The organism is Enterobacter cloacae complex sp. I3 (assembly GCF_014896175.1).
GTDB lineage: Bacteria > Pseudomonadota > Gammaproteobacteria > Enterobacterales > Enterobacteriaceae > Enterobacter > Enterobacter bugandensis.
In genome coordinates, this window is sequence record NZ_JADBQZ010000014.1 from 1 (window position 1) to 57,671 (window position 57,671).

Below are 57,671 nucleotides of genomic sequence, written 5' to 3' on the forward strand. Positions count from 1 at the left end.
AGTTTGATGCTCGTGAATTAAACTTCGTAATGAATTACGTATGTTCACTCAGAGACTTGGTATTCATTTTTCGTCTTGCGACGTTAAGAATCCATGTCACTTTGAGTGCCCACACAGATTGTCTGATAAATTGTTAAAGAGCAGTCCCGCTTCGTTTTCGCTGCGGCGCGGGGTGTGCATATTACGCTTTCCCGCTTCAGAGTCAAGCATTTATTTCGCTTTTCTCTGCTGACCCGGCGGCGTGTGTGCCGTTGTTCCGTGTCAGTGGAGGCGCATTATAGGGCGTTATTCTGAAGTGACAAGAGGAAATTCAAAAAAAGTTTCTGACCGTGTTTTTTTTCACCAACAGAGGTGATATCAAGCTACAAATTGTTCTATTTGATGTATCTGCAACCACAATCACATTCGAGGTGGCATAATTAACAGCATGAAACATTAAGGAATAAAAGCGATGCCATTAAGCGCACAACAGCTGGCCGCCCAAAAAAATCTGTCCTATGTGCTGGCAGAAAAGCTGGCGCAGCGGATTTTAGCGGGTAAATATGCCCCGGGGAGCATCCTGCCGGGTGAATTGGAGCTGGGTGAGCAGTTTGGAGTAAGCCGTACCGCGGTTCGCGAGGCGGTGAAAACCCTGACGGCAAAAGGTATGGTGCTTCCACGCCCTCGTATTGGCACGCGCGTGATGCCACAGAATAACTGGAATTTTCTCGATCAGGAGCTGCTCTCCTGGTGGATGACCGAAGACAACTTTCATCAGGTCGTCGATCACTTTCTTGTAATGCGCAGCAGCCTTGAACCTCAGGCATGCCTGCTTGCCGCCACGCTCGGGACAGCAGAGCAGAAAGCGCAGCTTAACGCACTCATGGAAGAGATGGTGTTCCTGAAAAAACACTTCAACCGGGAACGATGGATTGAGGTCGATATGGCCTGGCATGAACATATCTATATGATGAGCGCCAATCCGTTCCTCACTTCCTTTGCTTCGTTATTCCATTCGGTGTACCACACCTACTTTACCTCTATTACACAAGACGAAGTGGTAAAGCTGGATTTGCATCAGGCGATAGTAGATGCCATTCAGGAGAGCGACGGGCAGCGAGCCCTGACTGCATGTCAGGCATTGCTGACCGCACCAACCCACCAGCAGGTAAATAAATGACAGAGAAAAAAGCGCGCAGCATGGCCGGATTGCCGTGGATTGCAGCCATGGCGTTCTTTATGCAGGCACTGGATGCCACCATCCTCAATACGGCGCTTCCCGCCATTGCGCAAAGCCTTAACCGCTCCCCGCTGGCAATGCAGTCCGCCATCATTAGCTACACCCTCACGGTGGCGATGTTGATCCCGGTAAGTGGCTGGCTGGCCGATCGCTTCGGTACCCGCAGAGTTTTCATGCTGGCCGTAACGCTCTTTACGCTCGGTTCACTGGCCTGCGCGCTCTCCACTTCATTAACGGAGCTGGTTATCTTTCGCGTACTGCAGGGAATAGGCGGCGCGATGATGATGCCGGTGGCGCGCCTCGCTTTGCTGCGTGCCTACCCACGCAGCGAACTGCTCCCCGTACTCAACTTTGTCACCATGCCAGGGCTGGTCGGCCCAATACTTGGCCCGGTCCTCGGGGGTGTGCTGGTTACCTGGGCAAGCTGGCACTGGATTTTCCTGATTAATATTCCGATTGGCGTGGCAGGGCTGATCTATGCCCGCAAATATATGCCGAACTTCACCACGCCAAGGCGCAGCTTCGATATGGGCGGCTTTTTTCTGTTTGGACTGAGCCTGGTGCTGTTCTCCAGTGGCATGGAGCTCATTGGCGAGAAGCTCGTTGAAACGTGGCTGGCGCTCGCCGTCATCCTCAGTGGTATTCTGCTGTTCCTTCTTTATATACGCCATGCGCGTCGTCACCCGACACCGCTTATCTCTTTATCTCTCTTTAACACCCGAACCTTTTCCGTCGGGATCGCGGGCAATATTGCCTCACGTCTGGGCACGGGCTGCGTACCGTTCCTGATGCCATTGATGCTGCAGGTGGGGTTCGGCTACCCGGCGCTGATTGCCGGCTGCATGATGGCGCCCACGGCAATGGGTTCCATTCTGGCGAAATCGACGGTCACACAGGTACTGCGCTGGTTTGGCTATCGTAAAACGCTGATTGGCGTGACGGTCTTTATCGGTCTGATGATTGCGCAGTTCTCGCTGCAATCCGCGGCGTTACCGGTCTGGATGTTGATCCTGCCGCTGTTTGTGCTGGGAATGGCGATGTCAACGCAGTTCACGTCGATGAACACCATCACCCTTGCGGACCTGACCGACGAGAACGCGAGCAGCGGCAACAGCGTACTGGCGGTGACCCAACAGCTGTCGATCAGCCTCGGGGTAGCCGTGAGCGCGGCGGTGCTGCGGTTTTATGAAGGGTTTGACGGCACGAATACCGTTGAGCAGTTCCACTATACCTTTATCACCATGGGCGCGCTTACCGTGGTGTCGGCGCTGGTCTTTATGTTGTTAAAACCGAAAGATGGCCGGAACCTGATTAAAGAGCGTCACAAAGAGAAAGCTAAACCGAACCGCGTTCCATCAGAACAGGAGTAAGCTGCAAACGTTGCTGTTGCAGCGTGGGCTGCGCCATACGGTGGATCAATACGTCGATGGCCAGCTCACCCAGTTCATCCTTCGGCTGATGGATCGTGGTCAGCGGCGGCGTCATGTAGCGCGCCAGTTCGATATCATCGTAACCGACGATCGCCATATCGTCCGGAACGCGCAGTCCCGCCTGATACAGCGCCTGATAGGCACCAAACGCCATCGCATCGTTGCCGATAAACACCGCCTGCGGGCGAGGCTCTTGCGCCAGCAGCGTCTGCATTGCCTCGAAACCGCCGTTAAACTCGAAATCGCCGGTGATGCGATAGCCATCAGGAATGGCAAGCCCTGCCCGCTCCATTGCCGAAAGATAGCCTTCCAGACGCAAGCGCGCCGGGGTTTTATCCAGCGGGCCGGTAATGCAGGCAATGCGGGTATGGCCTTTATCAATCAGGTGCTGCGTCGCCATATCGCCGCCCAGCAGCGAGTTATCCTGAATCAGATCGCTGGTCCCGTCGAACGGCGCCCAGTCCATCATTACCGTGGGAATAGAAGGATAGCGCTGAATGATCTCTTTTGAAGGTTGATGCGTTTCGGTACAGAGCAGCAGCAGCCCGTCGACGCGTTTTTGCATCAGCGTTTCCAGGTTGCGGTTCATGCGCTGCTCGTCGCCTTCAGTATTGCACAGCACCAGACTGTAGCCACGCTCGAAGCAGCTGCGCTCTACGCCACGAACAAGTTCAGAATAGAAAGGATTGGTACTGGCCGTGATCAGCATGCCGATGGTGCGCGTCTGGTTAAGCTTCAGACTGCGCGCCAGCGCCGACGGCGCATAGTTGAGATCTTTTACTGCGGCTTCGACTTTCTCCCGAATCGCCTCGCTGACGAAGCGGTCGTTATTAATAACGTGAGAGACGGTCGAAGTAGAAACGCCCGCCATGCGGGCGACATCTTTCATCGTAGCCAAGCGTTACCCCTGCTGACTTAAGAATTCATCGATCTCTTTACGCCACGGAACGGAAGGCTGTGCGCCTTTGCGCGTCACCGCAATCGCGGCGGCGGCATGCGCAAAGCGGATCGCGTCATCCATCGCTTTTCCTTCCAGCAATGCCGTCACCAGCGCACCGTTGAAGGTGTCTCCAGCGGCGATGGTATCAATGGCTTTGACCTTAAAGCCCGGCACGCGACGGCCTTCGCCATTGACGCTAGCCCACACCCCGCGGCTACCAAGAGTAATGATAACGGTCCCGATGCCTTTTGCATGCAGCACTTTCGCCGCACGCGCGGCATCATTGTCATTTTCAACGCGAATGCCCGTCAGCTTTTCCGCTTCGGTTTCGTTCGGCGTAATGATGTCTACCAGCGCCAGCAGTTCATCTGATAATACACGGGCAGGCGCAGGGTTAAGTACGACAGTGGTATGATTTTCATGCGCAATTTTCGCGGCGGTCAGCACGCTTTCAACCGGAGACTCCAGCTGCATCAGCAGGGCTTCCGCTCCGGCGATGATCCCACGCTGCGCTTCGACGCGTTCAGTCGTTAACGCGGCGTTAGCCCCTGCATGAATACCGATGACATTCTCACCTTCCGCATTGACGAAGATCAGCGCCACACCGGTAGATTCCCCTTCAACAACGCTGACGGGTGCAGTATCGATGTTGTCACTTGCCAGCTGCTTGCGTACGCGCTCGCCGGTATCGTCATCACCCGTACAGGCGATAAACGCGATATTCGCCCCGCTGCGCCCGGCGGCAACTGCCTGGTTTGCGCCCTTACCGCCAAACGCGACCTGATACTGATTGCCGGTGACGGTTTCGCCCGGAGTGGGGAACGTTTCAAGGTTAAGAATGTGATCGGCATTGATACTGCCAAGGACGACGAGGTTGCCTGCGGTTTTCATGTATTGAGGTGTCCATCTGAGAGCGCCACCGGTATTACCCGGTGGCGTATGCCACACTTTTCTTTTATTTGGTGTCCCTCAGGCAGCCAGCGACTGCCTGAATCGCCTTTACTGCTTAATGACCAGCTTCAGGTCAACAGGATATTTGGCCTGAACTTTTTCGCCCTTCAGCACTTTGTCGGCAGTTTCAACGCCAGTCGCGCCAATCTGCTCAGGCAGCTGAGCGATGGTCGCAGCCAGTTTGCCATCATTTACTGCTTTTTCACCATCCGGCGTGCCGTCAAATCCGACAACCATCACATCTGATTTACCTGCGGTCTGCAGGGCACGCAGCGCGCCCAGCGCCATTTCATCGTTCTGTGCAAATACCGCCTGCACATCTGGATGCGCGGTCAGCAGGTTCTGCATGACGTTCAGACCCTTAGTACGGTCGAAGTCTGCCGGCTGGCTGGCCAGCACGTTGAATTTGTGTGCAGCCACGGCCTGCTGGAAGCCTTCACCACGTTCACGGGCCGCGGAAGTACCGGCGATACCCTGCAGTTCGATAACTTTCGCGCCTTCACCGGCTTTCTTCGCGATGTAGTCACCAGCAATTTTACCGCCCAGCACGTTATCAGACGCAATGTGGCTCACAACTTCGCCTTTCGTTGCCTGACGGTCCAGAGTGATCACCGGAATTTTCGCCTGGTTTGCCATCTTCACGGCGTTGCCTACGGCATCAGAATCGGTTGGGTTGATCAGCAGAATTTTGGTGCCACGAACGGTTAAGTCCTGAACGTTAGCCAGCTCTTTCGCCGGGTTGTTCTGTGAATCCAGCACCACCAGGTTGTAGCCCAGTTTGTCCGCTTCTTTCTGCGCACCGTCCTTCAGGGAGACGAAGAACGGGTTGTTCAGGGTAGAGACAACCAGCGCGATGGTATCTTTCGCCATGGCGTTAGCACTTACGGTTGCGCTCAGCGCGACAGCGGAAACCAGGGTAGCCAGTTTTTTCATGTTCATATCTAAGATGTCCTGTAGTGTCGTCAGTTACTGTTTTTTGTTGTCTACCAGTACCGCCAGCAAAATCACCACTGCCTTAACGATCATCTGGTAATAGGAGGAAACACCTAACAAATTCAAACCATTATTCAGGAAACCGAGGATCAGTGCGCCGATCAATGTCCCAACAATGCGACCTTTACCGCCCGCAAGGCTCGTACCGCCCAGAACCACCGCCGCGATGGCATCCAGCTCGTACCCCGTCCCCGCCGTCGGCTGCGCGGAAGAGAGGCGCGCCACTTCGATGATGCCCGCCAGTGACGCCAGCAGGCCGCACAGGGAGTACACGATAATTTTGACTTTATTAACGCTGATACCGGACAGGCGCGTGGCCGCTTCGTTACCACCCAGCGCATAGATATAACGGCCCAGGCGGGTATGGTGCAGCATGTACCACGCCGCCAGGAAGACGATAGCCATGATCCAGACCGGGGTCGGGACACCCAGCGGGCGACCGATACCGAACCAGCCAAACAGATCCGCGTTATCCGTAAACCCGGTATTCACCGGGCTACCGTTGGTGTAAACCATGGTCACACCGCGCAGCAGCAGCATCATCACCAGCGTGGCGATAAACGCCTGAACGCGGCCTTTTGCCACAATCACGCCGGTAACGGCACCAATCGCCGCGCCAGCCGCCAGTGCAGCCGCAACGGCCACCAGCGCGTTGACCTCAATTCCCACAATTGAAGCGGCGATCGCACCGGTGAGCGCCAGCAGGGAACCGACGGACAGATCGATACCCGAGGTCAAAATCACCAGCGTCATGCCGACCGCCATAATGGCGTTCACCGACGTCTGCTGCAGAATGTTGAACAGATTATTGACGGTAAAAAAGTTCGGGCTCATGGTCGAGACAATCGCGATCAGCACCAGCAGGGCAATCAGCGATTTTTGTTCCATCAGCCATGCCTTTGTGAAATAGCGGCGACCAGAAACAGCCTGGGTAGTCATCTTCTTACTCCTGATTCACGCGATTAAGCTTGCCCACAGCGGCAGCCATCAGAACTTCCTGGGTGGCCTGCTCGCGAGTGAATTCACCGCCGAGATGCCCTTCATGCATGACGATAATGCGATCGCTCATGCCTAATACTTCTGGCATCTCGGAAGAAACCAGAATGATGCTCAGACCGTCGCCCTTGAACTGGTTAATCAGCTGATAGATCTCTTTTTTCGCGCCCACGTCCACGCCGCGGGTTGGCTCGTCGAGGATCAGCACCTTCGGGCGCGTCATCAGCCCGCGGGCAATCGCCACTTTCTGCTGATTCCCGCCGGAAAGCAGGCCAATAGCCTGCTCCATCGACGGGGTTTTAACGTTAAAGAGACGGATAAAATCACTGACCGCCTGCTGCTCATCTTTATGCTTCAGGCTGCCGCCGCTGTGGCTGAAATAGCGCAGCGCGGTGAGGGACATATTCTCTTTCACCGACATGCCCAGCACTAAGCCGTCGCGCTTGCGGTCTTCGGAGATATAGACAATGCCGTTCGCCAGCCCGTCCTGCGGCGAGCGGGTCACCACTTCATGGCCGTCAAGAGTAACGTAACCGCTGGTGCGCGGCAGTGCGCCGTACAGCACTTTCATCAGCTCGGTACGGCCCGCGCCCATCAGGCCCGCCACGCCCAGGATCTCGCCCTGACGCAGGGTAAAGGTCACATCGTTTACGCCTGGGCCGCAGAGGTTATCTACCTTCAGGCGGATCTCGCCCGGCACTTTGTCCAGATGCGGATATTGGTCTTCGAGCTTACGTCCCACCATCATTTCGATCAGCGTATCTTCGGTCAGCGTCGCCACTTCGCGCTCGGCGATAAACTGGCCGTCGCGGAAGACGGTAACGTCGTCGCAAATTTCGAAGATCTCTTTCATGCGGTGAGAGATATAGACAATGCCGCGTCCCTGCGCTTTCAGCTCGCGGATCACGCGGAACAGGGATTCGGTTTCGGTATCGGTCAGGGCATCGGTCGGTTCATCCATAATGATGACCTTCGACTCGAAGCTCAGCACCTTCGCGATTTCCACCATCTGCTGATCGCCGATGGAAAGGTCGCCCACCAGACGGTCACTCTTAAAGCGCAGGTTCAGCTTCGCCAGCAGCTTGTCCGCTTCGGCGTACATGGTTTTCCAGTCGATTTTGCCGAACCGGTTCACGAACTCGCGGCCCAGGAAGATGTTTTCCGCAATGGTGAGCTGCGGGATGAGGTTCAGCTCCTGGTGAATAATGCCGATGCCCGCTTCCTGAGAGGATTTCGGGCCGTTAAAGGTGGTTTCTTTACCCAGCCAAACGAGTGAACCGGCATCACGCTGGTAGATCCCGGTCAGCACTTTCATCATGGTGGATTTGCCGGCACCGTTTTCGCCCACCAGCGCCATCACGCGTCCTGGGTAGACGTTAAGCGCCGCACCGGAGAGGGCTTTTACGCCCGGGAACGACTTATCGATCCCTTTGAGTTGCAGTAATGCGTCCATGATGGCCTCAGAAGGTGACGCCAGCACAGAGAATGATATTCGCATACGGGGAACACTCCCCGCTGCGAATCACCGCCTGACTGTCTGCGGTTTGTTGTTTGAACTGTTCGTGCGTTGTGTAACGAATTTCTATGGTGTTTCCCTGGTGTTGTTGCAGTTGCTCAATGTGGCTGAGCAACGTTTCGTGGAGTTGCGGATTATGTTGTTTGATTTCCGCCGCGAGAATGGCCGCCTCAACCTGCATCTCCGCCGTCACCACCTCCAGTACCTGCATAAACGAGGGCACGCCCTGCGTTAACGCCATATCGATACGGGTTGTGCTGCGCGGAACCGGTAAGCCTGCATCGCAAACCACCAGCGTATCGGTATGCCCAAGACGGGAAATAACCGATGCGATTTCTGAGTTGAGAACCGTGCCTTTCTTCATTTTCTTGCTCCACTAGCGAAACGTTTCGCTAAAAACAGTGTAGCCGCATAAATGTTCAGAAAACCATCATGACGTAACGGATTTGTGATCAACGTCGAAACGTTTCGCTAAGTGAAATGGAGGGGGAGGTAAATGCAAAACGGTAACCGTCAGGTTACCGTTTTAGATGTTTGCGCCCTCTCCCTGTGGGAGAGGGACGGGGTGAGGGCATCAGGCCGCACGGAGACTTAAATCTCAACCTGCGTCCCCAGCTCAATGACGCGGTTAGGCGGGATCTCAAACTGGTCAGGCGCGCGCAGGGCGTTACGCTGCAGGATCAGATACAGCTTGCCGCGCAGACGCAGGTACCATGGGCGCTTGCCGATGATCAGCGACTCGTGCGACATAAAGAACGACGTCTCCATCATCCGGCAGCTTAACCCTTCCAGACCGCAGCGGTGGAACACCTCTTCCACGTTCGGCGTTTCGCGCCAGCCGTAGCTCGCCACCACGCGCCAGAAGGTCGGGGACAGCTGCTCAATCTGTACGCGGCGCACGTTGTGAACGTACGGCGCATCTTCGGTGCGCAGCGTCAGCAGGATCACGCGCTCGTGCAGCACTTTGTTGTGCTTAAGGTTATGCATCAGCGCAAACGGGATCACATTCAGGGCACGAGACATGTAAACCGCGGTACCCGGCACGCGCACCGGCGGGGATTTCTCAAGCGACGCGATCATCGCCTCCAGAGAATTACCGTGCTCATGCATGCGGCGCAGCAGGCGGAAGCGCTCGCTTTTCCATGTGGTCATGACAATGAACATCAACAGGCCCAGCGTCAGCGGCAGCCAGCCACCGGAGACAATTTTGTCGAGGTTCGCAGAGAACAGCGGCACGTCAATGCACAGGAAGCCCACCAGAATCATCCCCACGAGGAACTTATTCCAGTGCCAGTTGCGGTACGCCACCGTGGTGGAGAGAAGCGACGTCAGCACCATCGTACCGGTCACGGCAATACCGTAGGCCGCCGCCAGATTACTGGAGTGTTCGAAGCTAACAATCACGATCACAACAGCGAAGTAGAGCAGCCAGTTAACGAACGGGATGTAGATCTGGCCCGACTCCATCTCTGAGGTATGGATGATGCGCATTGGCGAGAGATATCCCAGACGAACGGCCTGACGGGTCAGAGAGAACACCCCGGAAATCACCGCCTGAGAGGCTATCACGGTCGCCAGCGTTGCGAGGATCAGCATAGGCACCAGCGCCCAGTCAGGTGCCAGCAGGAAGAATGGGTTCTTAATCGCTTCCGGGTTCTTGAGCAACAGCGCGCCCTGACCGAAGTAGTTCAGCACCAGCGACGGGAGTACCACAATAAACCATGCCACGCGGATAGGCAGCTTCCCGAAATGCCCCATGTCAGCATAGAGCGCCTCCACACCTGTAATGGAGAGCACGACCGCACCCAGCGCCACGAAGGAAACCACTTTGTATTCAAGGAAGAAATGCACCGCCCAGTAAGGGTTCAGCGCATGCAGCACGTCCGGGTTCGCGATAATGCTGCGCAAACCGAGCGCCGCCAGGATCAGGAACCAGGCCAGCATAATCGGCGCAAACAGTTTGCCCACCAGCCCGGTACCGTGTTTCTGGATCATGAACAGCAGCGTCAACACGATGATTGCCAGCGGGACAACCCAGGCATCAAGCTGCGGGGCAATAATCTCCAGCCCTTCAATCGCCGAGAGCACCGAGATAGCCGGCGTTATCACCACTTCCCCGTAGAAGAAGCTGCCACCTATCAGGCCGATAATCACCAGCACAGACGTCATTCTGGCCGAAGTATTGCGACCGGCAAGGGACATCAGGGTCAGGATCCCGCCTTCGCCCGCATTATCTGCACGCATAACGAAGGAGAGATATTTAACGGAAACGACCAGAATCAGCAGCCAGAAGATGAGGGACAGGAAGCCAAACACGGCATCGCGCTCAACACCAAAGCCAAACTGGCCGGACAAACATTCACGAAGCGTATAAAGTGGGCTGGTGCCGATATCACCGTAGACAACCCCGATCGCCGCAAGCGTTATTGCGGGTAATGATTGCTTATTATCAGTGCTCATAGACTAGTCTTTTCGTTTAAATAACAAATGTGTTCCTGTCCCTTGGTCCACAAAAAGCGCACAGTATGCACGATTCATTGCAAAATCGTACCCCTAAATGCAACCGCATTAATGTAGCGCAAAGAAAATTGCGCCGCACTTCAGCCTATTACCAGCCCTGACTGAAACGTCTATACTCGCTTCAATTGGCCGCCACAACGGCGAAAGGATGCAAAACTATTATGGCTCACTCACATTTATTAGCAGAAAGAATTTCCCGCCTCAGCAGCGCGCTGGAGAAAGGCCTTTACGAGCGTAGCCACGCCATTCGCCTTTGCCTGCTGGCGGCATTGAGCGGTGAAAGCGTATTTCTGCTGGGACCGCCGGGCATTGCCAAAAGTTTGATTGCACGCCGCCTAAAGTTCGCTTTCCAGAACGCTCGCGCATTCGAGTATTTGATGACGCGCTTCTCCACGCCAGAAGAAGTTTTCGGCCCGCTTTCTATTCAGGCGCTGAAAGATGAAGGGCGCTATGAGCGTCTGACGGCGGGCTATCTCCCGGAAGCGGAAATCGTCTTTCTTGATGAGATCTGGAAAGCCGGCCCGGCCATTCTGAATACCCTGCTGACGGCAATCAACGAACGTCGCTTCCGCAACGGCGCGAGCGAAGAGAAGATCCCCATGCGCCTGCTGGTGGCCGCGTCAAACGAACTGCCCGAAGCCGACAGCAGCCTGGAAGCGCTGTATGACCGCATGCTGATCCGCCTGTGGCTGGATAAAGTCCAGGATAAATCAAACTTCCGTTCAATGCTGGTGAGCCAGCAGGACGAAAACGAAAACCCGGTGGCACCTTCACTGCAGGTGACGGACGAGGAGTACCATCAGTGGCAGGACGAGATCGGCAAAATTAAGCTGCCCGACGCCGTCTTTGAACTGATCTTCATGCTGCGCCAGCAGCTTGATTCCCTGCCTTCCGCCCCGTACGTCTCGGATCGTCGATGGAAAAAAGCGATCCGTCTGCTCCAGGCCAGCGCGCTGTTCAGCGGTCGCGACGCGGTCGCCCCTATAGATCTGATCCTGCTAAAAGACTGCCTCTGGCACGACGCAGAAGGCATGAACCTGATGCAGCAGCAGCTGGACGTTTTGATGACCGGGCACGCCTGGGGGCAGCAGGCGATGCTCAACCAGCTGGGGGCGATTGCCCAACGGCGCATTCAGCTCCAGCAGCAGCAAAGCGATAAAACCGCGCTAAAAGTGAACCGACTGGGCGGCATGTTCGCCCGCAAACCGCATTACGAGCTACCCGCCGATCTGACCGGCACGACGCTGACACTGCTGCTCCAGCAGCCCCTCAAGCTGCATGATATGCAGGTGGTGCACATTACGATTGAACGCGAGCCGCTGGCGCAGTGGCTGGATAAGGGCGGGGAGATCCGCGGAAAGCTCAACGGCATCGGTTTCGCGCAGCCGCTGAATATGGAAGTGGACAGCAGTCAGCACCTGGTGATCCGCGACGTGAGCCTTCAGGGATCGCGTCTTGCGCTTCCCGGCACCGCCTCGGACAGCGTGCCGGAAGAGATTAAACAGCAGCTGGAAGCGCTGGATACCGAATGGCATCAGCAGCACACCCGCTTCAGCGAGCAGCAAAAATGCCTCTTTATTCATAGCGATTGGCTAGGTCGCATTGAAGCCAGCCTGCAGGACGTCAGCGCGCAGATAAAACAGGCGCGTCAATGCTAACGCTGGACACGCTCAATATGATGCTGGCCGTCAGCGAGGAAGGGTTGATCGAGGAGGTGGTGATTACCCTTCTGGCATCGCCGCAGCTGGCGGCCTTCTTTGAAAAATTCCCGAAGCTCAAAAAAGCGATGACGGACGATCTCCCGCGCTGGCGCGACAATCTGCGGCAGCGGTTTAAGGAGACAGAAGTCCCGCCCGAACTGACGGAGGAAGTCGCGGCCTATCAGCAGTGTCAGCGGCTATCGACGCCACAGTTTATCGTCCAGATCCCGCAAACCCTTACCCTGCTCAATAAAGTCCACTCTCCGTTTGCCAGCCAGGCCAGAACGCTGGTCACAGAAAACGTCACCTTTACCCCGGCGCTGCACACGCTCTTTTTACAGCGCTGGCGCCTGAGCCTGGTCGTCCAGGCTACCACGCTGAACCAACAGCTTCTGGATGAAGAGCGGGAACAGCTGCTCAGCGAAGTCCAGGAACGCATGACGCTGAGTGGCCAGCTCGAAGAGGTGCTGGTAGAAAATGAAAACGCCGCTGGTCGCCTCTGGGATATGAGCGCCGGGCAGCTGCGGCGCGGGGATTATCAGCTGATCGTGAAGTACGGCGACTTTCTTACCCAGCAGCCGGAGCTGATGAAGCTCGCGGAACAGCTCGGCCGCTCGCGAGAGGCCAAATCGGTCCCAAAGAAGGATGCCCCGATGGAAACCTTCCGCACCCTTGTACGCGAACCGGCTACCGTGCCGGAGCAGGTCGACGGACTCCAGCAAAGCGATGACATCCTGCGCCTGCTGCCGACCGAGCTAAGCACGCTGGGGATGACCGAACTGGAGTATGAGTTTTACCGGCGGCTGGTGGAAAAACAGCTTCTCACCTATCGGCTGCACGGCGAAGCCTGGCGAGAGAAGCTCAGCCAGCGCCCGGTCGTGCATCAGGACTTTGATGAGCAGCCGCGCGGGCCGTTTATTGTCTGCGTGGATACGTCCGGCTCAATGGGCGGCTTTAACGAGCAGTGTGCGAAGGCGTTCTGTCTGGCGCTGATGCGCGTGGCGCTCGCTGACCGCCGTCGCTGCTTTATCATGCTCTTCTCCAGCGAAGTCGTGGGCTACGAGCTGACGAACCAGCAGGGCATTGAGCAGGCCATCCGCTTTTTAAGCCAGCGTTTTCGCGGCGGCACCGATCTGGCCAGCTGTTTTCGCAGCATTGTAGAACGGATGCAGGGCGGCGACTGGTACGACGCTGACGCGGTGGTGATTTCCGATTTCATTGCCCAGCGGCTGCCGGAAGATGTGGTAAATAAAGTGAAGGAGCTGCAGCGCGTGCAACAGCACCGTTTTCATGCCGTGGCGATGTCCGCACATGGAAAACCCGGCATCATGCGCATCTTCGATCATATCTGGCGCTTTGATACCGGGTTGCGTAGCCGCCTGCTCAGACGCTGGCGGCGTTAATTAAAGAAGAAAATCGACGCTTTCACGTACCTGCTGCGGCCAGACGCCACACTGCACCTGACCAATGTGAGACAGTTGCAGCAGCAGCATGGTCAGACGGGACTGCCCGATACCGCCGCCGATGGTCTGCGGCATTTCACCGCGCAACAGCGCCTGATGCCACTCTAATTGAAGGCGATCTTCATCACCGGTCACCGCCAGCTGGCGCTTCAGCGCCTCTGCATCCACGCGGATTCCCATCGAAGAGAGCTCAAACGCATCTTCCAGAACCGGGTTCCAGACCAGAATATCGCCGTTCAGACCGGCATATTCGCTTTCGCCCGCGGTGCTCCAGTCATCATAATCCGGCGCACGCACGTCGTGACGTTTGCCATCAGACAGTTTGCCGCCGATGCCAATCAGAAATACCGCGCCCAGCTCTTTGGCGATCGCCCGCTCGCGGCCTTTGGCATCCAGATCCGGGAAGCGGCTCAGCAGTTCCTGGCTGTGGACAAAGTGGATCGTATCCGGCAGGAACGGTACCAGACCAAACTCTTTGCTCACGGCCGCTTCGGTCGCTTTGATCCCCGCGTAGATCGCCTCAACGGTGGATTTCAGCGTGCCGACATGACGCTCGCCGTCACCCATTACGCGCTCCCAGTCCCACTGGTCAACGTAGACAGAGTGAATCGGGGAGAGGCGGTCTTCATCGGGGCGAAGGGCTTTCATGTGCGTGTAGAGCCCTTCGCCCGCGCTGAAGTCGTGTTGTCCCAGGGTTTGACGCTTCCACTTCGCCAGGGAATGCACCACTTCGAACTGGGCGTCTGGCAGTGTTTTCACTTTTACCTGTACCGCTTTTTCGCAACCAGACAGGTTATCCTGCGTCCCGTCACCCACGCGGCTCAGAATCGGCGCCTGAACTTCAATAAGACCAAGCTTCTCTTCCAGCTGGCGGGAAAAATGGGATTTTACGAAACTGATCTGGCGTTGTTTTGCGATGTAAGCGGTTTTCATTATTTATACTCCTGCGTCCTGTTGATAATGATTAAGCAACAGAACCGACACTTAATTCAATAACCCATCAACAAAAAGCCACCTTCACTTTTGATTCGTTAAAATAAGACGCTAGAATAGACGTATTCATTAATCTTCATAAGAAAAAGCTATGGAAAATTATCAGATCGACAATCTGGACCGCGGCATCCTTGAGGCCTTAATGGCCAATGCCCGTACAGCCTACGCCGAACTGGCGAAACAGTTTGGCGTCAGCCCGGGAACCATTCACGTTCGCGTAGAGAAGATGAAGCAGGCAGGGATCATTACCGGTGCGCGCATCGACGTCAGCCCGAAGCAGCTGGGTTACGACGTCTGCTGCTTCATCGGCATTATTCTTAAAAGCGCAAAAGATTACCCCTCCGCGCTGGCAAAGCTGAACGCGCTCGATGAAGTCACCGAGGCGTACTACACCACCGGGCACTACAGCATCTTTATTAAGGTGATGTGCCGCTCCATCGATGCCCTCCAGCAGGTACTTATCAACAAGATCCAAACAATCGATGAAATTCAGTCCACCGAGACACTGATCTCCCTGCAAAACCCGATCATGCGTACCATCCGCCCGTGATCGGGCAAATTCATTCCCACATTTTCCACAGGTAGATCCCAGCTCGTTCACAGCGTACAATGATCCCCTCTTTATCTGAGCGAGCGATCAATGGCGGACATTACCCTTATCAGCGGCAGCACTCTTGGCGGTGCGGAATACGTAGCGGAACATCTGGCTGAAAAGCTGGAAGATGCAGGCTTTTCTACACAAACGCTGCACGGGCCGCTGCTTGAAGATCTCCCGGCTGACGGGGTCTGGCTGCTGATCACCTCCACGCACGGCGCGGGCGATCTGCCGGATAACCTGCAACCTTTATATGACGAACTGCTGGAACAGCAGCCCGACCTGTCAAACGTCCGTTTTGGCGCAGTGGGGATCGGCAGTCGTGAATATGACACCTTTTGCGGGGCAATAGAGAAGGTCGAAGCCGCTGTTACCGCTTGCGGAGCAAAACAGCTGGGTGAAACGCTCAAGATCAACATCCTCGATCATGACATTCCGGAAGATCCAGCCGAGATCTGGCTCGCGGAATGGAAAAATTTACTCAAAAACGATTAAAGATCGCGCGAACAGATGTGGATAACTCTGGTTAAAAGCTCGTATTAACCCGTAGTTATCCAAAGAACAACCCTAGCGTCGTTTTTGGCCTGTGCATAAAGTCGCGATCTGATCCCAGCTTATACGGTCCTGGATCACCGATCATTCACAGCAAACGATCCTTCCTAACTGCATGATCTTATTTGCAGGATCGGACTTATCCACACGTGTCCGCGATCCTAATAAGAGATCACAATAGAACAGATCTCTAAATAAAAAGATCTTCTTTTTAATAGCCCAGGATCCCAATGCTTTCTCGAAAGACTAAAGTTGAGTAGAATCCACGGCCCGGGCTTCAATCCATTTTCATACCGCTTTACGCGAGGCAGACCACCATGTTTTATCAGGATCCTTTTGACGTCATCATCATTGGCGGGGGTCATGCAGGCACTGAGGCCGCAATGGCCGCAGCGCGAATGGGTCAGCAGACCCTGCTTTTGACACACAATATCGACACGCTGGGACAAATGTCCTGTAATCCGGCGATTGGCGGCATTGGGAAAGGACACCTGGTAAAAGAAGTGGATGCACTTGGCGGCCTGATGGCGAAAGCGATCGATCATGCGGGCATTCAGTTTAGGATACTAAACGCGAGTAAAGGCCCTGCTGTTCGCGCCACTCGTGCGCAGGCAGACCGCGTGCTTTATCGTCAGGCCGTGCGCACCGCGCTGGAGAACCAGCCGAACCTGATGATCTTCCAGCAGGCGGTAGAAGATCTTATCGTTGAGAACGATCGCGTCGTGGGCGCCGTGACCCAGATGGGCCTCAAGTTCCGCGCCAAAGCCGTGGTGCTAACGGTCGGGACATTCCTGGACGGCAAAATCCATATTGGTCTGGACAACTACAGCGGTGGCCGTGCTGGCGATCCGCCGTCCATTCCGCTGTCTCGTCGTCTGCGTGAACTGCCGCTGCGCGTCAGCCGTCTGAAAACCGGCACGCCGCCGCGTATCGATGCGCGCACCATTGATTTCAGCGTACTGGCCCAACAGCACGGCGATAACCCGATGCCGGTTTTCTCGTTCATGGGCAACGCGGCGCAACACCCGCAGCAGGTACCGTGCTACATCACGCATACCAACGAAAAAACCCATGACGTGATCCGCAATAACCTCGATCGCAGCCCAATGTACGCTGGCGTGATCGAAGGGATCGGCCCACGTTACTGCCCGTCGATCGAAGACAAAGTGATGCGCTTTGCCGATCGTAACCAGCACCAGATCTTCCTGGAGCCGGAAGGGCTGACCTCGAACGAAATTTACCCGAACGGCATCTCCACCAGCCTGCCATTCGACGTGCAGATGCAAATTGTTCGCTCAATGCAGGGGATGGAGAATGCGAAAATCGTTCGCCCTGGCTACGCTATTGAGTACGATTTCTTCGACCCGCGTGACCTGAAGCCGACGCTGGAGAGCAAATTCATCCACGGTCTGTTCTTCGCGGGGCAGATCAACGGCACCACCGGCTACGAAGAAGCCGCAGCGCAGGGGTTGCTTGCCGGTCTGAACGCTGCCCGCTTCTCTGCCGAGAAAGAGGGCTGGGCGCCGGCGCGTTCTCAGGCCTATCTGGGCGTTTTGGTCGACGATCTCTGCACGCTGGGCACCAAAGAACCGTACCGTATGTTTACCTCTCGCGCGGAATATCGTCTGATGCTGCGCGAGGACAACGCCGACCTGCGTCTGACCGAGATAGGCCGCGAGCTGGGTCTGGTGGATGACGAACGCTGGGCGCGCTTTAACGAGAAGCTGGAACGAATTGAACAGGAACGTCAGCGCCTGAAAACCACGTGGGTAAACCCACAGGCGGAAACCGCTGCCGAAGTGAACGCTCACTTAACAGCGCCGCTGTCGCGTGAAGCCAGCGGCGAAGATCTGCTGCGTCGTCCTGAAGTCACCTACGAGAATCTGGTCAAACTGACTGCGTTCGCACCGGGCCTTGAAGACGCTGAAGCTGCCGAGCAGGTCGAAATTCAGGTGAAGTACGAAGGCTACATCGCGCGTCAGCAGGATGAGATCGAAAAACAGCAGCGCAACGAAAACACGCTGCTGCCGGAAATGCTGGACTACCGTCAGGTGACGGGCCTTTCCAACGAAGTGATCGCTAAGCTGAACGATCACAAACCGGTATCGATTGGCCAGGCCTCCCGTATCTCGGGCGTTACGCCGGCAGCGATTTCGATCCTGCTGGTGTGGCTGAAAAAGCAGGGCATGCTGCGCCGTAGCGCGTAATTGACATTGCTTTTGGCGGGTGGCGCTTCGCTGACCCGCCCTACTTACTCGTAGGCCCGGTAAGCGGCAGCGCCACCGGGCAAAAAAACTCTCAACAGGTATTCACCGTGCTCAACAAACTCTCTCGTCTGCTGGATCAGGCAGGTATTTCGCTCACCGATCACCAGAAAAACCAGCTGGTGGCGTATGTCGATATGCTGAACAAATGGAATAAAGCGTACAACCTGACGTCTGTGCGCGATCCCAACGAGATGCTGGTTCGCCATATTCTCGATAGTATCGTGGTGGCGCCGTACCTGAAAGGTGGACGTTTTATCGACGTGGGGACGGGGCCGGGTTTGCCGGGCGTTCCGCTGTCGATTGTCCGACCCGAGAGCCATTTCACGCTGCTGGACAGCCTGGGCAAGCGCGTGCGCTTTTTACGCCAGGTTCAGCATGAACTGAAGCTCGATAACATCACGCCCGTACAGAGCAGGGTAGAGGAGTTTCCGGCAGAGCCGCCGTTTGACGGCGTTATCAGCCGTGCGTTTGCTTCGCTCAATGACATGGTGAGCTGGTGTAAGCATCTTCCGGCAGAAGATGGCCGTTTTTATGCGCTGAAAGGACAGCTGCCCGGTGATGAAATTGAACAGCTTCCGGACGGTTTTAGCGTTGAAACCATCGAGAAATTAAACGTTCCGCAGCTCGACGGTGAACGTCATCTGGTGATAATTAAGCCAAACAATTTTTAAAAAAATAATAAAAAATGTGGAATTTGTGCTGTTCTGAGTATGTTAAAAAACAGCACAACTACCCGGGATTTACCAGAGAGCGTTTAACCGCTTTTTTACCAGGGATTTTCTTGCGGTTAACCTCACGTCGATTATTCATCGCGAAGATAGTCAACTATGAAAATATCACCCTGCTAACAGTTGAAGGCTGTAACCAGAACGCAATGTTAATTATTTATTAAGAATGTCAATAAAAGGTTTTTATTGTGTACGGGGCTGTTTTGAAAATAGTTGCGATATTTTGTGTTTAATTTCAGAAAGATAATTCTGGGCGATTTACGGCTTTGATAAATACAACCTTATCGCAAATGTGTGTTTTGTGATCTCGTGCACGCTTTGTAGTCAACGTTTTCGCGCTGTTTGCAGTTTTGCTCGAAGGTCGATGCTTTCTACGAAAGTTAAAAAATAGCGCTGGGGAAAAATATTTAAACATTTATTCACCTTTTCGCTACTTAATGTTTGAAATCACGGGTACGCACCGTATAATTTGTCCGCTTTTTGATGCTTGACTCTGAGCCTTAAAGGACGTTTTATACGACACGCGGCATACCTCGAAGGGAGCAGGAGTAAAAACGTGATGTCTGTGTCGCTCTTGAGTAGAAACGTTGCTCGTAAGCTTCTGTTCATTCAGTTTCTGGCTGTGATAGCAAGTGGACTGCTGTTTAGCCTCAAAGACCCCTTCTGGGGCATCTCCGCCGTGTGCGGGGGTTTGGCGGTCGTACTGCCAAACGTGTTGTTTATGATTTTTGCCTGGCGTCATCAGGCGCATACACCCGCCAAAGGCCGCGTGGCCTGGTCCTTCGCCCTCGGCGAAGTGTGTAAGGTGTTGCTGACCTTTGCTCTACTGGTGATGGCGCTGGCGGTTTTGAAAGTGGTATTCATGCCGCTGATAGCAACGTGGGTTTTGGTGCTGGTGGTACAAGTTCTGGCTCCAGCTGTAATCAATAACAAAGGGTAAAAGGCATCATGGCTTCAGAAAATATGACGCCGCAGGATTACATAGGTCACCATCTGAATAACCTTCAGCTGGACCTGCGTACATTCTCGCTGGTGGATCCACATAACCCCCCGGCCACCTTCTGGACGATCAACATCGACTCCATGTTCTTCTCGGTGGTTTTGGGTCTTCTGTTCCTGGCCATGTTCCGCAGCGTTGCTAAAAAAGCGACCAGCGGTGTTCCAGGGAAATTCCAGACGTTCGTTGAGATGATCATCGGCTTCGTCCATGGCAGCGTGAAAGACATGTACCATGGTAAGAGCAAGCTGATTGCTCCGCTGGCCCTGACCGTGTTCGTTTGGGTCTTCCTGATGAACCTGATGGACCTGCTGCCAATTGACCTGCTGCCGTTCATCGGCGAGCACATCTTCGGCCTGCCTGCGCTGCGTGTTGTACCGTCTGCGGACGTGAACATCACCCTGTCTATGGCGCTGGGCGTGTTTATCCTGATTCTTTTCTACAGCATCAAAATGAAAGGCGTAAGCGGCTTTGTGAAAGAGCTTACCTTGCAGCCGTTCAACCACTGGGCGTTTATTCCGGTCAACCTGATCCTGGAAGGCGTTAGCCTGCTGTCCAAACCTGTTTCACTGGGTCTGCGACTGTTCGGCAACATGTATGCGGGTGAGCTGATTTTCATTCTGATCGCGGGTCTTCTGCCGTGGTGGTCACAGTGGGTTCTGAATGTGCCATGGGCCATTTTCCACATCCTGATCATTACGCTGCAAGCCTTTATCTTCATGGTTCTGACGATCGTCTATCTGTCGATGGCGTCTGAAGAGCACTGATTTTTTACCAACACTACTACGTTTTAATTGAAACAAACTGGAGACTGTCATGGAAAACCTGAATATGGATCTGCTGTACATGGCTGCCGCTGTGATGATGGGTCTGGCGGCTATCGGTGCTGCGATCGGTATCGGCATCCTCGGAGGTAAATTCCTGGAAGGCGCAGCGCGTCAACCTGATCTGATTCCTCTGCTGCGTACTCAGTTCTTTATCGTTATGGGTCTGGTGGATGCTATCCCAATGATCGCTGTAGGTCTGGGTCTGTACGTGATGTTTGCTGTCGCGTAGTAGTTGTTTTAAAACCCCAAGCCACAGAAATTTAAGAGGTATTGTGCTGTGAACATGAACGCAACAATCCTCGGCCAGGCCATCGCGTTTATTCTCTTTGTCTGGTTCTGCATGAAGTATGTATGGCCGCCTTTAATGGCTGCCATCGAAAAACGTCAGAAAGAAATTGCTGACGGTCTGGCTTCCGCAGAACGCGCTAAGAAAGATTTGGACCTTGCACAGGCCAACGCGACAGACCAGCTGAAAAAAGCGAAAGCTGAAGCTCAGGTAATCATTGAACAGGCTAACAAGCGCCGTTCTCAGATCCTGGACGAAGCCAAAGCTGAAGCAGAACAGGAACGTACTAAGATCGTGACACAGGCTCAGGCTGAAATTGAAGCTGAGCGTAAACGTGCTCGTGAAGAACTGCGTAAGCAGGTTGCGATTCTGGCTGTTGCTGGCGCCGAGAAGATCATCGAACGTTCCGTGGATGAAGCTGCTAACAGCGACATCGTGGACAAACTTGTCGCTGAACTGTAAGGAGGGAGGGGCTGATGTCTGAATTTGTTACGGTAGCTCGCCCCTACGCCAAAGCAGCTTTTGACTTTGCTGTCGAACACCAAAATGTCGATCGCTGGCAGAATATGCTGGCGTTTGCCGCTGAGGTGACGAAAAACGAACAAATGGCCGAGTTGCTTTCCGGTGCGTTAGCGCCTGAAACCCTCGCCGCGTCGTTTATCGCCGTGTGCGGAGAGCAACTGGATGCCAACGGCCAGAACCTAATTAAGGTCATGGCAGAAAATGGTCGTCTCCGTGTGCTCCCGGATGTTCTCGAGCAGTTTGAGCACTTACGTGCCCTTAGTGAAGCAACTGCAGAAGTCGAAGTGACTTCCGCGACTGAACTGAGTGACGAACAGCTTGCGAAAATCACCGCCGCGATGGAAAAACGTCTGTCACGCAAAGTTAAGCTGAATTGCAAAATCGATAAGTCTGTAATGGCAGGCGTAATCATCCGCTCGGGTGATATGGTCATTGATGGCAGCGTACGCGGCCGTCTTGAGCGCCTTGCAGACGTCTTGCAGTCTTAAGGGGACTGGAGCATGCAACTGAATTCCACCGAAATCAGCGAACTGATCAAGCAGCGCATTGCTCAGTTCAATGTTGTGAGTGAAGCTCACAACGAAGGTACTATTGTTTCTGTAAGTGACGGTGTTATCCGCATCCACGGCCTGGCCGATTGTATGCAGGGTGAGATGATTTCCCTGCCGGGTAACCGTTACGCTATCGCACTGAACCTGGAGCGCGACTCCGTAGGTGCAGTTGTGATGGGTCCATACGCTGACCTCGCCGAAGGCATGAAGGTTAAGTGTACTGGCCGTATTCTGGAAGTGCCGGTTGGCCGTGGCCTGCTGGGTCGCGTTGTTAACACCCTGGGTGCGCCAATCGACGGTAAAGGTCCGGTTGAGCACGATGGCTTCTCCCCAATCGAAGTTATCGCACCAGGCGTTATCGACCGTCAGTCCGTTGATCAGCCAGTGCAGACTGGTTATAAGTCCGTTGACGCCATGATCCCAATCGGTCGTGGTCAGCGTGAACTGATCATCGGTGACCGTCAGACCGGTAAAACCGCGATGGCAATCGACGCCATCATCAACCAGCGTGACTCCGGCATCAAATGTGTGTACGTGGCTATCGGCCAGAAAGCGTCCACCATTTCTAACGTGGTTCGTAAACTGGAAGAGCACGGCGCGCTGTCTAACACCATCGTTGTGGTAGCAACCGCGTCTGAATCTGCTGCACTGCAATACCTGGCGCCATACGCCGGTTGCGCAATGGGCGAATACTTCCGTGACCGCGGTGAAGATGCGCTGATCGTATACGATGACCTGTCTAAACAGGCTGTTGCTTATCGTCAGGTTTCCCTGCTGCTCCGTCGTCCACCAGGACGTGAAGCATTCCCGGGCGACGTATTCTACCTCCACTCTCGTCTGCTGGAGCGTGCTTCCCGCGTTAACGCGGAATACGTCGAGAACTTCACCAAAGGTGAAGTGAAGGGTAAAACAGGTTCTCTGACCGCGCTGCCGATCATTGAAACCCAGGCGGGTGACGTTTCTGCGTTCGTTCCGACCAACGTAATCTCCATTACCGATGGTCAGATCTTCCTGGAAACCAACCTGTTTAACTCCGGTATTCGTCCGGCGGTTAACCCGGGTATCTCCGTATCCCGTGTGGGTGGTGCTGCTCAGACCAAGATCATCAAGAAACTGTCCGGTGGTATCCGTACCGCGCTGGCACAGTATCGTGAACTGGCTGCGTTCTCTCAGTTCGCATCCGATCTGGACGAAGCAACCCGTAAACAGCTGAGCCACGGTCAGAAAGTGACCGAGCTGCTGAAGCAGAAACAGTACGCTCCAATGTCTGTTGCTCAGCAGGGCCTGGTGCTGTTCGCGGCTGAACGCGGTTACCTCGAAGATGTGGAACTGGCGAAAATCGGTAGCTTTGAAGCCGCTCTGCTGGCTTACGTCGACCGTGATCACGCTCCGCTGATGCAAGAGATCAACCAGACCGGTGGCTATAACGACGAAATCGAAGGCAAGCTGAAAGCTATCCTCGATTCCTTCAAAGCAACCCAATCCTGGTAATCGTCCGGCGGCTTGTCTCAGGGCAAGCCGCCTGGCATTGAGGAGAAGCTCATGGCCGGCGCAAAAGAGATACGTAGTAAGATCGCAAGCGTCCAGAACACGCAAAAGATCACTAAAGCGATGGAGATGGTCGCCGCTTCCAAAATGCGTAAATCGCAGGATCGCATGGCGGCCAGCCGTCCTTATGCAGAGACCATGCGCAAAGTGATTGGTCACCTTGCAAACGGTAATCTGGAATATAAGCACCCTTACCTGGAAGAACGCGACGTTAAGCGCGTGGGCTACCTGGTGGTGTCGACTGACCGTGGTCTGTGTGGCGGCTTGAACATTAACCTGTTCAAAAAACTGCTGGCGGATATGAAAGGCTGGTCTGATAAAGGCGTTCAGTGCGATCTGGCACTGATTGGCTCTAAAGGCGTCTCTTTCTTTAACTCCGTTGGTGGCAACATTGTCGCTCAGGTGACCGGTATGGGTGATAACCCGTCCCTGTCCGAACTGATCGGCCCGGTTAAAGTGATGTTGCAGGCCTACGATGAAGGCCGTCTGGACAGACTGTACGTTGTCAGCAACAAATTCATTAACACCATGTCTCAGGTTCCAACGCTCACTCAGATGCTGCCGTTACCGGCATCAGAAGATGACGAGCTGAAGCAGAAAGCCTGGGATTACCTGTATGAACCCGATCCGAAACCGCTGCTGGATACCCTGCTGCGTCGTTACGTTGAATCTCAGGTTTATCAGGGCGTTGTAGAAAACCTGGCCAGCGAGCAGGCCGCACGAATGGTGGCGATGAAAGCCGCGACCGATAATGGCGGCAGCCTGATTAAAGAGCTGCAGTTGGTTTACAACAAAGCTCGTCAGGCCAGCATTACTCAGGAACTCACCGAGATCGTCTCGGGGGCCGCCGCGGTTTAACCAGGTTTACGAATTACGTAGAGGATTCAAGATGGCTACTGGAAAGATTGTCCAGGTAATCGGCGCCGTGGTGGACGTCGAGTTCCCTCAGGACGCCGTACCACGCGTGTACGACGCGCTTGAGGTACAGAATGGTAACGAGAGCCTGGTGCTGGAAGTTCAGCAGCAGCTCGGCGGCGGTATCGTGCGTACCATCGCGATGGGTTCTTCCGACGGTCTGCGTCGTGGTCTGGAAGTTAAAGACCTTGAGCACCCGATCGAAGTCCCGGTAGGTAAAGCAACACTGGGTCGTATCATGAACGTATTGGGTCAGCCAATCGACATGAAAGGCGACATCGGTGAAGAAGAGCGTTGGGCTATCCACCGCGCGGCACCTTCCTACGAAGAGCTGTCCAGCTCTCAGGAACTGCTGGAAACCGGCATCAAAGTTATCGACCTGATGTGTCCGTTTGCGAAGGGCGGTAAAGTTGGTCTGTTCGGTGGTGCGGGTGTAGGTAAAACCGTAAACATGATGGAGCTGATCCGTAACATCGCGATCGAGCACTCCGGTTACTCCGTGTTTGCGGGCGTAGGTGAACGTACTCGTGAGGGTAACGACTTCTACCACGAAATGACCGACTCCAACGTTCTGGACAAAGTATCCCTGGTTTACGGCCAGATGAACGAGCCACCAGGAAACCGTCTGCGCGTTGCGCTGACCGGCCTGACAATGGCTGAGAAATTCCGTGACGAAGGCCGTGACGTTCTGCTGTTCGTTGATAACATCTATCGTTACACCCTGGCCGGTACCGAAGTATCTGCACTGCTGGGTCGTATGCCTTCAGCGGTAGGTTATCAGCCTACGCTTGCGGAAGAGATGGGTGTTCTTCAGGAACGTATCACCTCTACCAAAACCGGTTCTATCACCTCCGTTCAGGCGGTATACGTACCTGCGGATGACTTGACTGACCCATCTCCAGCCACCACCTTTGCGCACTTAGACGCAACCGTGGTACTGAGCCGTCAGATCGCGTCTCTGGGTATCTACCCGGCCGTTGACCCGCTGGACTCCACCAGCCGTCAGCTGGATCCACTGGTTGTTGGTCAGGAACACTACGACACCGCGCGTGGCGTACAGTCCCTGCTGCAGCGTTACCAGGAACTGAAAGACATCATCGCCATCCTCGGTATGGATGAACTGTCTGAAGAAGACAAACTGGTGGTAGCACGTGCGCGTAAGATCCAGCGCTTCCTGTCCCAGCCGTTCTTCGTTGCGGAAGTATTCACCGGTTCTCCGGGTAAATACGTTTCCCTGAAAGACACCATCCGTGGCTTTAAAGGCATCATGGAAGGCGAATACGATCACCTGCCAGAGCAGGCGTTCTACATGGTTGGTTCCATCGAAGAAGCCGTGGAAAAAGCCAAAAAACTTTAACGCCTTAATCGGAGGGTGATATGGCAATGACTTACCACCTGGACGTCGTCAGCGCAGAGCAACAAATGTTCTCTGGTCTGGTCGAGAAAATCCAGGTAACGGGCAGTGAAGGTGAACTGGGTATTTTCCCGGGTCACGCACCGCTGCTCACCGCCATTAAGCCTGGTATGATCCGCATCGTTAAACAGTTCGGTCACGAAGAGTTTATCTATCTGTCCGGCGGCATTCTTGAAGTGCAGCCTGGCAGTGTGACCGTTCTGGCCGATACCGCTATTCGTGGCCAGGATCTCGACGAAGCGCGAGCCCTGGAATCGAAGCGTAAGGCTGAAGAGCACATTAGCAGCTCTCATGGTGACGTGGATTACGCTCAGGCGTCTGCGGAGCTGGCCAAAGCGATCGCGAAACTGCGCGTTATCGAGTTGACCAAAAAAGCGATGTAACACCGGCTTGAAAAGCACAAAAGCCAGTCTGGATACCAGACTGGCTTTTTTTTTGATCCTTAATTCATGATGAAAAAGATGTAGAATTTTAGGCATCAAACGTTTTTACTTCTCACTCAAACTACCGTCAGGATGCGTATGTCAAACAGTGCGATGAGCGTGGTGATCCTTGCCGCTGGCAAAGGTACCCGCATGTATTCCGATCTGCCTAAAGTGCTCCACACGCTGGCAGGAAAGCCAATGGTGCAGCATGTCATTGATGCAGCGAATGAACTGGGTGCCCGTCAGGTTCACCTGGTCTACGGCCACGGCGGCGATCTGCTTAAGAAGACGTTGAGCGATGATGCGCTCAACTGGGTGCTTCAGGCTGAACAGCTGGGTACCGGTCATGCGATGCAACAGGCTGCGCCGTTCTTTGCCGATGACGAAGATATTCTGATGCTCTACGGCGACGTTCCGCTGATCTCCGTTGAAACGCTGACTCGCCTGCGTGCAGCCAAGCCGCAGGGCGGCATCGGTTTATTGACCGTTGTGCTGGACGATCCAACGGGCTATGGCCGTATCACGCGTGAAAACGGCAACGTAACGGGTATCGTTGAACATAAAGATGCCAGTGATGAACAGCGCAAGATTCAGGAGATCAACACCGGCATCCTGATTGCCAATGGTGCGGACATGAAGCGCTGGCTCTCTCAGCTCGACAACAATAACGCGCAGGGTGAGTACTACATCACCGACATCATTGCGATGGCGTATCACGAAGGGCGTGAGATCGCCGCCGTTCATCCGGCGCGCATCAGCGAAACGGACGGCGTGAATAACCGCCTGCAGCTTTCCCGTCTTGAGCGTATTTATCAGTCCGAGCAGGCCGAAAAACTGCTGCTCGCGGGCGTGATGCTGCGCGATCCGGAGCGTTTCGATTTGCGCGGCACCGTGTCTCACGGGCGCGACGTTGAGATCGATACTAACGTTATCCTGGAAGGTAACGTCACGCTGGGTAACCGCGTCAAAATCGGCGCTGGCTGCGTGATTAAAAACAGCGTCATCGGTGACGACTGCGAAATCAGCCCGTACAGCGTGGTGGAAGATGCTCATCTTGAAGCAGCGTGTACCATCGGCCCGTTTGCGCGTCTGCGCCCGGGTGCTGAGCTGCTGGAAGGCGCGCACGTGGGCAACTTCGTGGAAATGAAAAAAGCGCGTCTGGGTAAAGGCTCGAAAGCCGGTCATTTGACCTATCTGGGCGACGCGGAGATTGGCGATAACGTGAATATTGGTGCAGGAACCATTACCTGTAACTATGACGGCGCCAATAAGTTTAAAACCATCATCGGCGATGACGTGTTCGTGGGCTCGGACACGCAGCTGGTGGCACCGGTTACCGTGGGTAACGGCGTGACCATTGCCGCCGGCACAACCGTCACGCGCGACGTAGCGGATAACGAGCTGGTGTTAAGCCGCGTGCCGCAGGTACACAAGCAGGGCTGGAAACGCCCGGTGAAGAAAAAGTAACAACAAGGCGGGTGGCGCTACGCTTACCCGCCCTACGATTGAGTAGGCCTGATAAGGCGTAGCCGTCATCAGGCAAACCCGGGAGAGGAGATAAATATATATCTCCCCCCACAAGCAGTACCCATAAAAATAACCCCACTCTCTACAAGGCTCGGGGCGCCCGGAAAGGGTAAATACAGGTCAGCGACAACGCAGGCATAATGCCTAAATTCGGAATCTAAAATATGTGTGGAATTGTTGGCGCAGTTGCGCAGCGTGATATTGCTGAAATCCTTCTCGAAGGTTTACGTCGTCTGGAATACCGTGGTTACGACTCTGCCGGTCTGGCTGTCGTGGATGCAGAAGGGCATATGACCCGTCTGCGTCGTCTCGGTAAAGTGCAGATGCTGGCCCAGGCCGCGGAAGAACACCCGCTGCACGGGGGTACCGGTATTGCGCACACCCGCTGGGCGACGCACGGCGAACCGTCTGAAGGTAACGCGCATCCGCATGTGTCTGAACACATCGTGGTGGTGCATAACGGCATTATCGAAAACCACGAACCGCTGCGCGAAGAACTGAAAGCGCGCGGCTATACCTTCGTCTCTGAAACCGACACCGAAGTGATTGCTCACCTGGTGCACTGGGAGCTGGCAAAGGGCGGTACGCTGCGTGATGCGGTGCTGCGCGCTATCCCTCAGCTGCGCGGTGCATATGGTACGGTGATCATGGACTCCCGCGATCCATCTACCCTGCTGGCCGCGCGTTCCGGTAGCCCGATGGTTATCGGTCTGGGCATGGGTGAAAACTTTATCGCTTCCGATCAGCTGGCGCTCCTGCCGGTGACCCGTCGCTTTATCTTCCTGGAAGAGGGCGATATCGCGGAAGTGACTCGCCGCAGCGTGACCGTCTTCGACACCAAAGGCGAGCAGGTGAAGCGTCAGGAGATCGAATCTAACCTGCAGTACGACGCGGGCGATAAAGGCGCTTACCGTCACTATATGCAGAAAGAGATCTACGAGCAGCCGAACGCTATCAAAAACACTCTGACCGGGCGCATCAGCCACGGCGAGGTGGATCTGAGCGAGCTGGGGGCAAACGCCAACGAACTGCTCGGCAAGGTTGAACATATTCAGATCGTAGCCTGCGGTACTTCTTATAACTCCGGTATGGTCTCTCGCTACTGGTTTGAATCCCTTGCGGGCGTGCCGTGCGACGTGGAAATCGCGTCTGAGTTCCGCTATCGCAAGTCTGCGGTGCGTCGTAACAGCCTGATGATCACCCTTTCCCAGTCCGGCGAAACGGCGGATACGCTGGCAGCGCTGCGTCTGTCTAAGGAATTGGGTTATCTGGGCTCGCTGGCCATCTGTAACGTCCCGGGCTCATCCCTGGTGCGTGAGTCCGATCTGGCGCTGATGACCAAAGCGGGCACCGAAATCGGCGTGGCCTCCACCAAAGCGTTTACCACTCAGCTGACCGTTCTGCTGATGCTGGTGGCGAAGCTGGCGCGTCTGAAAGGCGAAGATGCTTCCGTTGAGCACGACATCGTTCACGGTCTCCAGGCGCTGCCGAGCCGTATTGAGCAGATGCTGTCTCAGGACAAACGCATTGAGGCGCTGGCGGAAGATTTCTCTGACAAACATCACGCCCTGTTCCTGGGTCGTGGCGATCAGTACCCGATTGCGCTGGAAGGCGCACTGAAGCTGAAAGAGATCTCCTACATCCATGCGGAAGCCTACGCGGCAGGCGAGCTGAAGCATGGCCCGCTGGCGCTGATTGACGCGGATATGCCGGTCATTGTTGTCGCACCGAACAACGAACTGCTGGAAAAACTGAAATCCAACATCGAAGAGGTACGCGCCCGCGGCGGCGTGCTGTACGTCTTCGCTGATAAAGATGCCGGTTTCGCCAGCAGCGACAACATGCACATCATCGAGATGCCGCATGTGGAAGAGGTGATTGCACCGATCTTCTACACCGTTCCGCTGCAGCTGCTGGCTTACCACGTGGCGCTGATCAAAGGCACCGACGTTGACCAGCCGCGTAACCTGGCGAAATCGGTCACCGTAGAATAATCCCTTCTGTTAATGGCTACACGACGTGTAGCCATTTTTTCCTTACTTTTTTCTCATCAGCTTTCTCTTTGCTATCAATCATCTTATTCTGACGCATTTCGTTACTTTATTGTGTGAATAATGAACGAGATTGCTTCTGAGCATTAGTATTTTCTATTTTGATCACTAAACGATCAGCTTTTATTAACGGAATCCTAAAAATGGTTTGTTTATAAAATATGTGCCCTTTTTATGTGTATACTGAAAAGGAATTTTAATGATAAAGCAAAAATAATATTATATTTGTTTTTCTCTATTATTATTCCAGCTCTGGTTCGTCATTATTCCATTAATTTAAACTCCCCCCTTGAAGATCATTCTTCCCGAAGAATATTATTCATCGCATTTGGGATGGCGTTGTCTTTATGATAAACGCAATATTGATTTAATTAATGGAGTTATCATGAAAAATAATGGAATTACGGTGGCGATTGCACTCGCATCGGCCTTAATGGCAGGACAATCATTTGCTGCGGATGGTACGGTTCATTTCCGCGGAGAGGTTATTGATTCAACGTGTGAAGTTACGCCTGATACCGCCGATCAGACGGTGAATATCGGCCGCGTTGCCAAAACGACGTTCTCCGGCATTGACTCAACGGCGTCAGTAAAAGATTTCCATATTAAACTGGAGAAATGCCCTGCAACCTATACTCAGGCAGCAGTTCGTTTTGACGGAACAGAAGATAAAGACACCATCGGCAAAGGATATTTGTCTATTGGCACGCCTGTTAACGGTGAAGCGGATACTGACGGTATTTACACCGGCGAAGGTGAAGCCGTTACGGCTACCGGCGTTGCAATCAAGCTCTTCAACCTGAACGATGATACGGCGATCCCGCTGTATAACAATTCAAATTATGTTGCTATCACCGACGGCAAAGCGGACATGGGCTTTAAAGCGAAGTTTGTGCAGACGCTGGCTACGGTTACGCCGGGTACAGCGAACGCGGATTCCCAGTTCACCATTGAATACCTGAAATAATCTTCAGCTGTTCGCCAGGAGCCTGTTTTATCCTTTTGCAGGCTCCTCCACAGGATGTGAGGATAACTGATGTATTTACGGCGTTTGTTGACTCTGTTCATCATGCTCTCTTTTTCATTTTTAACACCCTTGTCGACGGCTGGCGTCATTATTGGCGGAACCCGCGTTGTTTATAGTAGCGATAAATCCGATGCGACAATTAGCATAAAAAATAACGAAGCGACCACGCCTTATCTCATACAGACGTGGGTCGATCCTTTTAAAGGCGATACAGCGTCGAATAAACCTCCTTTTACCGTTATTCCGCCGGTTTCAAGGCTGGAGGCCGGGCAGGAGAAAGTATTGCGCATCATGAAAGTGAAGGGCGAACTGCCTCACGATCGGGAATCGCTGTTCTGGCTCAACATCAAAAATATTCCGCCGTCCAGTTCAAACCCCAATTCGCTCGAAATTGCGATTAAGACGCGGATAAAACTTTTTTGGCGTCCGGCGACCCTGAATATCACGCCTGAACGGGCTGCGGCGAAGGTTAAATGGCGTGTTCAAAACCGGCAGCTCGTGATTGAAAATCCGAGCCCGCTACATATTAACGTTATGAATGTTACCGTCGATGGTAAAGACGTTACGTTAAATATTATTCCCCCTTTTGACACCGTGCGTTTGCCGCTTCCGGATGGCATTAACGGCCGCGCGCTGGTCTGGCGTTTCGTTAACGATTTTGGGGCAATCAGTCAGGAAATTCACGTCACGCTGTAAACATAGGGATGTTTGATATGGGGTGTTTCCGTTTTTTCATTGCGCTGGCCTCGGGGGTATCTCTCGGCTTTTCAGGCGTGACGCTGGCAAAAGATATCTTTAACCCTGCGCTTCTTGAAATTGACCATCCGGTGGATGTTGATATCCACCAGTTTAACCGCGCCAATACGTTACCTGCGGGCTCTTATAAGGTTGATATTCATGTTAACGATGAGTTTATCGGTAGCCGGGAGGTCACCTTTATTGAAGATAAGGCTGGCGATAGGCTGCATCCCTGTTTTAAGCACGTCAGGACGGTGCTTGCGGAGCTCGGGGCTAAGGTGGCGGCGATCGGTTCGCTGGATCGCCTGGACGAAAACGCCTGTGTGGACCCTACCCCGCTGATCCCTGGCGCCACATGGACGTTCGATACCGATAAGCTGCTGCTCAACGTCACGCTGCCGCAGATTTACATTGATACCACCGCCCGCGGCACCATCAATCCTGCCCGCTGGGATGAAGGTATTAATGCGTTGATGATGAACTATGACTTTTCCGGCTCCAGCACGTTGCAGTCTGATGATGACGACAATAGCGATTTCTACTATCTGAACCTGCGAAACGGGGCGAACATTGGCGCGTGGCGTTTACGCAATTACAGCACGCTAAACATCATTGACGGTCATTCGGATTACCATTCCATCAGCACCTATGTGCAGCGAAACCTCGCGACGTTACGCAGCCAGATCATGCTGGGTGATACCTGGACCGCGAGCGATGTCTTCGACAGTACCCAGGTGCGCGGCGTGCGCCTGTATACCGATGATGAAATGCTTCCTTCCAGCCTGACGGGTTTTGCGCCGGTCGTTCGGGGCGTAGCGAAAAGCAATGCGACGGTGATTATTCGGCAGAACGGCTACATCATTTACCAATCTGCCGTGCCGCAGGGGCCATTTGCGCTAAAAGATTTAAACACCACCAGCTCCGGCGGCGACCTGGACGTGACCATCAAAGAAGAAGACGGCAGTGAGCAACACTTCACGCAGCCCTACGCCTCGCTGGCCATCCTCAAGCGTGAAGATCAGACCGACGTCGATATCAGCGCGGGTGAACTGCGCGATCAAAGCGAATTCCAGCCCAACGTTTTTCAGGCGCAGATTCTGCACGGCTTTCCTGCCGGGATAACGGTTTACGGTGGCGTGCAGGCCGCGGAAGCGTATCGCTCGGCAGCGGTGGGGGTCGGCAAAGATATGGGGGCAGTTGGCGCGTTTTCCGTCGATATCACCCAGGCACGCGCGCAGTTTACGGACGAGGACTCAGAGGAGTCCGGCCAGTCCTGGCGTTTTCTCTATTCGAAACGGTTTGATGAGACGGATACCACGCTGAGGCTGGTGGGGTATCGCTACTCAACACAGGGCTACTACACCCTCAATGAATGGGCGTCACGCCAGAACAGTCAGCGCGATTTCTGGGTAACGGGCAACCGACGCAGCCGGCTTGAAGGGACCTGGACGCAGAATTTCGGCGATGGCATGGGGAACATTTATCTCACGCTGAGCCGCCAGCAGTACTGGAAAACCGACGAAGTTGAACGCCTGGTTCAGCTTGGCTACAGCAATGTCTGGCGGTCGCTTTCCTGGAACCTCTCCTGGAACTACAGCGATTCCATCACCACGGCGCAGAGCGCTGAGTATACAGATAGCGACGATCGAGAAAGCGAACAGGTTTTTATGCTGTCGTTCTCCGTGCCGCTGTCAGCATTGCTGCCGGACAGCTATGTGAGCTACGGCCTCACGCAGAACAACAGCGGAAAAGGAATGCACCAGCTTGGCCTGAACGGTACGGCGCTTGATAACCGTAATCTCTCCTGGAACCTCCAGCAGTCCTGGGATGCGGATGACAGTGTGTACAGCAGCAGCGCGGGGGTGGGATATGACGGAACCTATGGTTCGGTTAACGGCAGCTATGACTACAACCAGGACAGCCAGCGGCTCAACTACGGCGCGCGCGGCGGGATCCTGCTGCATGGCGATGGAGTGACGTTCTCGCAGGAGATGGGCGAAACCGTGGCGCTGATTAAAGCACCCGGTGCAGCCGGTCTGGCAATGGAAAACGGCACCGGTACGGCAACCGACTGGCGAGGCTACACCGTTCAAACGCAGCTTAACGCTTACGATGAAAACCGTGTGGAAATTGAGAGCGGCTATTTTGAAAAAGCGAACGTCGAGCTGGAGAACAGCGTGCTTAACGTCATCCCCACGCGAGGTGCGGTGGTGCGGGCGGAATTTATCACCCACGTTGGCTATCGCGTGCTCTTTGAGGTCACACAGGCCAACGGCAAACCGGTTCCCTTTGGCGCAGTGGCGTCTGCCGAACTGGCGACGGGCAGCGTGTCGGGCATTACCGGCGAGAATGGCGAACTCTATCTTTCGGGCATGCCGGAAGAGGGAACGTTCACGCTGAAGTGGGGGAGTGAAAAGACAAAACCTTGCAAGGTCCATTATCAGTTCCCCAAACCAACGGGTGTTGAACTGGTTCAAACAGCGGTCGTGTGCCAATAGGGAAATGAGATGAAACGACGTATCACTTTTATAGCAGTCGCCATGCTGCTTTTTACCCCTTTTTCCCACGCCGCGACGACAGAAGGCGGGGTGTGTTTCGCCATCGGCGGCACCTATATTTTCAACCTTAATCTTAACGGGGCAGAGATACCGGCAGATAAAAATCAGGCGGGAACCGAGGTGCGCGATCTGACGACCCTGCAATCGCCTTCCCGGTATAAACTGGGATGTAACTGCCTGACCCATTTCACCACCACTTTTCGTAGCATCTACTTCACCGCGCGTTCGCCCTTAAGCGTTGATACCGTAAAAAACGGGTATACCTACTACAGGTTGAACGACCAGCTCAGCATTGCGTCCTCTATTCACGTGTTGGGACGCGACTACCTTCCCGTTCCCTTTGAGGCCGAGCCCAACCGGGTGACATCCGGTCTTTACTGCTATGCCTCCGGTGAAGAAGGCTCAGAGGCAACGCTTGATACCGGTTCTCAGGTAAAATTATCGTTTTTAATCGACAAGCCCTTTATTGGAAAAGTTACCGTTCCGGGTACGACGATTGCCACGCTCTATGGCGGTATCGATGAAGCGTCCTCTCTGGCAAGTACCGAGAAGCTCGCCGAAATAAAAATTGCCGGAGACATCGTGGTACCGCAAAACTGCGAGATCGCGCCGGGTCAGTCGCTGGAAATTGATTTTGGAAAAATTCCCGCCAGCGCGTTTTCCGCCACCAAAGGCGAGGCGGTCGGTAGCCGCAAAATCCGCAAGATGATACAGGTGAAATGTACCGGCATGCTGGATGAGAACATCGTCCGATCCGCTTTCCATGCCGATCCCGTTGACGCTGACGCCACGATGATGAAAGTGAACGGCAATGATGACGTAGGGATCGTTATTTATGATAAATGGGACCGCGTCGTCAACGTCAATGGGGGGAGCATGGAGATGGATATGGGAGCCAACCAGGGGGGCGCCGAAGTTAACTCGCTCACCTTCTCTGCTGCCCCGGCCAGCGCGACGGGGAGTATTCCGAAGCCCGGCGCCTTTGAAGCCTGGGCAACCCTGACCCTCGAAATTCAAAATTAATAACAACGGCTGTTTATGACAGCCGTTGTCATATTCACATCTTTGAACCAGGCTTAACGCATCTCAGTGTGACATTATCATGACAGGGATATGATTTTATTTGTATTAAAATCATTACCTTAACTCAAACACGTTGATTGTCATAAAACTGTCATATTTCGTACATTTATCTGTCACCTGTTTGTCCTATTTTGCTCATCGTAGCCACTTAAACAATGATTTACGAAATCCTTGCAGGAGACATTATGAAAGTTATGCGTACCACTGTCGCAACTGTTGTCGCCGCGACCTTATCTCTGAGCGCTTTCTCTGCTTTTGCAGCAGCAAGCCTGACTGGCGCTGGTGCAACCTTCCCTGCGCCGGTGTATGCCAAATGGGCGGATACCTACCAGAAAGAAACCGGTAACAAGGTTAACTATCAGGGTATCGGCTCCTCCGGTGGCGTAAAACAAATTACCGCGAATACCGTTGATTTCGGCGCATCCGACGCTCCGCTGTCTGATGAAAAACTGAATCAGGAAGGCCTGTTCCAGTTCCCGACCGTGATCGGCGGTGTTGTGCTGGCCGTTAACATCCCTGGCCTGAAATCAGGCGAGCTGGTGCTGGACGGCAAAACCCTGGGCGACATCTACCTGGGCAAAATCAAAAAATGGGATGACGAAGCCATCACTAAGCTGAACCCGGGCGTTAAGCTGCCTTCGCAGAACATCGCTGTGGTTCGCCGTGCTGACGGCTCTGGTACCTCCTTCGTGTTCACCAGCTACCTGGCAAAAGTGAACGAAGAGTGGAAATCGAAAGTCGGCTCCGGCTCTACCGTTAACTGGCCAACCGGCTTGGGCGGTAAAGGTAACGACGGCATCGCTGCCTTCGTACAGCGTCTGCCGGGCTCTATCGGTTACGTAGAATACGCTTACGCTAAGCAGAACAACCTGGCTTACACCAAACTGGTTTCTGCTGACGGCAAACCGGTTAGCCCAACCGAAGAGAACTTCGCTAACGCCGCGAAAGGCGCTGACTGGAGCAAATCCTTCGCACAGGATCTGACTAACCAGAAAGGCGACAACGCGTGGCCAATCACTTCTACAACGTTCATTCTGATTCACAAAGATCAGAAGAAACCAGAGCAAGGTACTGAAGTGCTGAAGTTCTTTGACTGGGCATACAAAAACGGCGGCAAACAGGCTAACGACCTGGATTACGCCAGCCTGCCAGACAGCGTGGTTGAGCAGATTCGTGCTGCATGGAAAACCAACGTGAAAGACAGCAGCGGTAAAGCATTGTATTAATTTAGCATTCTGACGAAAATGGCGGGTGGCGCTTGCGCTTACCCGCCGATTTCGTAAACGCGTTTAACAGAAGAGTGATTTATGGCTGCAACCAAGCCTGCATTTAACCCTCCGGGTAAAAAAGGTGACATGATTTTCGGCGCGCTGGTCAAACTGGCTGCGCTGATTGTGCTATTGCTGCTGGGCGGCATTATCGTGTCTCTGATTTTCTCCTCCTGGCCGAGCATTCAGAAATTCGGTTTCTCCTTCCTGTGGACCAAAGAGTGGGACGCGCCGAACGATATCTACGGTGCGCTGGTGCCGATTTACGGCACGCTGGTGACCTCGTTCATCGCCCTGCTGATTGCGGTTCCGGTAAGCTTCGGTATTGCGCTGTTCCTGACGGAACTGGCGCCGGGCTGGCTGCGTCGCCCGCTGGGTATTGCCATCGAACTGCTGGCGGCCATCCCAAGTATCGTATACGGCATGTGGGGCCTGTTTATCTTTGCGCCGCTGTTTGCCACGTACTTCCAGGAGCCGGTAGGTAATGTTCTCTCCGCCGTTCCGTTTGTGGGAGCCCTGTTCTCTGGCCCGGCATTCGGTATCGGTATTCTGGCGGCAGGTGTGATCCTCGCCATCATGATTATTCCGTACATTGCGGCGGTAATGCGCGATGTCTTCGAACAAACCCCGGTGATGATGAAAGAGTCGGCCTACGGCATCGGCTGTACCACCTGGGAAGTTATCTGGCGCATAGTCCTTCCGTTCACCAAAAATGGGGTGATCGGCGGCGTAATGCTGGGCTTAGGTCGCGCGCTGGGTGAAACTATGGCGGTCACCTTTATCATCGGTAACACCTACCAGCTCGACAGCGCTTCACTCTATATGCCGGGTAACAGTATTACCTCCGCGCTGGCAAACGAATTTGCCGAAGCGGAATCCGGGCTTCACGTCGCAGCGCTGATGGAACTGGGGCTGATTCTGTTCGTTATCACCTTCATTGTTCTGGCGATTTCCAAGCTGATGATCCTGCGTCTCGCGAAAAATGAGGGGGCACGCTGATGGCAACTCTCGAAATGCAAAGCACCGCCCAGCTTGCCGAATCTCGCCGCAAAATGCAGGCGAAGCGTCGTTTTAAAAACCGCATTGCGCTGACGCTTTCCATGGCAACGATGGCATTCGGCCTGTTCTGGCTGATCTGGATCCTGATGTCCACCATCACCCGTGGTATTGATGGAATGTCTCTGGCGCTGTTCACCGAGATGACGCCGCCGCCAAATACGGCGGGTGGTGGTCTGGCGAACGCCCTGGCGGGCAGCGGCCTGCTGATCCTGTGGGCGACCGTTTTCGGTACGCCGCTGGGCATCATGGCCGGCATCTACCTGGCCGAGTACGGGCGTAAATCCTGGCTGGCAGAGGTGATTCGCTTCATTAACGACATCCTGCTTTCCGCTCCGTCGATTGTCGTGGGCCTGTTTGTTTACACCATTGTAGTCGCGCAAATGGAACACTTCTCCGGCTGGGCGGGCGTAATTGCGCTGGCGCTGCTGCAGGTGCCTATCGTCATTCGTACCACCGAAAACATGCTGAAACTGGTGCCGGATAGCCTGCGTGAAGCAGCTTACGCGCTGGGTACGCCGAAATGGAAAATGATTTCTGCGATCACCCTCAAAGCGTCGGTCTCCGGGATCATGACCGGCATCCTGCTGGCTATCGCCCGTATTGCTGGTGAAACGGCACCGCTGCTGTTTACTGCCCTCTCCAACCAGTTCTGGAGCACGGACATGATGCAGCCGATCGCCAACCTGCCGGTGACGATCTTTAAATTTGCGATGAGCCCATTCGCGGAATGGCAGCAGCTGGCCTGGGCCGGGGTGCTGATCATCACCCTTTGCGTACTGTTGCTGAACATTCTGGCGCGCGTCATTTTCGCGAAGAAGAAACACGGTTAATTTTTTACGGCGCGGCAGCTCGCGGCGCCGAATGAGGAAATGAGTCAATGAGTATGGTTGATACTGCCCCGGGTAAGATTCAGGTTCGTGATTTGAACTTCTACTACGGCAAATTCCATGCCCTGAAGAACATCAACCTGGATATCGCGAAGAACCAGGTCACGGCATTCATCGGTCCGTCTGGCTGTGGCAAGTCCACGCTGCTGCGTACCTTTAACAAAATGTATTCGCTCTATCCGGAGCAGCGCGCTGAAGGTGAAATTATCCTGGATGGCGAAAACATTCTGACCCAGGCCCAGGATATCGCCCTGCTGCGCGCTAAAGTGGGGATGGTGTTCCAGAAACCGACGCCGTTCCCGATGTCCATCTATGACAACATCGCGTTTGGCGTTCGCCTGTTTGAGAAGCTCTCCCGTGCGGACATGGACGAGCGCGTGCAGTGGGCATTGACCAAGGCCGCATTATGGAACGAAACCAAAGATAAACTTCATCAGAGCGGGTACTCTCTCTCCGGTGGTCAACAGCAGCGTCTGTGCATTGCGCGCGGTATCGCCATTCGCCCGGAAGTCTTGCTGCTGGATGAACCATGTTCAGCGCTGGACCCGATCTCAACCGGCCGTATTGAAGAGCTGATCACCGAGCTGAAGCAGGATTACACCGTGGTTATCGTGACCCACAACATGCAGCAGGCTGCGCGTTGCTCAGATCACACGGCGTTTATGTACCTGGGCGAGTTGATTGAGTTCAGCGATACGGACGCGCTGTTCACCCGGCCCGCGAAGAAACAAACCGAAGATTATATTACTGGCCGCTACGGTTGATTTGCCTTAGTGCATGTGGAGAAACCATGGACAACCTCAATCTTAATAAACACATTTCAGGCCAGTTCAACGCAGAGCTGGAAAGTATTCGCACGCAGGTGATGACCATGGGTGGCATGGTCGAGCAGCAGCTTTCTGATGCGATTACGGCAATGCATAACCAGGACAGCGAGCTGGCGAAGCGCGTCATCGAAGGCGACCATAACGTCAACATGATGGAAGTGGCGATCGATGAAGCCTGCGTGCGTATTATCGCCAAGCGTCAGCCGACCGCGAGCGACCTGCGTCTGGTAATGGCGATCATTAAAACCATCGCCGAGCTGGAACGTATTGGTGACGTGGCGGATAAAATCTGCCGCACCGCGCTGGAGAAGTTTTCCCAGCAGCATCAGCCGCTGCTGGTGAGCCTGGAGTCGCTGGGCCGCCACACTGTGCAGATGCTGCACGACGTGCTGGATGCCTTTGCGCGTATGGATCTGGACGAAGCGGTGCGTATCTACCGTGAAGACAAGAAAGTCGACCAGGAGTATGAAGGCATTGTGCGTCAGCTGATGACCTACATGATGGAAGATTCCCGTACCATCCCAAGCGTGCTGACGGCCCTGTTCTGCGCGCGCTCAATCGAGCGTATCGGCGACCGCTGCCAGAACATTTGCGAATATATTTTCTACTTCGTGAAGGGACAGGACTTCCGTCACGTGGGCGGCGACGAGCTGGACAAGCTGCTGGCGGGTAAAGATCCGAAAGAGTGATGGTTGTGGCGGGTGGCGCTGGCGCTTACCCGCCCTACGTTAGCTTAACGCGTAATATCCCACCCGCGTGCCTTCCACAACTCTGGCAATTGCGCCAGATCGGTAAAGGTCGTCACTTTTGGATGATCGATCGGCTTGTTGTGCGGATCGGCACAGAAGTAAAAAACCTCCATCCCTGCATCAATCCCCGACTGGGCACCCGCAGGCGAGTCATCCACCAGAATGCAGTTCTCCACGTTGACGTTCATCGCTTTCGCCGCGTGGAACATCAGGGCCGGATCGGGCTTCCAGCGCTGAATATCGTAGCCGCTGAACAGTTTTTCCGGAAAGTGGTGCAGCATTTCAAGCTTGCCCAGTGAATGCTGCATTTTGCTGACCGGACCGTTGGAAACTACGCAGATTGGCACCGTCATCGCATCCAGCAGCGCGTTAGCCCCGGCAATAACGTCCAGTTCTGAGTCGAAGAGGCGTGCGACCTCGGCGCGGTACACTGGTTCCAGCTCCGCTTTCGCCAGATCCACCCCGTGCTCTTCGTTAATGATGTCGATGATCTCGTACAGCTTCACGCCCTTAAAGCGTTTGAACACCTCTTCGAGATCGAGCGTAATGCCAAATTCCTGGAACATGGCGACATACGCGCGGGAACAAATGACCTCACTGTCGACCAGCGTACCGTCACAGTCGAAAAATACCGCTTCAATTCCGGACATGCCCTTCCCTTTTAACAAGTTTAACGTTTACGTACGACAGATTTACGAGACGCAATCGTTGCCGTATAAGCATAATCAATGAAAAAAGTATCTCGTAACCGCCACTATTGTCGCATTTTGGTATAGGATAGCGACGAATTTTCCCTCCTTGTTCGGAAATTGATGATGAGTCAACAACACACAACCCAGACATCTGGTCAGGGTCTGCTTGAGCGCGTATTCAAACTGCGCGAGCACGGCACAACGGCACGCACCGAAGTGATCGCCGGTTTCACCACCTTCCTGACGATGGTCTATATCGTTTTTGTGAACCCGCAAATTCTGGGCGTCGCTGGCATGGACACCAGCGCCGTCTTTGTTACCACCTGTCTGATCGCGGCCCTTGGCAGCATCCTGATGGGCGTTTTCGCTAACCTGCCCGTGGCGCTGGCACCCGCTATGGGCCTGAATGCGTTCTTCGCGTTCGTGGTGGTTCAGGCGATGGGCCTGCCGTGGCAGGTTGGTATGGGCGCTATCTTCTGGGGTGCGGTCGGCCTGCTGCTGCTGACCATCTTCCGCGTCCGCTACTGGATGATTGCCAATATCCCGGTGAGCCTGCGCGTGGGTATCACCAGCGGTATCGGTCTGTTCATCGGCATGATGGGGCTGAAAAACGCCGGTGTGATCGTGGCGAACCCGGAAACGCTGGTGAGCATCGGTAACCTGACCTCGCACAGCGTGCTGCTGGGCGTGCTGGGCTTCTTCATCATCGCGATCCTGGCGTCGCGCAACATCCACGCTGCGGTGCTGGTCTCTATCATCGTGACCACGCTGCTGGGCTGGATGCTGGGTGACGTGCATTACAGCGGTATTGTCTCTGCGCCGCCGAGCGTCTCTACCGTGATTGGTCACGTTGACCTGGCGGGTTCCCTGAACCTGGGCCTGGCGGGCGTGATCTTCTCCTTCATGCTGGTCAACCTGTTTGACTCCTCCGGTACGCTGATTGGCGTGACGGACAAAGCGGGTCTGGCTGACGAGAAAGGCAAATTCCCGCGCATGAAGCAGGCGCTGTATGTGGACAGCATCTCTTCCGTGGCGGGTTCTTTCATTGGCACCTCATCTGTTACCGCTTACATTGAATCCTCTTCCGGCGTGTCCGTGGGTGGCCGTACCGGCCTGACGGCGGTGGTGGTGGGTATCCTGTTCCTGCTGGTGATCTTCCTCTCTCCGCTGGCGGGTATGGTTCCACCGTATGCGGCTGCCGGCGCGCTGATTTACGTGGGCGTGCTGATGACCTCGAGCCTGGCGCGCGTGAAGTGGGAAGATTTAACCGAAGCGGTGCCGGCCTTTATTACTGCCGTGATGATGCCGTTCAGCTTCTCGATCACCGAAGGTATCGCGCTGGGCTTTATCTCTTACTGTGTGATGAAGATCGGTACCGGCCGCTTCCGCGAACTCAGCCCGTGCGTGATTATCGTTGCGGTGCTGTTTGTGTTGAAGATTGTGTTTATTGACGCGAAATAAACAGGTTTGTTCCCTCTCCACGTGGGAGAGGGCCAGGGTGAGGGCATCAGGCCGCTCCGGCTTACGCCTTCACCCGCTTAATATAATCCCCAAACGCGGTCAGCTGGCCAGAGAGATGGTCACGCGTGCTCTGATCCACCACTTCACCCGTCTGCGGGTCAACCTTGTTTTGAATCACACCGCCCATAAATTCCGGCTTGTTCATCACCATCGCATCCAGGAACACCAGGATCTGACGCAGGTGATACTGGCAGCGTGCGCCACCAATCGCGCCCATTGAGCTGGTCTGGATCAGCACCGGTTTGCCAGACAGCGGCTGCTCCGGTAAACGGGATAACCAGTCAATCGCGTTCTTCAGGCCACCCGGAACCGAGTAGTTATACTCCGGCGTGACAATGACCACACCGTCGGCCTGGCGGATCTGCTCGGCTATCGCCTCCACGCTCTGCGGGAACCCCTCTTCCTGCTGGACATCTGCATCATACAGCGGGATATCGCCAATAGATGGCAGGGCGCTAATTTCCATACCTGCCGGGGCCAACTGCGGCAGCGTGCGGGCAACCATTCCGTTAAATGAACCTTTGCGCAGGCTTCCCAGTAACGTAACTACTTTCAACGTATCAGACATGATTACTCCTGTTTCATCATGATGACCCTGATTGGATCAGCTATGGGTAAATGCTTTTTCTGCCGGTAAACTGGTTAAACGCATCAGGCGTGCGGCGGGCTCGTTGGCGCGCTCGGGCACATCCGGAAGGCTATTCCATCCCTCTTTACTGTCAAATTCCCAAATCTTTAGCCGTTCGATGGCTGGGCTAACTGCAACAGACCATATCAACACATCTTCTGCATCGCTGAGCGCCTCTACAAGCGTGGCTTTAGCGGCACGCAGGCGTCCGGAGCCAGGCAACAATTGCAACAGACTGGCGTCGTCTGAAGCGCATCCGCAGAGCTTGCGAATACTCTGGCGCAGGGTGATGAGCTGGGCTCTGGCCTCGACGGAGTCGTTCTGGTTGCGTACCCACAGCTTCTCATTACTGGAGAGCGGGTAGTCATCGTGCGGGCTTGCGCCGTGGAAGCTCCGCGTCGCACGCTGAAGCTCCATATCCAGCCCGCAATCCCCTTCGGTGGTCAGCGCCACGCCAATGATATTGCCCGTATAGGCAATGGAAAAACGGGGGAGTTCCGGGTCAGCAAAGACCGGGCGGCCTTCTGGTTGCGTGACGATCTCCGGCAGTTCGCTGGTGCCGTACAGCATAAACAGCAGTTCTGCGAGAAGTGCTCTCGAGGCTAAAAACCGCGTCCTGCGGTGTTCGGGGAGTTTGAGCGCCTCACTGTGACAGGCTGAAGAGAGTCTGGCCGATACGAGACGTCCTTCTGTAAGTATCCCTCTTGCAAAGTGCGTTGCCATTTTTCGCTCCTTGATAATGGTCGTAATCGGTTAAACGGTTACATGATTATCGCTTAACTTGACTCCTGTTTTAATCAGTAAATCGGAGTAAGAGAAGCCTGAAGGCCGAACTTTACATTTTCTTAGGCAAAAATTGGATCGCTGCCACCGTACAACGCCTTGATGGTCTCCCGCAGCCAGAGGATTTTCGGATTATGGCTGTTCCGTTTATGCCAGATCAGCGTGAAGGGAACGGTCAGCTTTTCAGCCTGCGCTTCGTCAATGGGAATAGGAAGCGCGATCAGCTTCCGCTGGTGGAGTTCATTGTAGTGGCGACAGTAGTGGGGAGCCGTGGCGATATAGTTATGACCGGGCTGCGCCGCCATAAACATCGACTGCTCAAAGCCCGGCAAACACATGGCAATGTTTCTCTCCCGCCCCATCTCTTTTAGCACCTCATCCAGCGCCCAGGTGTCGCTCCGTTCCCAGAAGATACTGATATGGGGATAGCGCAGGAAGGTCTCCAGATTCCACTCCTCCTGCAGAGCGGGGTGGTCCTCACGCAAATAGACGTATGGACGGTCGCTAAACAGGATTTCGTAGTCGATAAACCACGGCATCAGCTTCAGCAGTTCACGCGAGCGCGGGTGGGTTTCGCGACCGGTGAAGCCAACGTCCACTTCCCCGCGCGTAATGGCGTCCAGCGAGTCGTAATCCCAGTGACGCATCTTCACCGTCGCCTGCGGATAACGCTGGTTCACCAGCTCAAGCAGGGCGTTAAAGCGGATGAGCATCAGCGGCGTTTCGGCGGCCAGCACAAACGTCAGCCCGCCAGGCGAATCATGGTGAGATTTATCGAGGATCTGGTTGCCGATCTGCATCCAGTCGGCCAAATCCTGCTCCAGGCTGACCGTCAGCGGCGTAGGCAGCAGCCCTAACGGCGTTTTGACAAACAGCGGGTCGTCAAACCAGTCGCGCAGCCTGGCCAGCGATTTACTCACTGCCGACGGCGTCACGTTCATCCGCTTCGCGGCTTTGGTGACGCTGCGCTCCTGCAGCAAAAGCTGCAGGCAAAGCAACAGGTTAAGATCGAGACTGCTGATGGGCTTCTTCATACTGTGCCGCGGGCTGGATGACCATAAGTAAGGTGATGCAGACTATGCTACAGCCAATCAGAATCCCGATCAGCATATTGAGCGCGTTAAGTCCGATGACTGCCGCCAGCCATATCCACAGAGACGAACCGCAGACCTGCGCAATCCCCAGCACCGAGCTTGCCACGCCTGCCCGCAGCGAGAACGGGCCGAGCGCCTGACTCATCGCCACGCCAAAGCCAACCGAGAACCCGGCACAGATGAGCGTAATGCCCACCAGCATCAGCGCATGAGAGCTGGTGGTTGCCAGAACCACACCTGCGGCGAGAAACAGTACCTGCGAGGTCAGCATCAGCGTGCGCTGGCGGAAGATATTCAGCGCGAAGGGGGTAGAAAATGAGACGGCCATACTGACCATGGCGGTTAATGCCATCACCGTTGAATACTCACCGCGATCGAAACCCATGGTCTCCATCAGCAACACCGGGGAAACGTTTACATACGTCAGGATCACCGCCACGCTTAACGTGGTTACGGCCAGACGGCTGAGGAAAAAGCGATTGAGAAGTTTCTCTGCCGGATGAATGGTCGCGGTATGGCTGGGATTCTGCGAGCCCGGATGGGTCTCTTTCAGTACGGCGATCGACAGCACAAAGACCAGGGCGCCCATGGCAGCCATGGTCCAGAACAGGCTCTGCCACGGGAATTTCAGCATGATCAGATAGCCTACAACCGGTGCCAGGACCGGAATGATGCAGGTTATCCCGTTCAGCATGGAGAGCACTTTAGCACGGCGCTGGGCGCTTAAGGTGTCGCGCAAAATAGCAAACGCCACCACGTAACAGCCGCCGGCACCAATGCCCTGGATGAAACGTCCTGCCAGGAACAAGGTGCTGTTCTGTGCCTGTGAGCAGAGAAGAGAGGCCAGGGCAAAGATGATGGCTCCGGTTATTGCGACGGGCTGACGGCCAGCCTTATCCGCGATCTTCCCGGCAAAGACCATCGACGACGCCATTCCTGCGAGGTAGGCCGAAAACGCGATATGCAGCTGCGCTTCGCTGGCACCCAGATCGCGGGCGATGTGCGGTAATCCCACCAGATACATATCAATACCCGACGGATAAAGCAGAACTAATGCGAAACTACAAAACAGAAAACGCGCCATAAACCCCCCATAAATGCAGGCATGCAGAATAGGGGGTGAAAAGGGTTAAAGCGAGTTGCCATTTGGACAATGGTGATTTCCCAGGAGGAAATCACCATTGATTAGCGGGAATTACTTACCAATACAGAAGCTCGAAAAGATCCGTCCCAGCAGATCGTCCGACGTAAACTCTCCGGTGATCTCGCTCAGATTCTGCTGCGCCAGACGCAGCTCTTCCGCCAGCAGTTCACCCGCCCACGCACCAATCAGCTGCGCTTTGCCCTGGTCAAGATGGCGTGCCGCCTCTTCCAGCGCCTGCAGGTGACGGCGACGCGCCAGGAAGCCGCCTTCCATGCTGGTATCAAAGCCCATGCTCTGCTTGAGATGATTACGCAGGTCGTCCACGCCTTCACCGGTCCGCGCCGACAGGCGAATAAGTGAGTGACCATTCACATCGCTGATGCCCAGCGTTTCGCCGGTCACGTCTGCCTTGTTGCGCACTACGGTGATCGGCAGTTTGGCCGGCAGACGGGCGATAAAGTCTGGCCAGATCTCCGCCGGGTCAACGGCGTCGGTCGTGGTGCCGTCCACCATAAACAGCACGCGGTCGGCCTGCTCGATTTCCTGCCAGGCGCGCTCGATACCGATGCGCTCAACCTCGTCGCTGGCATCACGCAGGCCCGCGGTGTCGATAATGTGCAGCGGCATCCCGTCGATGTGGATGTGCTCGCGCAGCACGTCGCGGGTGGTCCCGGCTATGTCGGTGACGATCGCCGCTTCACGGCCCGCCAGGGCGTTCAGCAGGCTCGATTTTCCGGCGTTAGGGCGACCAGCAATGACGACCTTCATCCCTTCACGCAGCAGGCTGCCCTGACGCGCTTCGGCGCGGACGGCATCCAGATCGTTCATCACCTGGTTTAGCTGGGCTTCGATTTTGCCGTCAGAGAGGAAGTCGATCTCCTCATCCGGGAAGTCGATAGCTGCTTCGACATAGATTCGCAGGTGAGTAAGTGCTTCCACAAGGTGATTCACACGTGCGGAAAACGCGCCCTGCAGCGAGTTCAGGGCGGAGCGGGCCGCCTGTTCAGAGCTGGCGTCGATCAGGTCTGCAATCGCCTCGGCCTGTGCCAGGTCGAGCTTGTCGTTCAGGAAGGCACGCTCGGAGAATTCGCCCGGCTTCGCAATGCGCAGGCCCGGCAGGGTCAGAATACGTTTTAACAGCAGGTCGAGGATAACCGGGCCGCCGTGGCCCTGAAGTTCCAGCACGTCTTCGCCGGTAAAGGAGTTCGGGCCGGGGAACCACAGCGCAATGCCCTGGTCCAGCGGCGTGCCGTCGGCATCTTTAAACGGCAGGTAATCAGCGTAGCGCGGCTTTGGCAATTTACCCAGCACCGCTTCTGCCACCTCGCGCGCCTTCAGGCCGGAGATGCGCAGAATGCCTACACCACCGCGTCCCGGTGGGGTTGCCTGGGCGACGATAGTGTCGTTATGGCTCATGGTTGCTCTCGTTCAATACAAATAAAAAAGGCGGTCAATCGACCGCCCTTATTTTAGCGTTATCTTACCGAATCAGGACTTTTTCTTTTCGCGGCTATGCAGGCCACGTTTTTCCAGACCACGGTAAATCAGCTGCTGCTGGATGATGGTCACCAGGTTGCTGACGATATAGTACAGCACCAGACCTGACGGGAACCACAGGAAGAACACGGTGAAGATGACCGGCATAAAGGTCATGATCTTCTGCTGCATCGGGTCGGTCACGGTGGTCGGCGACATCTTCTGGATGAAGAACATCGTCACGCCCATCAGGATCGGCAGGATGTAGTACGGGTCCTGTGCGGACAGGTCATGGATCCACAGCGCGAACGGCGCGTGGCGCAGCTCAACGGAACCCATCAGCATGTAGTAAAGCGCAAGGAAGATTGGCATCTGAATCAGCAGCGGGAAGCAACCACCCAGTGGGTTCACTTTCTCTGCCTTATACAGGGCCATCATCTCCTGGCTCTGACGCTGTTTATCATCACCCAGACGCTCACGCATCGCCTGAATCTTCGGCTGCAGCATGCGCATCTTCGCCATGGAGGTGTACTGCGCTTTGGTCAGCGGGTACATGATGCCACGCACGATGAAGGTGATAACGATGATGGAGAAGCCCCAGTTACCCAGGAAGCTGTGGATGAACTTCAGCAGCTTAAACAGCGGCTGCGAGATGAACCACAACCAGCCGTAATCAACGGTCAGATCCAGGTGCGGCGCGACGGCAGCCATTTTGTCCTGGATTTCCGGGCCGACCCACAGGGTGCTTGCCAGCTTACCGGTTTGACCCGGCTGAACCAGAACAGGCTGTGATTTGTAGCCGATGGCTGCAATACCGTTGCCCAGGTTCGCGGTGTAGAAGTTATTCGTACCGTCGTTATTCGGGATCCACGCGGTCGCGAAATACTGCTGCAGCATTGCGACCCAACCGCCTTTGGAGCTGACGTTCAGGTTTTCGTTATCGGCAATGGTGTCGAATTTGTATTTCTCGTACTTCGCATCAGGCGTGGAGTACGCCGCGCCCCGGAAGGTATGCAGCGCAAAGTTGCTGCTTCCGGTGTCACGGTGTGACGGCAGATTGATGGACTGCTTCAGCTGACCGAAGGTAGACAGTTCCAGCGGTTTCGCACCGGCGTTCTGTACGCTGTAGCCCACGTTCACCGCATACTCACCGCGTTTCAGGGTGAAGGTTTTGGTGAAGGTGTTGCCTGCCGCGTCGGTGTAGGTCATCGGGATAACGAGTTCGTTCTGGCCATCAGCCAGTACAAAGGTGTCGTTCTCGACGTTATACAGTGGACGCGCACCGTTAGCCGGGTTATCCGGGCCATCACGACCGGTCAGGCCGCTCTGCGCCTGATACAGGAACTCCGGTGTGGTTTCCAGTAACTGGAACGGTTCGTTAGACTTCAGCTCTTTCGGGTAGGTCAACAGCAGCGCCTGCTCAACATCACCACCACGGGTGTTGATAGTCAGCTCAAGCACATCGGTCTTAACCGTAATCTGTTTCCCCTGGCCACTGGCCGGTACGCCCTGGTCGGCGGCGCTACCCGCTGCGGTGGTCGTGGTCTGCGTGGTCTGCTGCTGGGGTTGAGGATTTTTATCCTGCTCCCATGCCTGCCAGATCATGAAAGACACGAACAACAAAGCGATGATAAGAAGATTGCGTTGCGAATCCATCGTTAGTGTTCTCTGGTATCAAAAGGTCCTGGGGGGACGGGGTCGTCTCCACCGGGGTGTAAAGGGTGGCATTTTAATACGCGTTTCACCGTCAACCAACTGCCTTTTATCACTCCAAACCTGCGCAATGCCTCAATTCCGTAGCTTGAGCATGTTGGTGTGAAACGGCAGTGCGGCCCGAGTAGCGGACTAATCAGGCGTTGATAGACCCGAATGAGGGCTATCAGGACCCGTGAGCCAGGCGACAGTGGCGGCGCCATAATTTTTCCAACGCTTCCGAGAGAGCACGGTTATCGAGGTCGGCAACCCCCTTTTTAGCCACCACCACGAAATCCATAGAAGGCAGTTCGTGCTGACGTAAACGGAAGCTTTCACGCGTCAGACGTTTAATCCGGTTGCGTTCATGCGCACGCTTAACGTTTTTCTTAGCGACTGTGAGACCGATGCGGGGATGCCCCAGCGAATTTTGGCGGCCGAGGATGGTGATTTGCGGCGTGCCAGCCCGTTGTGGCTGCTGGAAGACGAAAGTGAAATGAGTGGGAGTTAACAAACGTAACTCCCTGGGAAATGCTAGCTTAACCACTCAGGGGTTAGCTTTATTACTTGGAAACGGTCAGACGAGCGCGGCCTTTAGCACGACGACGTGCCAGAACCTGACGACCATTTTTAGTAGCCATACGAGCACGGAAGCCGTGAGAACGGTTGCGCTTCAGTACAGACGGTTGAAAAGTGCGTTTCATGGCGATTTCTACCTAAACTTGAAAAAATTCATGACTTTTGCGGATGCCCGACCGAGTTTCGAATGACGGACGCCGAAGCCGTGGGTGATTAAAGAGGCCGGATTGTAATAATTGTACACTCCGGAGTCAATTCTCTTTCCTTATTTCCCGCGTATTTCCGCACGATTTCGCGTGGAAAATGAGCAACGGACGACGCAGGAAGATGAGCATCACGCGCCGGGTCGAGGATTATACGGCCTCGCCAACAAAGCGCAAGGATCGTCCCGGATCTTCGTTAGATCATTTAAGCAATAAATTGTCGCTGCTCATTAAATTTTCCAATATGCGGGCTAAATCGCGGGGCACTCGCGCCAGGATCGTTTACACTTACCCGGTTTCGGATCTTCCTGTGGATAAATCGGGAAGAATCTGTGAGAAACAGAAGATCTCTGGCTCAGTTTACGCTATGATCCGCGGTCCCGATCGGGATCCCAGGATCCTGGTCAGGATAAATTGCAGATAGCAATTCGCACGTCCCCCTTTACACAGGGTCATGTCGATGTGCGCCAACAATCATGAATATTCAATAGTTTTCTTTTATTGTTCGAGTGGAGTCCGCCGTGTCACTTTCGCTTTGGCAGCAGTGTCTTGCCCGATTGCAGGATGAGTTACCAGCCACAGAATTCAGTATGTGGATCCGCCCGTTGCAGGCGGAGCTGAGCGATAACACGCTGGCTTTGTATGCGCCAAACCGTTTTGTGCTCGATTGGGTAAGAGACAAGTATCTTAATAACATCAATGGCCTGCTGAACGATTTTTGCGGGTCAGATGTCCCACAGCTGCGTTTTGAAGTGGGCACAAAGCCGGTCACCCAAACCGTACGTGAAACCGTGAATGTGGCTGCGCCCGCTCAGGCTGTTCCGGCTCCGGCGCCTCGCGTTGCACCTGCTCGTCAGGGCTGGGATAACGTCCCTGCCCCCGCAGAGCCAACCTACCGCTCTAACGTTAACGTGAAACACACGTTCGATAACTTCGTTGAAGGTAAGTCGAACCAGCTGGCGCGCGCGGCAGCCCGTCAGGTTGCCGATAACCCCGGCGGTGCTTACAACCCGCTGTTCCTGTATGGCGGCACGGGTCTCGGTAAAACCCACCTGCTGCACGCGGTGGGTAACGGCATTATGGCGCGTAAGCCGAATGCGAAAGTGGTGTATATGCACTCCGAGCGCTTCGTTCAGGACATGGTAAAAGCCCTGCAAAACAATGCGATCGAAGAGTTTAAACGCTACTACCGTTCCGTTGACGCGCTGCTGATCGATGACATCCAGTTCTTTGCCAATAAAGAACGATCGCAGGAAGAGTTTTTCCACACCTTCAACGCCCTGCTGGAAGGTAATCAGCAGATCATTTTGACCTCGGATCGTTATCCTAAAGAGATCAACGGCGTTGAAGATCGTCTGAAATCCCGCTTCGGCTGGGGCCTGACCGTGGCGATCGAGCCACCGGAGCTGGAAACCCGCGTCGCGATCCTGATGAAGAAAGCCGATGAGAACGACATCCGCCTGCCGGGTGAAGTGGCGTTCTTTATCGCCAAGCGCCTGCGCTCCAACGTGCGTGAGCTGGAAGGGGCGCTGAACCGCGTTATCGCCAATGCCAACTTCACAGGTCGTGCGATCACCATCGATTTTGTGCGTGAAGCGCTGCGCGATTTGTTGGCATTGCAGGAAAAACTGGTCACCATCGACAATATTCAAAAGACGGTGGCTGAGTACTACAAGATCAAAGTGGCAGATTTACTGTCTAAACGTCGTTCCCGCTCGGTGGCGCGTCCGCGTCAGATGGCGATGGCGCTGGCAAAGGAGTTAACCAACCACAGTCTGCCGGAAATCGGCGATGCGTTTGGTGGCCGTGACCATACGACCGTGCTGCACGCGTGTCGCAAGATTGAGCAGTTACGCGAAGAAAGCCACGACATAAAAGAAGATTTTTCCAATCTAATCAGAACATTATCATCGTGACGCTATGAAATTTACCGTTGAACGTGAACATTTATTAAAACCGCTGCAACAGGTGAGTGGCCCATTAGGCGGCCGCCCAACGCTGCCTATTCTCGGAAACCTGCTGCTTCAGGTCGCCGACGGTACGCTGTCGCTGACCGGTACAGATCTGGAAATGGAAATGATCGCGCGCGTTACGTTGACGCAGCCGCACGACGCGGGCGCGACCACGGTTCCGGCACGTAAATTCTTTGATATTTGCCGCGGATTGCCTGAAGGCGCTGAAATCGCCGTGCAGCTGGAGGGCGACCGCATGCTGGTGCGCTCTGGCCGCAGCCGTTTCTCGCTCTCCACGCTGCCCGCTGCGGACTTCCCGAACCTGGACGACTGGCAGAGTGAAGTAGAATTCACTCTTCCGCAGGCGACGATGAAGCGTCTGATTGAAGCCACGCAGTTCTCCATGGCGCATCAGGACGTTCGTTACTACTTAAACGGCATGCTGTTCGAAACCGAAGGTGAAGAGCTGCGTACCGTGGCGACCGACGGCCACCGTCTGGCGGTCTGTTCCATGCCGATTGGCGACTCGCTGCCGAACCATTCGGTGATCGTGCCGCGTAAAGGCGTGATTGAACTGATGCGTATGCTCGACGGCGGTGACACGCCGCTGCGGGTGCAGATTGGCAGCAATAATATCCGTGCCCACGTGGGCGATTTTGTCTTCACTTCGAAGCTGGTTGATGGCCGATTCCCGGATTATCGCCGCGTATTGCCGAAGAACCCGGACAAAACGCTGGAAGCGGGCTGCGATAGCCTCAAGCAGGCGTTTGCCCGCGCGGCCATTCTCTCGAACGAGAAATTCCGCGGCGTGCGCCTGTACGTGAGTGAAAACCAGATCAAAATCACCGCCAACAACCCGGAGCAGGAAGAGGCAGAAGAGATTCTGGACGTCACCTACGCCGGGGCTGAGATGGAAATCGGCTTCAACGTCAGCTACGTGCTGGATGTGCTCAATGCACTGAAATGCGAGAATGTGCGCATTCTGCTGACCGACTCCGTTTCAAGCGTACAGATTGAAGATGCGGCCAGCCAAAGCGCGGCTTATGTTGTCATGCCAATGAGACTGTAATGTCGCTCACCCGTCTGTTGATCCGCGACTTTCGCAATATCGAAAGCGCGGATCTCGCTTTATCCCCCGGCTTTAACTTCCTGGTTGGCGCGAACGGCAGCGGCAAAACCAGCGTGCTGGAAGCCATCTATACGCTCGGCCATGGCCGGGCGTTTCGCAGTTTGCAGATTGGTCGCGTCATTCGCCACGAGCAGGAATCCTTTGTTCTGCACGGGCGTTTGCAGGGCGCAGAGCGGGAAACCGCCATCGGCCTGACCAAAGACAAGCAGGGCGATAGCAAGGTGCGTATCGACAGCACCGACGGCCATAAGGTGGCGGAGCTGGCGTTGCTGATGCCAATGCAGCTGATTACGCCCGAGGGGTTTACTTTACTCAACGGCGGCCCCAAATACAGAAGAGCGTTCCTTGACTGGGGATGCTTTCACAATGAAGCCGGTTTCTTTAACGCCTGGAGCAACCTGAAGCGTTTGCTTAAACAGCGTAACGCCGCGTTGCGCCAGGTCACGCGCTACGCCCAGCTGCGTCCGTGGGACATGGAACTCATCCCCCTTGCGGAACAGATAAGCCGCTGGCGTGCCGAATACAGCGCGGGTATCGCCGAAGATATGGCCGACACCTGCAAACAGTTTTTACCCGAGTTCTCTCTCACCTTCTCCTTCCAGCGTGGCTGGGAGAAAGAGACGGATTATGCCGAGGTGTTAGAGAGAAGCTTCGAGCGCGATCGGATGTTGACCTACACCGCGCACGGCCCGCACAAGGCGGATTTCCGCATTCGTGCCGACGGTGCGCCGGTGGAAGACACGCTGTCGCGCGGGCAGCTCAAGCTCCTGATGTGCGCGCTACGCCTGGCGCAGGGGGAGTTCCTCACCCGCGAGAGTGGACGACGCTGCCTGTACCTGATAGATGATTTTGCCTCGGAACTTGACGACGCGCGGCGCGGGCTGCTTGCCAGCCGCTTAAAAGCCACGCAGTCGCAGGTTTTCGTCAGCGCCATTAGCGCTGAACACGTTATGGACATGTCGGACGAAAATTCGAAGATGTTTACCGTGGAAAAGGGTAAAATAACGGATTAACCCAAGTTGAAATGAGCGAGAAACGTTGATGTCGAATTCTTATGACTCCTCCAGTATCAAAGTCCTGAAAGGGCTGGATGCGGTGCGTAAGCGCCCGGGTATGTATATCGGCGACACGGATGACGGCACCGGTCTGCACCACATGGTATTCGAGGTGGTAGATAACGCTATCGACGAAGCGCTCGCGGGTCACTGTAAAGACATCGTGGTCACCATCCATGCGGACAACTCCGTCTCCGTTACCGATGACGGCCGTGGCATCCCAACCGGTATTCACCCGGAAGAGGGCGTATCGGCTGCGGAAGTGATCATGACCGTACTGCACGCAGGCGGTAAGTTCGATGATAACTCCTATAAGGTTTCCGGCGGCCTGCACGGCGTAGGCGTTTCCGTAGTAAACGCCCTGTCGCAAAAGCTGGAGCTGGTTATTCAGCGCGAAGGCAAAATTCACCGTCAGATCTATCAGCACGGCGTGCCTGAAGCCCCGCTGGCCGTTACCGGTGATACCGATAAAACCGGTACCATGGTGCGTTTCTGGCCGAGCCTTGAAACCTTCACCAACGTCACTGAATTCGAGTACGACATCCTGGCGAAGCGCCTGCGTGAACTGTCGTTCCTGAACTCCGGCGTCTCTATTCGCCTGCGCGACAAACGCGACAATAAAGAAGACCACTTCCACTACGAAGGCGGTATCAAGGCGTTTGTTGAGTATCTGAACAAGAACAAAACGCCAATTCACCCGAATATCTTCTATTTCTCCACCGAAAAAGACGGTATTGGCGTGGAAGTGGCGCTGCAGTGGAACGACGGTTTCCAGGAAAACATCTACTGCTTCACCAACAACATTCCACAGCGCGACGGCGGTACTCACCTTGCGGGCTTCCGCGCGGCGATGACCCGTACCCTGAACGCCTACATGGACAAAGAAGGCTACAGCAAAAAAGCGAAAGTCAGCGCCACCGGTGACGATGCCCGTGAAGGCCTGATTGCCGTGGTCTCCGTGAAGGTGCCGGATCCGAAGTTCTCCTCACAGACCAAAGACAAGCTGGTTTCTTCTGAGGTGAAATCTGCGGTTGAGCAGCAGATGAACGAACTGCTGAGCGAATACCTGCTGGAAAACCCGAACGATGCGAAAATCGTGGTGGGCAAAATTATCGATGCGGCACGTGCCCGTGAAGCGGCGCGTAAAGCCCGTGAAATGACCCGTCGTAAAGGCGCACTGGACCTGGCAGGCCTGCCGGGCAAGCTGGCTGACTGTCAGGAACGTGACCCGGCGCTGTCTGAACTGTACCTTGTGGAAGGGGACTCCGCGGGCGGTTCTGCGAAGCAGGGCCGTAACCGTAAGAACCAGGCGATCCTGCCGCTGAAGGGTAAAATCCTCAACGTTGAGAAAGCGCGCTTCGACAAGATGCTCTCTTCTCAGGAAGTGGCGACGCTCATCACCGCGCTCGGCTGCGGCATTGGCCGCGACGAGTACAACCCGGACAAGCTGCGCTATCACAGCATCATCATCATGACCGATGCGGACGTCGACGGCTCGCACATCCGTACGCTGCTGTTGACCTTCTTCTATCGTCAGATGCCTGAAATCGTTGAGCGTGGCCACGTCTACATTGCCCAGCCGCCGCTGTACAAAGTGAAGAAAGGCAAGCAGGAACAGTACATTAAAGATGACGACGCGATGGATCAGTACCAAATCGCGATCGCCCTTGATGGCGCGACCCTGCACGCGAACTCCAGCGCGCCGGCACTGGCAGGCGAGCCGCTGGAGCGTCTGGTCTCCGAGTTCAACGCCACGCAGAAAATGATTGGCCGTATGGAACGCCGCTATCCAAAAGCGCTGCTGAAGGAGCTGGTCTATCAGCCAACCCTGACCGAAGCCGATCTGAGCAACGAGCAGGCCGTGACCCGCTGGGTGAATACCCTGGTGAGCGAGCTGAACGAGAAAGAGCAGCACGGCAGCCAGTGGAAGTTCGACGTTCAGCAGAATGCGGCACAGCAGTTTGAGCCGATTGTTCGCGTGCGTACTCACGGCGTCGACACCGACTACCCGCTGGAGCATGAATTCGTGACCGGCCCGGAATACCGCCGTATCTGCACCCTCGGCGAGAAGCTGCGCGGCCTGATCGAAGACGATGCCTTCATCGAACGTGGCGAGCGTCGTCAGCCGGTAGCAAGCTTCGAGCAGGCGCTGGACTGGCTGGTGAAAGAATCCCGTCGCGGTCTGTCTATCCAGCGTTATAAAGGTCTGGGCGAAATGAACCCGGATCAGCTGTGGGAAACCACCATGGATCCGGAAAGCCGTCGCATGCTGCGCGTCACCGTTAAAGACGCGATTGCAGCGGATCAGCTGTTCACCACCCTGATGGGCGATGCGGTAGAACCACGTCGTGCGTTCATTGAAGAGAACGCACTGAAAGCGGCGAATATCGATATTTAACAGTCTCTATCCCGCATGAAAACTGGCCGCGCTTTTAGCGCGGCTTTTTTATGGGCGCAGGAATGTCCAGCGACATCGCCGCCGGTAAACGGCTCGCCAGCGCATCTATGGCCATTCTTACCCTCAGGGGCAGGTACGGCGTCTGTTGCCAGACGGCATGGACGTCAAAATGGACATCCGGCGCCTGCTTAAAGAGCGGGACAAGCTTTCCCTGATGAATTTCTTTGATGGCCATCCAGCAGGGGAGCCAGGCAATGCCTTGCCCGGTCACCGCCGCGTCGCAGATGGCCTGCAAATCATCCATATTGAGTGATGACCGCGGCGTAAACGCGCGCGGCGTTCCGTCGCTGTCCATAAGCTGCCAGGATAGCACGCGGCCTGCGCGCAGATAGTTAATGGCCGCGTGCCGGGATAAATCATCCACAGCGTCTGGATGACCTCTTTTTTGCAGATAGTCGGGCGAGGCGCACAGGACCATGCGGTGTTCTCCCAGCTTTCTGGCCACCAGCACGCTGCTGTCCTGCAGCGTGCCGTTACGTACCGCCATATCGAAGCCTTCCTCGACCAGATCCACCACGCGGTCGCTGAACGACATTTCAAGCTCAAGCCCAGGGTGTTCCTGCGCCAGTTCAATCAGCAGCGGCGCGACGCACTGGCGTCCAAACAGCACCGGCATGGCAACACGAAGCCGACCGTTAATCTGATGTTTCCCCGTTTCCAGCAGGGATTCCGCGCTCCTGATCTCCTCCAGCGCGCGCAGGCAGCGCTCGTAGAACAGGGCGCCGTTATCGGTGAGCCGCTGGCTGCGGGTGGTGCGCTGAAACAGCCGCACTCCCAGACGTTCCTCAAGTCGAGCAATGCTTTTACCCACCGCAGAGCGCGACAGGTGCAGGCGAACTGCGGCCTGCGCAAAGCTTCCTGCCTCCACGGCAGCGACAAAAACAGGAATATCTTTCAGCGTATCGGTCACGGTTTGTATCCATTCGGGCGTCAATGAAGAGAAAACTTATCGCCACTGGTGACGAGGAGTCAACGGTAGACTGTCATTACTGAAGCTTATCTGATGGCAGGAGAAAAAAATGACAGAGACAATGCAGCGCTGGTCAATGAACGCCCTCGGGCGCGAGAATCTCAAACTCATTCATGAATCGGTTCCACAGCCAGGCCCCGGTGAGGTTCGCGTACGGGTAAATGCCGTTGCGC

General features: G+C 55.0%; 53 protein-coding genes (1 of these 53 running past the window's edge). 34 read left to right on the forward strand and 19 right to left on the reverse strand.

Annotation, left to right across the window (positions count from 1 at the left end; all coding sequences use genetic code 11):
- Nucleotides 1-451 precede the first annotated feature (451 nt).
- On the forward strand, nucleotides 452-1,159 hold the full coding sequence (locus IM271_RS12355) for a FadR/GntR family transcriptional regulator (protein ID WP_028014903.1): 708 nt from the start codon (nucleotides 452-454) through the stop codon (nucleotides 1,157-1,159).
- Nucleotides 1,156-2,589, forward strand: coding sequence for a multidrug transporter subunit MdtD (gene mdtD / locus IM271_RS12360; protein WP_193052663.1), 1,434 nt, complete (start codon nucleotides 1,156-1,158; stop codon nucleotides 2,587-2,589). The genes IM271_RS12355 and mdtD overlap by 4 nt, the downstream gene beginning before the upstream one ends.
- Here the strand turns inward: mdtD and rbsR are convergent.
- The 7 genes from rbsR to kup all read right to left on the reverse strand — a co-directional run bounded on the left by rbsR (nucleotide 2,555) and on the right by kup (nucleotide 10,505).
- A complete protein-coding gene (rbsR, locus tag IM271_RS12365) occupies nucleotides 2,555-3,547 on the reverse strand; it encodes a ribose operon transcriptional repressor RbsR (RefSeq protein WP_028014905.1) in 993 nt (330 codons plus the stop codon). The genes mdtD and rbsR overlap by 35 nt on opposite strands.
- 3 nt (nucleotides 3,548-3,550) lie before the next feature.
- On the reverse strand, nucleotides 3,551-4,480 hold the full coding sequence (gene rbsK / locus IM271_RS12370; RefSeq protein ID WP_045631283.1) for a ribokinase: 930 nt from the start codon (nucleotides 4,478-4,480) through the stop codon (nucleotides 3,551-3,553).
- 108 nt (nucleotides 4,481-4,588) lie between these two features.
- The gene (gene rbsB, locus IM271_RS12375; RefSeq protein WP_010426610.1) at nucleotides 4,589-5,479 is read right to left on the reverse strand and encodes a ribose ABC transporter substrate-binding protein RbsB; all 891 of its coding nucleotides are present in this window, start codon (nucleotides 5,477-5,479) and stop codon (nucleotides 4,589-4,591) included.
- A gap of 27 nt (nucleotides 5,480-5,506) precedes the next feature.
- A complete protein-coding gene (gene rbsC / locus IM271_RS12380; RefSeq protein ID WP_006808742.1) occupies nucleotides 5,507-6,472 on the reverse strand; it encodes a ribose ABC transporter permease in 966 nt (321 codons plus the stop codon).
- Nucleotides 6,473-6,476: 4 nt separating this feature from the next.
- The gene (gene rbsA, locus IM271_RS12385) at nucleotides 6,477-7,982 is read right to left on the reverse strand and encodes a ribose ABC transporter ATP-binding protein RbsA (RefSeq protein ID WP_193052699.1); all 1,506 of its coding nucleotides are present in this window, start codon (nucleotides 7,980-7,982) and stop codon (nucleotides 6,477-6,479) included.
- A 7-nt stretch (nucleotides 7,983-7,989) separates the two neighbouring features.
- Nucleotides 7,990-8,409 (reverse strand): D-ribose pyranase, encoded by a 420-nt coding sequence (gene rbsD, locus IM271_RS12390; protein ID WP_193052664.1) that lies wholly within the window; start codon nucleotides 8,407-8,409, stop codon nucleotides 7,990-7,992.
- A gap of 227 nt (nucleotides 8,410-8,636) precedes the next feature.
- Nucleotides 8,637-10,505, reverse strand: a complete 1,869-nt coding sequence (kup, locus tag IM271_RS12395; RefSeq protein ID WP_041911753.1) for a low affinity potassium transporter Kup — start codon at nucleotides 10,503-10,505, stop codon at nucleotides 8,637-8,639.
- A 221-nt stretch (nucleotides 10,506-10,726) separates the two neighbouring features.
- On the opposite strand from kup, the gene ravA reads away from it, so the two are divergent.
- Nucleotides 10,727-12,223 carry an ATPase RavA gene (gene ravA / locus IM271_RS12400; RefSeq protein WP_045631286.1) on the forward strand — a complete coding sequence of 499 codons (1,497 nt, stop codon included), beginning with the start codon at nucleotides 10,727-10,729 and terminating at the stop codon, nucleotides 12,221-12,223.
- Nucleotides 12,217-13,668: an ATPase RavA stimulator ViaA gene (gene viaA / locus IM271_RS12405; RefSeq protein ID WP_193052665.1), complete on the forward strand. Its 1,452-nt coding sequence runs from the start codon at nucleotides 12,217-12,219 to the stop codon at nucleotides 13,666-13,668. Before ravA ends, viaA begins: the two co-directional genes overlap by 7 nt.
- Here viaA and asnA read toward each other — a convergent pair whose 3' ends face one another.
- Complete coding sequence (gene asnA / locus IM271_RS12410; protein ID WP_193052666.1) at nucleotides 13,669-14,661, reverse strand: aspartate--ammonia ligase; 993 nt, start codon at nucleotides 14,659-14,661, stop codon at nucleotides 13,669-13,671.
- A gap of 151 nt (nucleotides 14,662-14,812) precedes the next feature.
- Between asnA and asnC the strand changes: the two genes are divergently transcribed.
- The 24 genes from asnC (at nucleotide 14,813) to phoU (ending at nucleotide 40,062) form a co-directional block, all read left to right on the forward strand.
- Nucleotides 14,813-15,271 (forward strand): transcriptional regulator AsnC, encoded by a 459-nt coding sequence (asnC, locus tag IM271_RS12415; protein WP_008500198.1) that lies wholly within the window; start codon nucleotides 14,813-14,815, stop codon nucleotides 15,269-15,271.
- A 90-nt stretch (nucleotides 15,272-15,361) separates the two neighbouring features.
- Nucleotides 15,362-15,811, forward strand: coding sequence for an FMN-binding protein MioC (gene mioC / locus IM271_RS12420; protein WP_041911749.1), 450 nt, complete (start codon nucleotides 15,362-15,364; stop codon nucleotides 15,809-15,811).
- Between the two features lie 374 nt (nucleotides 15,812-16,185).
- A complete protein-coding gene (gene mnmG, locus IM271_RS12425) occupies nucleotides 16,186-18,075 on the forward strand; it encodes a tRNA uridine-5-carboxymethylaminomethyl(34) synthesis enzyme MnmG (RefSeq protein ID WP_045261176.1) in 1,890 nt (629 codons plus the stop codon).
- Nucleotides 18,076-18,182: 107 nt separating this feature from the next.
- Entirely contained in the window at nucleotides 18,183-18,806 is a 624-nt protein-coding gene (rsmG, locus tag IM271_RS12430; RefSeq protein WP_028014915.1) for a 16S rRNA (guanine(527)-N(7))-methyltransferase RsmG, read from the forward strand.
- Between the two features lie 616 nt (nucleotides 18,807-19,422).
- Nucleotides 19,423-19,803, forward strand: a complete 381-nt coding sequence (gene atpI, locus IM271_RS12435; RefSeq protein ID WP_008500194.1) for a F0F1 ATP synthase subunit I — start codon at nucleotides 19,423-19,425, stop codon at nucleotides 19,801-19,803.
- An 8-nt stretch (nucleotides 19,804-19,811) separates the two neighbouring features.
- A complete protein-coding gene (atpB, locus tag IM271_RS12440; RefSeq protein ID WP_028014916.1) occupies nucleotides 19,812-20,627 on the forward strand; it encodes a F0F1 ATP synthase subunit A in 816 nt (271 codons plus the stop codon).
- Nucleotides 20,628-20,676: 49 nt separating this feature from the next.
- Entirely contained in the window at nucleotides 20,677-20,916 is a 240-nt protein-coding gene (atpE, locus tag IM271_RS12445) for a F0F1 ATP synthase subunit C (RefSeq protein ID WP_000429386.1), read from the forward strand.
- Nucleotides 20,917-20,964: 48 nt separating this feature from the next.
- The gene (gene atpF / locus IM271_RS12450) at nucleotides 20,965-21,435 is read left to right on the forward strand and encodes a F0F1 ATP synthase subunit B (protein WP_003862370.1); all 471 of its coding nucleotides are present in this window, start codon (nucleotides 20,965-20,967) and stop codon (nucleotides 21,433-21,435) included.
- 14 nt (nucleotides 21,436-21,449) lie between these two features.
- Nucleotides 21,450-21,983, forward strand: a complete 534-nt coding sequence (gene atpH / locus IM271_RS12455) for a F0F1 ATP synthase subunit delta (protein ID WP_003862369.1) — start codon at nucleotides 21,450-21,452, stop codon at nucleotides 21,981-21,983.
- Between the two features lie 12 nt (nucleotides 21,984-21,995).
- On the forward strand, nucleotides 21,996-23,537 hold the full coding sequence (atpA, locus tag IM271_RS12460; protein ID WP_003862367.1) for a F0F1 ATP synthase subunit alpha: 1,542 nt from the start codon (nucleotides 21,996-21,998) through the stop codon (nucleotides 23,535-23,537).
- A gap of 51 nt (nucleotides 23,538-23,588) precedes the next feature.
- Nucleotides 23,589-24,452 carry a F0F1 ATP synthase subunit gamma gene (gene atpG / locus IM271_RS12465; RefSeq protein ID WP_003862364.1) on the forward strand — a complete coding sequence of 288 codons (864 nt, stop codon included), beginning with the start codon at nucleotides 23,589-23,591 and terminating at the stop codon, nucleotides 24,450-24,452.
- Between the two features lie 31 nt (nucleotides 24,453-24,483).
- Complete coding sequence (gene atpD / locus IM271_RS12470) at nucleotides 24,484-25,866, forward strand: F0F1 ATP synthase subunit beta (RefSeq protein ID WP_003862362.1); 1,383 nt, start codon at nucleotides 24,484-24,486, stop codon at nucleotides 25,864-25,866.
- Between the two features lie 20 nt (nucleotides 25,867-25,886).
- A complete protein-coding gene (locus tag IM271_RS12475; protein ID WP_006177560.1) occupies nucleotides 25,887-26,306 on the forward strand; it encodes a F0F1 ATP synthase subunit epsilon in 420 nt (139 codons plus the stop codon).
- A 138-nt stretch (nucleotides 26,307-26,444) separates the two neighbouring features.
- Nucleotides 26,445-27,815, forward strand: a complete 1,371-nt coding sequence (gene glmU / locus IM271_RS12480; protein ID WP_153657027.1) for a bifunctional UDP-N-acetylglucosamine diphosphorylase/glucosamine-1-phosphate N-acetyltransferase GlmU — start codon at nucleotides 26,445-26,447, stop codon at nucleotides 27,813-27,815.
- Nucleotides 27,816-28,039: 224 nt separating this feature from the next.
- A complete protein-coding gene (gene glmS, locus IM271_RS12485; RefSeq protein ID WP_047366743.1) occupies nucleotides 28,040-29,869 on the forward strand; it encodes a glutamine--fructose-6-phosphate transaminase (isomerizing) in 1,830 nt (609 codons plus the stop codon).
- A 442-nt stretch (nucleotides 29,870-30,311) separates the two neighbouring features.
- Nucleotides 30,312-30,893 carry a chaperone-usher fimbrial major subunit gene (locus IM271_RS12490; RefSeq protein ID WP_047366742.1) on the forward strand — a complete coding sequence of 194 codons (582 nt, stop codon included), beginning with the start codon at nucleotides 30,312-30,314 and terminating at the stop codon, nucleotides 30,891-30,893.
- 69 nt (nucleotides 30,894-30,962) lie between these two features.
- Nucleotides 30,963-31,649, forward strand: coding sequence for a fimbrial chaperone (locus IM271_RS12495; protein WP_192987415.1), 687 nt, complete (start codon nucleotides 30,963-30,965; stop codon nucleotides 31,647-31,649).
- Nucleotides 31,650-31,666: 17 nt separating this feature from the next.
- Nucleotides 31,667-34,189 carry a fimbria/pilus outer membrane usher protein gene (locus tag IM271_RS12500; protein WP_193052667.1) on the forward strand — a complete coding sequence of 841 codons (2,523 nt, stop codon included), beginning with the start codon at nucleotides 31,667-31,669 and terminating at the stop codon, nucleotides 34,187-34,189.
- Nucleotides 34,190-34,198: 9 nt separating this feature from the next.
- Nucleotides 34,199-35,272 (forward strand): fimbrial protein StgD, encoded by a 1,074-nt coding sequence (stgD, locus tag IM271_RS12505; protein ID WP_053087970.1) that lies wholly within the window; start codon nucleotides 34,199-34,201, stop codon nucleotides 35,270-35,272.
- Nucleotides 35,273-35,517: 245 nt separating this feature from the next.
- Nucleotides 35,518-36,558, forward strand: coding sequence for a phosphate ABC transporter substrate-binding protein PstS (gene pstS / locus IM271_RS12510; RefSeq protein WP_028014923.1), 1,041 nt, complete (start codon nucleotides 35,518-35,520; stop codon nucleotides 36,556-36,558).
- Nucleotides 36,559-36,639: 81 nt separating this feature from the next.
- On the forward strand, nucleotides 36,640-37,599 hold the full coding sequence (pstC, locus tag IM271_RS12515; protein WP_028014924.1) for a phosphate ABC transporter permease PstC: 960 nt from the start codon (nucleotides 36,640-36,642) through the stop codon (nucleotides 37,597-37,599).
- The gene (gene pstA / locus IM271_RS12520; RefSeq protein WP_014881893.1) at nucleotides 37,599-38,489 is read left to right on the forward strand and encodes a phosphate ABC transporter permease PstA; all 891 of its coding nucleotides are present in this window, start codon (nucleotides 37,599-37,601) and stop codon (nucleotides 38,487-38,489) included. Before pstC ends, pstA begins: the two co-directional genes overlap by 1 nt.
- Nucleotides 38,490-38,536: 47 nt before the next feature.
- Nucleotides 38,537-39,310: a phosphate ABC transporter ATP-binding protein PstB gene (pstB, locus tag IM271_RS12525; RefSeq protein ID WP_010426574.1), complete on the forward strand. Its 774-nt coding sequence runs from the start codon at nucleotides 38,537-38,539 to the stop codon at nucleotides 39,308-39,310.
- Nucleotides 39,311-39,336: 26 nt separating this feature from the next.
- Complete coding sequence (gene phoU / locus IM271_RS12530) at nucleotides 39,337-40,062, forward strand: phosphate signaling complex protein PhoU (protein WP_003861153.1); 726 nt, start codon at nucleotides 39,337-39,339, stop codon at nucleotides 40,060-40,062.
- Between the two features lie 44 nt (nucleotides 40,063-40,106).
- Here phoU and yieH read toward each other — a convergent pair whose 3' ends face one another.
- On the reverse strand, nucleotides 40,107-40,772 hold the full coding sequence (yieH, locus tag IM271_RS12535) for a 6-phosphogluconate phosphatase (RefSeq protein WP_047366739.1): 666 nt from the start codon (nucleotides 40,770-40,772) through the stop codon (nucleotides 40,107-40,109).
- Between the two features lie 165 nt (nucleotides 40,773-40,937).
- Between yieH and adeP the strand changes: the two genes are divergently transcribed.
- On the forward strand, nucleotides 40,938-42,275 hold the full coding sequence (adeP, locus tag IM271_RS12540) for an adenine permease AdeP (RefSeq protein WP_192971869.1): 1,338 nt from the start codon (nucleotides 40,938-40,940) through the stop codon (nucleotides 42,273-42,275).
- A 61-nt stretch (nucleotides 42,276-42,336) separates the two neighbouring features.
- On the opposite strand, the gene IM271_RS12545 is transcribed toward adeP, so the two are convergent.
- The 9 genes from IM271_RS12545 to rpmH all read right to left on the reverse strand — a co-directional run bounded on the left by IM271_RS12545 (nucleotide 42,337) and on the right by rpmH (nucleotide 49,856).
- Nucleotides 42,337-42,903 (reverse strand): NADPH-dependent FMN reductase, encoded by a 567-nt coding sequence (locus tag IM271_RS12545; protein WP_003861147.1) that lies wholly within the window; start codon nucleotides 42,901-42,903, stop codon nucleotides 42,337-42,339.
- 36 nt (nucleotides 42,904-42,939) lie between these two features.
- Nucleotides 42,940-43,686, reverse strand: a complete 747-nt coding sequence (locus IM271_RS12550) for a 4'-phosphopantetheinyl transferase superfamily protein (RefSeq protein WP_192971860.1) — start codon at nucleotides 43,684-43,686, stop codon at nucleotides 42,940-42,942.
- 122 nt (nucleotides 43,687-43,808) lie between these two features.
- Complete coding sequence (gene yidZ / locus IM271_RS12555) at nucleotides 43,809-44,780, reverse strand: HTH-type transcriptional regulator YidZ (RefSeq protein WP_048961462.1); 972 nt, start codon at nucleotides 44,778-44,780, stop codon at nucleotides 43,809-43,811.
- Nucleotides 44,749-45,924 carry an MFS transporter gene (locus tag IM271_RS12560; RefSeq protein WP_045260851.1) on the reverse strand — a complete coding sequence of 392 codons (1,176 nt, stop codon included), beginning with the start codon at nucleotides 45,922-45,924 and terminating at the stop codon, nucleotides 44,749-44,751. Before IM271_RS12560 ends, yidZ begins: the two co-directional genes overlap by 32 nt.
- A 111-nt stretch (nucleotides 45,925-46,035) precedes the next feature.
- The gene (gene mnmE, locus IM271_RS12565) at nucleotides 46,036-47,400 is read right to left on the reverse strand and encodes a tRNA uridine-5-carboxymethylaminomethyl(34) synthesis GTPase MnmE (protein ID WP_048961460.1); all 1,365 of its coding nucleotides are present in this window, start codon (nucleotides 47,398-47,400) and stop codon (nucleotides 46,036-46,038) included.
- 72 nt (nucleotides 47,401-47,472) lie between these two features.
- Nucleotides 47,473-49,116: a membrane protein insertase YidC gene (gene yidC, locus IM271_RS12570; RefSeq protein ID WP_028014931.1), complete on the reverse strand. Its 1,644-nt coding sequence runs from the start codon at nucleotides 49,114-49,116 to the stop codon at nucleotides 47,473-47,475.
- A gap of 2 nt (nucleotides 49,117-49,118) precedes the next feature.
- Complete coding sequence (yidD, locus tag IM271_RS12575; RefSeq protein ID WP_001307474.1) at nucleotides 49,119-49,376, reverse strand: membrane protein insertion efficiency factor YidD; 258 nt, start codon at nucleotides 49,374-49,376, stop codon at nucleotides 49,119-49,121.
- On the reverse strand, nucleotides 49,340-49,699 hold the full coding sequence (rnpA, locus tag IM271_RS12580) for a ribonuclease P protein component (RefSeq protein WP_014072458.1): 360 nt from the start codon (nucleotides 49,697-49,699) through the stop codon (nucleotides 49,340-49,342). Before rnpA ends, yidD begins: the two co-directional genes overlap by 37 nt.
- 16 nt (nucleotides 49,700-49,715) lie before the next feature.
- Nucleotides 49,716-49,856, reverse strand: coding sequence for a 50S ribosomal protein L34 (gene rpmH / locus IM271_RS12585; protein WP_000831330.1), 141 nt, complete (start codon nucleotides 49,854-49,856; stop codon nucleotides 49,716-49,718).
- Between the two features lie 599 nt (nucleotides 49,857-50,455).
- Between rpmH and dnaA the strand changes: the two genes are divergently transcribed.
- The 4 genes from dnaA to gyrB are packed head-to-tail and all read left to right on the forward strand — an operon-like array spanning nucleotide 50,456 to nucleotide 56,468.
- Nucleotides 50,456-51,850 (forward strand): chromosomal replication initiator protein DnaA, encoded by a 1,395-nt coding sequence (gene dnaA, locus IM271_RS12590; protein WP_032644944.1) that lies wholly within the window; start codon nucleotides 50,456-50,458, stop codon nucleotides 51,848-51,850.
- Nucleotides 51,851-51,854: 4 nt separating this feature from the next.
- On the forward strand, nucleotides 51,855-52,955 hold the full coding sequence (gene dnaN, locus IM271_RS12595) for a DNA polymerase III subunit beta (RefSeq protein ID WP_008500170.1): 1,101 nt from the start codon (nucleotides 51,855-51,857) through the stop codon (nucleotides 52,953-52,955).
- Nucleotides 52,955-54,028, forward strand: coding sequence for a DNA replication/repair protein RecF (gene recF, locus IM271_RS12600; protein WP_193052668.1), 1,074 nt, complete (start codon nucleotides 52,955-52,957; stop codon nucleotides 54,026-54,028). Before dnaN ends, recF begins: the two co-directional genes overlap by 1 nt.
- 28 nt (nucleotides 54,029-54,056) lie before the next feature.
- A complete protein-coding gene (gene gyrB, locus IM271_RS12605) occupies nucleotides 54,057-56,468 on the forward strand; it encodes a DNA topoisomerase (ATP-hydrolyzing) subunit B (protein ID WP_028014934.1) in 2,412 nt (803 codons plus the stop codon).
- A gap of 34 nt (nucleotides 56,469-56,502) precedes the next feature.
- On the opposite strand, the gene IM271_RS12610 is transcribed toward gyrB, so the two are convergent.
- Entirely contained in the window at nucleotides 56,503-57,438 is a 936-nt protein-coding gene (locus tag IM271_RS12610) for a LysR family transcriptional regulator (RefSeq protein ID WP_193052669.1), read from the reverse strand.
- A 109-nt stretch (nucleotides 57,439-57,547) separates the two neighbouring features.
- On the opposite strand from IM271_RS12610, the gene IM271_RS12615 reads away from it, so the two are divergent.
- Nucleotides 57,548-57,671, forward strand: partial view of an NAD(P)-dependent alcohol dehydrogenase gene (locus IM271_RS12615; protein ID WP_193052670.1) — the start only. It continues 902 nt past the right edge of the window; 124 of the gene's 1,026 nt are visible here — the first part of the coding sequence; it begins with the start codon at nucleotides 57,548-57,550; the stop codon falls past the right edge of the window.

Excerpts from the sequence above, each read along its gene's own strand:
- IM271_RS12355 (WP_028014903.1), top strand. The coding sequence starts at position 452 with ATGCCATTAAGCGCACAACAGCTGGCCGCCCAAAAAAATCTGTCCTAT.
- mdtD (WP_193052663.1), top strand. The coding sequence starts at position 1,156 with ATGACAGAGAAAAAAGCGCGCAGCATGGCCGGATTGCCGTGGATTGCA.
- rbsK (WP_045631283.1), bottom strand. The coding sequence starts at position 4,480 with ATGAAAACCGCAGGCAACCTCGTCGTCCTTGGCAGTATCAATGCCGAT.
- rbsB (WP_010426610.1), bottom strand. The coding sequence starts at position 5,479 with ATGAACATGAAAAAACTGGCTACCCTGGTTTCCGCTGTCGCGCTGAGC.
- rbsC (WP_006808742.1), bottom strand. The coding sequence starts at position 6,472 with ATGACTACCCAGGCTGTTTCTGGTCGCCGCTATTTCACAAAGGCATGG.
- rbsA (WP_193052699.1), bottom strand. The coding sequence starts at position 7,982 with ATGGACGCATTACTGCAACTCAAAGGGATCGATAAGTCGTTCCCGGGC.
- rbsD (WP_193052664.1), bottom strand. The coding sequence starts at position 8,409 with ATGAAGAAAGGCACGGTTCTCAACTCAGAAATCGCATCGGTTATTTCC.
- kup (WP_041911753.1), bottom strand. The coding sequence starts at position 10,505 with ATGAGCACTGATAATAAGCAATCATTACCCGCAATAACGCTTGCGGCG.
- ravA (WP_045631286.1), top strand. The coding sequence starts at position 10,727 with ATGGCTCACTCACATTTATTAGCAGAAAGAATTTCCCGCCTCAGCAGC.
- viaA (WP_193052665.1), top strand. The coding sequence starts at position 12,217 with ATGCTAACGCTGGACACGCTCAATATGATGCTGGCCGTCAGCGAGGAA.
- asnA (WP_193052666.1), bottom strand. The coding sequence starts at position 14,661 with ATGAAAACCGCTTACATCGCAAAACAACGCCAGATCAGTTTCGTAAAA.
- asnC (WP_008500198.1), top strand. The coding sequence starts at position 14,813 with ATGGAAAATTATCAGATCGACAATCTGGACCGCGGCATCCTTGAGGCC.
- mioC (WP_041911749.1), top strand. The coding sequence starts at position 15,362 with ATGGCGGACATTACCCTTATCAGCGGCAGCACTCTTGGCGGTGCGGAA.
- mnmG (WP_045261176.1), top strand. The coding sequence starts at position 16,186 with ATGTTTTATCAGGATCCTTTTGACGTCATCATCATTGGCGGGGGTCAT.
- atpI (WP_008500194.1), top strand. The coding sequence starts at position 19,423 with ATGTCTGTGTCGCTCTTGAGTAGAAACGTTGCTCGTAAGCTTCTGTTC.
- atpB (WP_028014916.1), top strand. The coding sequence starts at position 19,812 with ATGGCTTCAGAAAATATGACGCCGCAGGATTACATAGGTCACCATCTG.
- atpE (WP_000429386.1), top strand. The coding sequence starts at position 20,677 with ATGGAAAACCTGAATATGGATCTGCTGTACATGGCTGCCGCTGTGATG.
- atpH (WP_003862369.1), top strand. The coding sequence starts at position 21,450 with ATGTCTGAATTTGTTACGGTAGCTCGCCCCTACGCCAAAGCAGCTTTT.
- atpA (WP_003862367.1), top strand. The coding sequence starts at position 21,996 with ATGCAACTGAATTCCACCGAAATCAGCGAACTGATCAAGCAGCGCATT.
- atpG (WP_003862364.1), top strand. The coding sequence starts at position 23,589 with ATGGCCGGCGCAAAAGAGATACGTAGTAAGATCGCAAGCGTCCAGAAC.
- atpD (WP_003862362.1), top strand. The coding sequence starts at position 24,484 with ATGGCTACTGGAAAGATTGTCCAGGTAATCGGCGCCGTGGTGGACGTC.
- IM271_RS12475 (WP_006177560.1), top strand. The coding sequence starts at position 25,887 with ATGGCAATGACTTACCACCTGGACGTCGTCAGCGCAGAGCAACAAATG.
- glmU (WP_153657027.1), top strand. The coding sequence starts at position 26,445 with ATGTCAAACAGTGCGATGAGCGTGGTGATCCTTGCCGCTGGCAAAGGT.
- glmS (WP_047366743.1), top strand. The coding sequence starts at position 28,040 with ATGTGTGGAATTGTTGGCGCAGTTGCGCAGCGTGATATTGCTGAAATC.
- IM271_RS12490 (WP_047366742.1), top strand. The coding sequence starts at position 30,312 with ATGAAAAATAATGGAATTACGGTGGCGATTGCACTCGCATCGGCCTTA.
- IM271_RS12495 (WP_192987415.1), top strand. The coding sequence starts at position 30,963 with ATGTATTTACGGCGTTTGTTGACTCTGTTCATCATGCTCTCTTTTTCA.
- IM271_RS12500 (WP_193052667.1), top strand. The coding sequence starts at position 31,667 with ATGGGGTGTTTCCGTTTTTTCATTGCGCTGGCCTCGGGGGTATCTCTC.
- stgD (WP_053087970.1), top strand. The coding sequence starts at position 34,199 with ATGAAACGACGTATCACTTTTATAGCAGTCGCCATGCTGCTTTTTACC.
- pstS (WP_028014923.1), top strand. The coding sequence starts at position 35,518 with ATGAAAGTTATGCGTACCACTGTCGCAACTGTTGTCGCCGCGACCTTA.
- pstC (WP_028014924.1), top strand. The coding sequence starts at position 36,640 with ATGGCTGCAACCAAGCCTGCATTTAACCCTCCGGGTAAAAAAGGTGAC.
- pstA (WP_014881893.1), top strand. The coding sequence starts at position 37,599 with ATGGCAACTCTCGAAATGCAAAGCACCGCCCAGCTTGCCGAATCTCGC.
- pstB (WP_010426574.1), top strand. The coding sequence starts at position 38,537 with ATGAGTATGGTTGATACTGCCCCGGGTAAGATTCAGGTTCGTGATTTG.
- phoU (WP_003861153.1), top strand. The coding sequence starts at position 39,337 with ATGGACAACCTCAATCTTAATAAACACATTTCAGGCCAGTTCAACGCA.
- yieH (WP_047366739.1), bottom strand. The coding sequence starts at position 40,772 with ATGTCCGGAATTGAAGCGGTATTTTTCGACTGTGACGGTACGCTGGTC.
- adeP (WP_192971869.1), top strand. The coding sequence starts at position 40,938 with ATGAGTCAACAACACACAACCCAGACATCTGGTCAGGGTCTGCTTGAG.
- IM271_RS12545 (WP_003861147.1), bottom strand. The coding sequence starts at position 42,903 with ATGTCTGATACGTTGAAAGTAGTTACGTTACTGGGAAGCCTGCGCAAA.
- IM271_RS12550 (WP_192971860.1), bottom strand. The coding sequence starts at position 43,686 with ATGGCAACGCACTTTGCAAGAGGGATACTTACAGAAGGACGTCTCGTA.
- yidZ (WP_048961462.1), bottom strand. The coding sequence starts at position 44,780 with ATGAAGAAGCCCATCAGCAGTCTCGATCTTAACCTGTTGCTTTGCCTG.
- IM271_RS12560 (WP_045260851.1), bottom strand. The coding sequence starts at position 45,924 with ATGGCGCGTTTTCTGTTTTGTAGTTTCGCATTAGTTCTGCTTTATCCG.
- mnmE (WP_048961460.1), bottom strand. The coding sequence starts at position 47,400 with ATGAGCCATAACGACACTATCGTCGCCCAGGCAACCCCACCGGGACGC.
- yidC (WP_028014931.1), bottom strand. The coding sequence starts at position 49,116 with ATGGATTCGCAACGCAATCTTCTTATCATCGCTTTGTTGTTCGTGTCT.
- yidD (WP_001307474.1), bottom strand. The coding sequence starts at position 49,376 with ATGGCGCCGCCACTGTCGCCTGGCTCACGGGTCCTGATAGCCCTCATT.
- rpmH (WP_000831330.1), bottom strand. The coding sequence starts at position 49,856 with ATGAAACGCACTTTTCAACCGTCTGTACTGAAGCGCAACCGTTCTCAC.
- dnaN (WP_008500170.1), top strand. The coding sequence starts at position 51,855 with ATGAAATTTACCGTTGAACGTGAACATTTATTAAAACCGCTGCAACAG.
- recF (WP_193052668.1), top strand. The coding sequence starts at position 52,955 with ATGTCGCTCACCCGTCTGTTGATCCGCGACTTTCGCAATATCGAAAGC.
- gyrB (WP_028014934.1), top strand. The coding sequence starts at position 54,057 with ATGTCGAATTCTTATGACTCCTCCAGTATCAAAGTCCTGAAAGGGCTG.